Origin of the sequence: Streptosporangium sp. NPDC050284 (assembly GCF_044459525.1) — a bacterium.
Classification (GTDB): Bacteria; Actinomycetota; Actinomycetes; order Streptosporangiales; family Streptosporangiaceae; genus Streptosporangium.
This window is the reverse complement of the sequence record NZ_JBITIZ010000009.1, coordinates 1-56856: the sequence shown is the minus strand read 5'-3', so window position 1 is coordinate 56856 and position 56856 is coordinate 1. Positions and strand designations below refer to the sequence as shown.

49 protein-coding genes (1 of these 49 only partly in view) are annotated in these 56856 nt (G+C 70.9%); 17 read left to right on the top strand and 32 right to left on the bottom strand.

What is annotated here, in order from left to right:
* From ACIBH4_RS21570 to ACIBH4_RS21560, 3 genes are all read right to left on the bottom strand, one after another.
* A protein-coding gene (locus ACIBH4_RS21570; RefSeq protein WP_362767596.1) for an N-acetylglutaminylglutamine amidotransferase crosses the window boundary here: on the bottom strand, positions 1–1598 show its 5' portion. The gene continues 190 nt to the left of window position 1, outside the view; 1598 of the gene's 1788 nt are visible here — the first part of the coding sequence; it begins with the start codon at positions 1596–1598; the stop codon falls past the left edge of the window.
* 79 nt (positions 1599–1677) lie between these two features.
* Positions 1678–4215, bottom strand: a complete 2538-nt coding sequence (locus ACIBH4_RS21565; protein ID WP_362767599.1) for a carboxylate--amine ligase/circularly permuted type 2 ATP-grasp protein — start codon at positions 4213–4215, stop codon at positions 1678–1680.
* Positions 4216–4613: 398 nt separating this feature from the next.
* Positions 4614–5174 (bottom strand): hypothetical protein, encoded by a 561-nt coding sequence (locus ACIBH4_RS21560; RefSeq protein ID WP_362767602.1) that lies wholly within the window; start codon positions 5172–5174, stop codon positions 4614–4616.
* 287 nt (positions 5175–5461) lie between these two features.
* Here ACIBH4_RS21560 and ACIBH4_RS21555 point away from each other — a divergent pair, with 287 nt between their 5' ends.
* The gene (locus ACIBH4_RS21555) at positions 5462–6067 is read left to right on the top strand and encodes a methyltransferase domain-containing protein (protein WP_362767604.1); all 606 of its coding nucleotides are present in this window, start codon (positions 5462–5464) and stop codon (positions 6065–6067) included.
* A 202-nt stretch (positions 6068–6269) separates the two neighbouring features.
* Here ACIBH4_RS21555 and ACIBH4_RS21550 read toward each other — a convergent pair whose 3' ends face one another.
* From ACIBH4_RS21550 to ACIBH4_RS21515, 8 genes are all read right to left on the bottom strand, one after another.
* Complete coding sequence (locus tag ACIBH4_RS21550; protein WP_362767607.1) at positions 6270–6731, bottom strand: cupin domain-containing protein; 462 nt, start codon at positions 6729–6731, stop codon at positions 6270–6272.
* Positions 6731–7249, bottom strand: coding sequence for a flavin reductase family protein (locus ACIBH4_RS21545; protein ID WP_350948816.1), 519 nt, complete (start codon positions 7247–7249; stop codon positions 6731–6733). The genes ACIBH4_RS21550 and ACIBH4_RS21545 overlap by 1 nt, the downstream gene beginning before the upstream one ends.
* Before the next feature lie 116 nt (positions 7250–7365).
* On the bottom strand, positions 7366–8457 hold the full coding sequence (locus tag ACIBH4_RS21540) for an LLM class flavin-dependent oxidoreductase (protein ID WP_362767610.1): 1092 nt from the start codon (positions 8455–8457) through the stop codon (positions 7366–7368).
* A gap of 11 nt (positions 8458–8468) precedes the next feature.
* Positions 8469–9785: an oligopeptide/dipeptide ABC transporter ATP-binding protein gene (locus ACIBH4_RS21535; protein WP_362767613.1), complete on the bottom strand. Its 1317-nt coding sequence runs from the start codon at positions 9783–9785 to the stop codon at positions 8469–8471.
* The gene (locus tag ACIBH4_RS21530; RefSeq protein ID WP_362767616.1) at positions 9782–10801 is read right to left on the bottom strand and encodes an ABC transporter ATP-binding protein; all 1020 of its coding nucleotides are present in this window, start codon (positions 10799–10801) and stop codon (positions 9782–9784) included. Before ACIBH4_RS21530 ends, ACIBH4_RS21535 begins: the two co-directional genes overlap by 4 nt.
* Positions 10791–11654: an ABC transporter permease gene (locus tag ACIBH4_RS21525; RefSeq protein WP_362767619.1), complete on the bottom strand. Its 864-nt coding sequence runs from the start codon at positions 11652–11654 to the stop codon at positions 10791–10793. The genes ACIBH4_RS21530 and ACIBH4_RS21525 overlap by 11 nt, the downstream gene beginning before the upstream one ends.
* The gene (locus tag ACIBH4_RS21520; protein ID WP_362767622.1) at positions 11651–12574 is read right to left on the bottom strand and encodes an ABC transporter permease; all 924 of its coding nucleotides are present in this window, start codon (positions 12572–12574) and stop codon (positions 11651–11653) included. The genes ACIBH4_RS21525 and ACIBH4_RS21520 overlap by 4 nt, the downstream gene beginning before the upstream one ends.
* A 173-nt stretch (positions 12575–12747) precedes the next feature.
* Positions 12748–14280, bottom strand: a complete 1533-nt coding sequence (locus tag ACIBH4_RS21515) for an ABC transporter substrate-binding protein (RefSeq protein ID WP_362767624.1) — start codon at positions 14278–14280, stop codon at positions 12748–12750.
* Positions 14281–14413: 133 nt separating this feature from the next.
* On the opposite strand from ACIBH4_RS21515, the gene ACIBH4_RS21510 reads away from it, so the two are divergent.
* The 10 genes from ACIBH4_RS21510 to ACIBH4_RS21465 all read left to right on the top strand — a co-directional run bounded on the left by ACIBH4_RS21510 (position 14414) and on the right by ACIBH4_RS21465 (position 24778).
* On the top strand, positions 14414–15217 hold the full coding sequence (locus tag ACIBH4_RS21510) for an IclR family transcriptional regulator (protein ID WP_362767626.1): 804 nt from the start codon (positions 14414–14416) through the stop codon (positions 15215–15217).
* A gap of 860 nt (positions 15218–16077) precedes the next feature.
* A complete protein-coding gene (locus ACIBH4_RS21505; RefSeq protein WP_362517209.1) occupies positions 16078–17580 on the top strand; it encodes a pyridoxal-dependent decarboxylase in 1503 nt (500 codons plus the stop codon).
* Positions 17577–19118: a hypothetical protein gene (locus ACIBH4_RS21500; protein ID WP_362517212.1), complete on the top strand. Its 1542-nt coding sequence runs from the start codon at positions 17577–17579 to the stop codon at positions 19116–19118. The genes ACIBH4_RS21505 and ACIBH4_RS21500 overlap by 4 nt, the downstream gene beginning before the upstream one ends.
* A gap of 44 nt (positions 19119–19162) precedes the next feature.
* Entirely contained in the window at positions 19163–19663 is a 501-nt protein-coding gene (locus tag ACIBH4_RS21495; protein WP_362767629.1) for a hypothetical protein, read from the top strand.
* 25 nt (positions 19664–19688) lie between these two features.
* Positions 19689–20471 (top strand): hypothetical protein, encoded by a 783-nt coding sequence (locus tag ACIBH4_RS21490; protein WP_362517217.1) that lies wholly within the window; start codon positions 19689–19691, stop codon positions 20469–20471.
* 38 nt (positions 20472–20509) lie between these two features.
* On the top strand, positions 20510–20977 hold the full coding sequence (locus ACIBH4_RS21485; protein ID WP_362517220.1) for a hypothetical protein: 468 nt from the start codon (positions 20510–20512) through the stop codon (positions 20975–20977).
* On the top strand, positions 20974–21522 hold the full coding sequence (locus ACIBH4_RS21480) for a hypothetical protein (protein WP_362517223.1): 549 nt from the start codon (positions 20974–20976) through the stop codon (positions 21520–21522). Before ACIBH4_RS21485 ends, ACIBH4_RS21480 begins: the two co-directional genes overlap by 4 nt.
* A 248-nt stretch (positions 21523–21770) precedes the next feature.
* Entirely contained in the window at positions 21771–22547 is a 777-nt protein-coding gene (locus ACIBH4_RS21475; RefSeq protein WP_362767631.1) for an MBL fold metallo-hydrolase, read from the top strand.
* Positions 22548–22648: 101 nt separating this feature from the next.
* Positions 22649–23707: an LLM class flavin-dependent oxidoreductase gene (locus tag ACIBH4_RS21470; protein WP_362517229.1), complete on the top strand. Its 1059-nt coding sequence runs from the start codon at positions 22649–22651 to the stop codon at positions 23705–23707.
* Positions 23708–23815: 108 nt separating this feature from the next.
* Positions 23816–24778, top strand: coding sequence for an endonuclease/exonuclease/phosphatase family protein (locus ACIBH4_RS21465; protein ID WP_362517232.1), 963 nt, complete (start codon positions 23816–23818; stop codon positions 24776–24778).
* Positions 24779–24946: 168 nt separating this feature from the next.
* Here ACIBH4_RS21465 and ACIBH4_RS21460 read toward each other — a convergent pair whose 3' ends face one another.
* Together ACIBH4_RS21460 and ACIBH4_RS21455 are read right to left on the bottom strand one after the other, a co-directional pair.
* Positions 24947–26215 carry an MFS transporter gene (locus ACIBH4_RS21460; RefSeq protein ID WP_362767634.1) on the bottom strand — a complete coding sequence of 423 codons (1269 nt, stop codon included), beginning with the start codon at positions 26213–26215 and terminating at the stop codon, positions 24947–24949.
* A 279-nt stretch (positions 26216–26494) separates the two neighbouring features.
* Positions 26495–27301, bottom strand: coding sequence for a UTRA domain-containing protein (locus tag ACIBH4_RS21455; RefSeq protein WP_362517238.1), 807 nt, complete (start codon positions 27299–27301; stop codon positions 26495–26497).
* A gap of 367 nt (positions 27302–27668) precedes the next feature.
* On the opposite strand from ACIBH4_RS21455, the gene ACIBH4_RS21450 reads away from it, so the two are divergent.
* From ACIBH4_RS21450 to ACIBH4_RS21435, 4 genes are all read left to right on the top strand, one after another.
* Positions 27669–29525: an ABC transporter ATP-binding protein gene (locus ACIBH4_RS21450; protein ID WP_362517241.1), complete on the top strand. Its 1857-nt coding sequence runs from the start codon at positions 27669–27671 to the stop codon at positions 29523–29525.
* Positions 29522–31420: an ABC transporter ATP-binding protein gene (locus tag ACIBH4_RS21445; RefSeq protein WP_362767637.1), complete on the top strand. Its 1899-nt coding sequence runs from the start codon at positions 29522–29524 to the stop codon at positions 31418–31420. Before ACIBH4_RS21450 ends, ACIBH4_RS21445 begins: the two co-directional genes overlap by 4 nt.
* Before the next feature lie 305 nt (positions 31421–31725).
* Positions 31726–32220, top strand: coding sequence for a DUF305 domain-containing protein (locus tag ACIBH4_RS21440; RefSeq protein WP_362517247.1), 495 nt, complete (start codon positions 31726–31728; stop codon positions 32218–32220).
* Between the two features lie 270 nt (positions 32221–32490).
* On the top strand, positions 32491–33561 hold the full coding sequence (locus ACIBH4_RS21435) for an S-methyl-5-thioribose-1-phosphate isomerase (protein WP_362767640.1): 1071 nt from the start codon (positions 32491–32493) through the stop codon (positions 33559–33561).
* Between the two features lie 223 nt (positions 33562–33784).
* Here ACIBH4_RS21435 and ACIBH4_RS21430 read toward each other — a convergent pair whose 3' ends face one another.
* From ACIBH4_RS21430 to ACIBH4_RS21385, 10 genes are all read right to left on the bottom strand, one after another.
* Entirely contained in the window at positions 33785–34729 is a 945-nt protein-coding gene (locus tag ACIBH4_RS21430; protein WP_362517253.1) for a sulfite exporter TauE/SafE family protein, read from the bottom strand.
* Between the two features lie 127 nt (positions 34730–34856).
* Entirely contained in the window at positions 34857–35285 is a 429-nt protein-coding gene (locus ACIBH4_RS21425) for an Rrf2 family transcriptional regulator (protein WP_362517256.1), read from the bottom strand.
* A 192-nt stretch (positions 35286–35477) separates the two neighbouring features.
* Entirely contained in the window at positions 35478–36314 is an 837-nt protein-coding gene (locus tag ACIBH4_RS21420; RefSeq protein WP_362517259.1) for an aldo/keto reductase, read from the bottom strand.
* Positions 36315–36454: 140 nt separating this feature from the next.
* Positions 36455–39016 (bottom strand): DUF4118 domain-containing protein, encoded by a 2562-nt coding sequence (locus tag ACIBH4_RS21415; protein WP_362767644.1) that lies wholly within the window; start codon positions 39014–39016, stop codon positions 36455–36457.
* Positions 39013–39867: a potassium-transporting ATPase subunit C gene (locus tag ACIBH4_RS21410; RefSeq protein WP_362767647.1), complete on the bottom strand. Its 855-nt coding sequence runs from the start codon at positions 39865–39867 to the stop codon at positions 39013–39015. The genes ACIBH4_RS21415 and ACIBH4_RS21410 overlap by 4 nt, the downstream gene beginning before the upstream one ends.
* Entirely contained in the window at positions 39868–41979 is a 2112-nt protein-coding gene (kdpB, locus tag ACIBH4_RS21405) for a potassium-transporting ATPase subunit KdpB (RefSeq protein WP_362517268.1), read from the bottom strand.
* 53 nt (positions 41980–42032) lie between these two features.
* On the bottom strand, positions 42033–43694 hold the full coding sequence (gene kdpA, locus ACIBH4_RS21400; RefSeq protein ID WP_362517271.1) for a potassium-transporting ATPase subunit KdpA: 1662 nt from the start codon (positions 43692–43694) through the stop codon (positions 42033–42035).
* 16 nt (positions 43695–43710) lie between these two features.
* Complete coding sequence (kdpF, locus tag ACIBH4_RS21395; protein ID WP_113705100.1) at positions 43711–43800, bottom strand: K(+)-transporting ATPase subunit F; 90 nt, start codon at positions 43798–43800, stop codon at positions 43711–43713.
* Positions 43801–44163: 363 nt separating this feature from the next.
* Positions 44164–44460 (bottom strand): MoaD/ThiS family protein, encoded by a 297-nt coding sequence (locus ACIBH4_RS21390; RefSeq protein ID WP_362517275.1) that lies wholly within the window; start codon positions 44458–44460, stop codon positions 44164–44166.
* Entirely contained in the window at positions 44457–45572 is a 1116-nt protein-coding gene (locus ACIBH4_RS21385; RefSeq protein WP_362517278.1) for an exo-alpha-sialidase, read from the bottom strand. Before ACIBH4_RS21385 ends, ACIBH4_RS21390 begins: the two co-directional genes overlap by 4 nt.
* Before the next feature lie 354 nt (positions 45573–45926).
* Between ACIBH4_RS21385 and ACIBH4_RS21380 the strand changes: the two genes are divergently transcribed.
* Positions 45927–47081 carry a cellulose binding domain-containing protein gene (locus ACIBH4_RS21380; protein WP_362767652.1) on the top strand — a complete coding sequence of 385 codons (1155 nt, stop codon included), beginning with the start codon at positions 45927–45929 and terminating at the stop codon, positions 47079–47081.
* A gap of 161 nt (positions 47082–47242) precedes the next feature.
* Here the strand turns inward: ACIBH4_RS21380 and ACIBH4_RS21375 are convergent, their stop codons facing one another.
* Positions 47243–47653 carry a nuclear transport factor 2 family protein gene (locus ACIBH4_RS21375; RefSeq protein ID WP_362517284.1) on the bottom strand — a complete coding sequence of 137 codons (411 nt, stop codon included), beginning with the start codon at positions 47651–47653 and terminating at the stop codon, positions 47243–47245.
* A gap of 57 nt (positions 47654–47710) precedes the next feature.
* Between ACIBH4_RS21375 and ACIBH4_RS21370 the strand changes: the two genes are divergently transcribed.
* The gene (locus ACIBH4_RS21370) at positions 47711–48307 is read left to right on the top strand and encodes an ABATE domain-containing protein (protein WP_362770321.1); all 597 of its coding nucleotides are present in this window, start codon (positions 47711–47713) and stop codon (positions 48305–48307) included.
* A gap of 70 nt (positions 48308–48377) precedes the next feature.
* Here the strand turns inward: ACIBH4_RS21370 and ACIBH4_RS21365 are convergent, their stop codons facing one another.
* The 8 genes from ACIBH4_RS21365 to ACIBH4_RS21330 all read right to left on the bottom strand — a co-directional run bounded on the left by ACIBH4_RS21365 (position 48378) and on the right by ACIBH4_RS21330 (position 56740).
* The gene (locus tag ACIBH4_RS21365; protein WP_362770319.1) at positions 48378–49754 is read right to left on the bottom strand and encodes a nucleotide pyrophosphatase/phosphodiesterase family protein; all 1377 of its coding nucleotides are present in this window, start codon (positions 49752–49754) and stop codon (positions 48378–48380) included.
* The gene (eboE, locus tag ACIBH4_RS21360; RefSeq protein ID WP_362517295.1) at positions 49751–50878 is read right to left on the bottom strand and encodes a metabolite traffic protein EboE; all 1128 of its coding nucleotides are present in this window, start codon (positions 50876–50878) and stop codon (positions 49751–49753) included. The genes ACIBH4_RS21365 and eboE overlap by 4 nt, the downstream gene beginning before the upstream one ends.
* Positions 50878–51732, bottom strand: coding sequence for a TatD family hydrolase (locus ACIBH4_RS21355; protein WP_362517321.1), 855 nt, complete (start codon positions 51730–51732; stop codon positions 50878–50880). Before ACIBH4_RS21355 ends, eboE begins: the two co-directional genes overlap by 1 nt.
* Positions 51732–52343, bottom strand: a complete 612-nt coding sequence (locus tag ACIBH4_RS21350) for an EboA domain-containing protein (RefSeq protein WP_362517298.1) — start codon at positions 52341–52343, stop codon at positions 51732–51734. Before ACIBH4_RS21350 ends, ACIBH4_RS21355 begins: the two co-directional genes overlap by 1 nt.
* Positions 52340–53221, bottom strand: a complete 882-nt coding sequence (locus tag ACIBH4_RS21345) for a sugar phosphate isomerase/epimerase family protein (RefSeq protein ID WP_362770317.1) — start codon at positions 53219–53221, stop codon at positions 52340–52342. The genes ACIBH4_RS21350 and ACIBH4_RS21345 overlap by 4 nt, the downstream gene beginning before the upstream one ends.
* Entirely contained in the window at positions 53218–54111 is an 894-nt protein-coding gene (locus tag ACIBH4_RS21340; RefSeq protein ID WP_362517304.1) for an SCO3242 family prenyltransferase, read from the bottom strand. Before ACIBH4_RS21340 ends, ACIBH4_RS21345 begins: the two co-directional genes overlap by 4 nt.
* Positions 54111–55259, bottom strand: coding sequence for an inositol-3-phosphate synthase (locus ACIBH4_RS21335; protein ID WP_362517307.1), 1149 nt, complete (start codon positions 55257–55259; stop codon positions 54111–54113). Before ACIBH4_RS21335 ends, ACIBH4_RS21340 begins: the two co-directional genes overlap by 1 nt.
* Positions 55260–55732: 473 nt before the next feature.
* The gene (locus tag ACIBH4_RS21330) at positions 55733–56740 is read right to left on the bottom strand and encodes a sugar phosphate isomerase/epimerase family protein (protein WP_362517310.1); all 1008 of its coding nucleotides are present in this window, start codon (positions 56738–56740) and stop codon (positions 55733–55735) included.
* Positions 56741–56856 lie beyond the last annotated feature (116 nt).

Genomic DNA, 56856 nt, shown 5'->3' with positions numbered 1-56856 from the left:
ATGTGCCTGATGGCCGGGACCGGAAAGTACCCCTTGGGCCGGTCGATGATCTCGGCGGGCAGCAGTTTGCGCGCGGCGCCCTTCAAGATGCCCTTGCCGCCGGAGGCGAGCTTGAGCTCGGGCGGGCAGGCCGCCGCCAGCTCGACGAGTTCGTGGTCGAGGAACGGGGTCCTGGCCTCAAGCCCGAAGGCCATGGTCATGTTGTCCACGCGCTTGACCGGGTCGTCGACGAGCATGACGTTCGTGTCCAGGCGCAGCGCCGCGTCGAGCGCGGTGTCCGCGCCTGGCCTGGCGAGGTGACGGCGGACGAAGTCGCCGCTGACGTCCTCGTCCAGCAGGTACTCGGGAGACAGGATCTCGGCCAGCGCCGCGTGCGAGCGGTCGAAGAACTCCCTCTCGTAGACGGCGGCGGCGTCCTCGCGCGACACGCCGGCGAGCGGCGGGTACCAGCTGTAGCCGGCGAACACCTCGTCGGCGCCCTGGCCTGACTGGACGACCTTGACGTGCTTGGAGACCTCCTCCGACAGCAGGTGGAAGGCGACGCAGTCGTGGCTCACCATCGGCTCGCTCATGGCGAGCACCGCGTGCTCCAGGGCGGGCAGCATGCGGGTGTCGTCGATGAGGATGCGCTGGTGATCGGTGCCGAACTCCCTGGCGACCAGGTCGGAGTAGGCGAACTCGTCCCCCCGCTCCCCTCCCGCCGACGGGAACCCGATGCTGAAGGTCGCGAGGCCCGCCTGACCCTCCTCGGCCAGCAGCGCGACGATCAGGCTGGAGTCCAGGCCCCCCGACAGCAGCACGCCCACGGGCACGTCCGCGACCATGCGCCTGCGTACGGCCGTCCGCAGCTGGTCGAGCACGGCCTCGCACCACTCGTCCGGGGTGAGCCCGGCGTACTCGGGCAGGGCCGAGCGGGTGTGCGGCGGCTGCCAGTAGAGGTGGTCGGTGACGGTGCCGTCGGGCTCGACGGTGCGCACCGTGGCCGGGGGGAGCTTGCGCACCCCGGCGAGGATGGTGCGCTCGGCGGGCACCACCGAGTGGAACGTCATGTAGTGGTGCAGGGCGACCCGGTCGATGCCGGTGTCCACCCCGCCCCCGGCGAGCAGCGCGGGCAGCGACGAGGCGAAACGCAGCCGCCTCGCGTCCTGGGTGACGTACAGCGGTTTTATCCCCAGCCGATCTCTGCCGAGGGTGAGCCTGCCGGTGTCGCGCTCGGCGACCGCGAAGGCGAACATGCCCCTGAAGCGGTCGACGCAGCCACTCCCCCAGCGGTGGAAGGACTTCACCAGCACCTCGGTGTCGGAGGTGGAGAAGAAGCGGTAGCCCAGGTCCTCCAGCTCGCACCGTAACTCACGGTAGTTGTACAGGCATCCGTTGAAGACTCCCGTCAGGCCGAGGTCGCTGTCCACCATCGGCTGGGCACCCCGGTCCGACAGATCGATGATCCTCAGGCGCCGGTGGCCGAGGGCGACCGGCCCCAGCGACCATAGGCCGGCCCCGTCGGGGCCCCTGTCGTGCATCACATCGTTCATCCGGGCCACTGCGGCGACGTCCGCCGGGCGGCCGTCGAACCGGAGCTCACCGCTCAAACCACACATCGAAACCCCCCGGTGACCGGCTCACGCCGGAACTCACCGCTCAGATCGCACATCTCACGCCTCGGGCTCGCGCCTGAGCTCATCGCTCAAGCCCCACCTCGACGTCCCCACTCGGCAGCCAGGTGTCCTTGGAACCACCCCCCTGGGAGGAGTTGACGATCATGCTGCCGGCCGGGGCGACGCGGGTCAGCGCGGTCGGCGGCACCTTCGCGGTCTCGCCGAAGCAGACGAAGGCCCGAAGGTCGACGACGCGCGGGCTCAACCGGTCTCCGTCGAAGGTCGGGTGCGTCGACAGCCGGACCGTCTCCTGGGCGACCCACCCCTCGGGGGCGGCGAGGATCGTCTTCCTGACCTGTTCGAGCTCGTCGGCGGAGGCGTCGGGGCCGACGACCACGCCCTGCCCGCCGAACCCGTCCACCGGCTTGACGACCAGCTCGGCCAGCCGGTCGAGCACCTGCTCGCGGTCCGCGGCGTCGCGGCACAGGTAGGTGGGGACGTTGTCGATGAGGGGTCGCTCGCCGAGGTAGTACTCGATGATGCGCGGCACGTACCGGTACAGGCACTTGTCGTCGGCCACGCCGTTGCCCGGCGCGTTGGCCAGGACGAGCGCGGAACGCTCGACGGCGTCCATGATCTCCAGCCCGAGGCGCCCGCCGAGCAGCGCGCTCTCCTCGATCCTGCGGTAGAGCACCTCGATCCTGCGCCCGTCGATCTCCAGATGGCCGTTCTTGAAGGACAGGTCGGCCGGTACGGCGAGGACCACTCCCAGTTCCTCGGCGAGCATCCTGTGCTCGTAGTAGGCGGAGTCCTCGGGTCCCGCCGAGACGACGGCGAGGGCCGACGGGTCACCGGAGCCCGCCGCGAGCAGCGCCTCTCGCAGTATCCGCAGGCCGACGCTCGGGTCGGCGACCTCCTCGCCGGGGGCGAGTTCCGGCATCAGCTCGTTGATCAGCCGCCTGTTGGTCACGGCGTATCCGAGCCCGGAGGGCACCCGGAGGTTGTCCTCCAGCACCGCCCAGCGGCCGACGTTGTCGCGGACCAGGTCCAGTCCGGCCACGGCGCAGCGTACGGTGCCCTGCGGCACCCTGCGGCCCGGCCTGCGGTAGCCGGGGGACTCGTCGACCACCCACGCGGGGATCGTGCCGTCCCTGATGATCTCGCGTCCCTCGTAGACGTCGTGCAGGAACGCCTCCAGCGCGCGCACCCGCTGCGGCAGCGCCCGCTGGATCCCCGTCCACTCGCCGGGCGGGACGAGCCGGGGAACCATGTCGAACGGGTAGATCCGGCTCTCGCCGCCTCCGTCGACCTGGAAGGTCATGCCGTTGTCGCGCTGGTAGGCGTCGCGCCTCTCCTCCCGCTCGCGCAGTCCCTCGACGCCCAGGCGGTCGAGGACCCGCAGCACCGGCTGGTAGGACTCGCGCACCGTGCCCTCGATGATCGCCTCGTCGCCCGGGGCCTCGTAGCCGTCGAGGAGACTGGTGTGCATCCTCGGCGTCGGCCCGCCGAAGGCGGTCTCCCACTCCTCCGATCGCGTCTCGGCGATGACGAGGTCGACCACGTCGGACAGCTGGCCGCCGCGGGCGTACGCCTGCCGCTGGCGGGCCGCCGAACTCCCCCTGGCGAGCGACTCCGTGGCCAGGGAGGTGACGAGCTCCCAGTCGCCGTACTGCTCCAGCTGCGGGCGCAGGCTGTTCACCATCCGCCGGATCACCTCGGCGGCCGGTCGCGGGGTGCCTTCGACCGGGTCGACGAGGTCGCCCTCCAGCCCGGAGCGCGAGGCCCGCCAGGAGGCGGCGCGGACCATCTCCAGGCGGACCGTGCGCTCGGGGCCGTTCTGCGCCTCCTCCAGCTCTCTGGCCACCAGCGCCCTGAACAGTCCGGCGATCAGCACGATGTCGCCCACGCGGGGGCAGGCGTCACAGACCCGCAGCTCGATGGTGGGCAGGTGCGCCGAGGGCCGGATGTCGAAGTAGATCATGCCGGGGTCGGTGATCACCCCGGAGGCGACGAGGTCGCGCACCACCTGGTCGTACTCGGCGGCCGACTCGAACCTGGGTACGGGGCCGGCGGTGGGCCAGCGCTGCCACAGCAGCGGGCGGTAGCTGGCATACCCGGTGTCGGACCCCAGCCAGTACGGCGAGCTGGAGCTCAGGGCGAGCAACGGGGGCAGCCACGGGGCGAGGCGATGGGCGACGGCCACGGCCAGGTCGCGGTCCTCGACGTCGGCGTGGAACTGCGTCCCGCAGATCAGCTGCTCGCGGGTGAGCAGCTGGTAGTCGGCGAGCATCTGCTCGTAGCGGGGGTCAGGGGAGATCTTCAGTGCCTCCAGATCCACCATCGGTACGCTGCCCGCCGCCACGATTCCCAGGCCGAGTCCGTCCGCCGCCTGGATCACCGTGCGGCGTAGCGCGGTCAGGTCGTGCCCGAGGTCCTCCAGGTGCATGAAGGGCCTGCTGTTGGCCTCGACCACGGAACGCTGCAGCTCATGGGTGAAGCGTTCCGCCGGCAGCTGTTCCAGCAGGACACCGGCCCGTGGGACCAGGTGCCGGGTGTCGACATCGACGACGTGGAACTCCTCTTCGACGCCGACCGCGATCGGCCCCGCCAGACCCGCCATTGCCTCATCACCCCTGAACTACGCCGGTTAATGCGTTTTTTGTTCTTTGCCCGAAAAAGGGAGTTTCGCACTTCACCGCACACTTTGGGCGAAAGTGAAACTGTGCGCCCGCTCCCCCGCAATCGGGACACACCCGCTTCCCCTCCGACGGGAAGACTCACCTGTTTCCGCGGAAAGATCTCACCGGAGTTTCGGACAAAGCACCGTCGGCGAACGGCCGCGGTGAGGGTCCGTCCAAACTTTCCAAGGGGGCCTCCTTCAAGAGGCTCCGCCCAACAAGGGGTCCCTTCCAAGGGCCCTTGCCCAAAGGGCTCCGCCCAAAAGGCCCCCTGCGCGAGCGGGTGCGGCCCTGTCCGGCCCGGCTCGATGACCGGAGACGACCGGGAAGTCCCCGGAACCTACGCCGGTGGCGACCCTGCCGGAGAATCCCCGTCTCCTGACGGCCCGGCGTCCGGCCGCTCCCGCACGGGAGAGGCCCCGGACCGATCCGGTGGCCCGAGCGGATCCTCGCGATCGGACGGGCCCGCCGGTGGCTCGACCTCTTCCAGCCGTGACTCGATCATACGCGGCGGCCTGGACGCGTCCTCCGGCGGCGTCCCGAACGTGTCGGGAAACGCGTGAACCCCGAGTTCCTCCGGTCGGTCACCCGACGGGCCGGGCGGATCGAGAAGCTGCCGTACGGGCGGGCTGTCGAGGAACGTGGAGACCGCGTCGACCACCCCCTCCCCCAAGGGACGGAACGCGTCGACCACGGCCTGGGCGGGCGGGGCGAGGCGGGCTCCGACCTCCTGAATGAAGTCTTCCAGCACCTGCGGCAGCGGCGGCACCGGCAGGCCGAGCTGGGGCTTCGGCCGTGCCTTCTCCGGCGGTGTCCAGCGCATCGAGTCGTCGCTCATCGCGAGCCATTCGTCGACCGCACCGTCGATGGAGTCGAGTACGTGATCGGAATCGTCTGGCATGGCGGCTCCCCTCATGACCGGGATCCGATAAGACGACGGTACCTCGCCCCGCCTTCCCGGGGCAGAGGAGGGTCGCGACCGTCACCGACGGTGAACCACACCGCCGCCGGAACGCCCGTTTCCTTCGCCCGGCGGACCGGCACCTGTACGGCGACCGTACGGCGGTGGAACCCCGATCATCGAAGCCCGTTATCTGGCATAACCCCCTCAACAGGGGGAATAAGCTGTCGATGCTCTCTCAAAATCGTCCTGCCGGTAGTGACACGTTCACATTCCTCGGTGCGATCATGCGTAATCCCCACCAGCTGGGGGCGATCGCTCCCAGTTCGAAGGCCGTCGCACGCCTGGCGGCTTCGATCGTTCCCACAACCCCCGGAGCCACGGTCGTCGAACTCGGCGCCGGCGGCGGAGTGATCAGCGACGCGATCCGCGACCGTCTCCCCGTGGGAGGGCGGCAGCTCGCCATAGAGCTCAACGAGGGCATGGTGCACCACCTGCGGCGCAGCAGGCCCTGGCTGGAAGTGATCTGCGGGGACGCGGGTGACCTCGGCAAGATACTGCGGGAGGCCGGTCTGTCTCACGCCGACGCGATCGTCTCCTCGCTCCCCTGGACCCTGTTCGAGGAGGCCCAGCAGAAACGCGTTCTGGAGGAGATCGCGGCCTGTCTCGCCCCCGGCGGCGCCTTCAGCACGATCACGACGCTGACCGTGATGCCGTTCCAGCGTTCCCGGCACTTCCGCGGCCTCATGAACAGCACGTTCACCACCGTCGACACCCTGGGGCCGATCTGGCGCAACGTACCTCCCGCCCTGGTGTACGCCGGGGTCGTGGCGGACGACCGGCTGGCCGGGGATGCGGCCGGCGGCCTGGCGGCCGGGGACACCGGCGGGTGAACGGCCGGTCGGACACCGCCCGGCGCCTCGGACACGCCCGCGATCTTTTCACCACCGGCGCACCCTCCGCGCCGGCGGGCGAGAAGCGACCGGCCTGGACGCCGCCCGGCGTTCCGGGCGGCGGGCACGCGACGACCTCGCGATGATCTCCCAGTGACTTCCCGTTGACCTCGCGGTGACGGTGGCCCGCGACGGGCCGCCGTCACCGCGAGGTCAGAACCGGTCCCGTCCAGGTGAGATCGTCCAGGTTGACCACGATGGCGTCCTGGGTGCTGCGGGCGATGACCACGATCGCCTCCAGGTCGGGGTCGGGATTCTCCTCCCGGTGGGGGACGAAGGGCGGCACGAAGATGTAGTCGCCGGGTTCGGTGTCGATGCGCACCTCGACGGGCTCCTCCCCCTCGATGTCGGCGAAGACGAACGAGGGGTGGCCGCTGACGACGTAGATGGCGGTCTCGGACTCGCCGTGGTGGTGGTTCGCCGAGGCGGTGGCGGGCGCCACGTGGGTCTGCCCCATCCACAGACGGCTGGAGCCGACGGTGGCTCCGCTGATGGCCGCACGGCGGCGCATACCACCGGTCTGGGCGGTCTCGGAGGTGAGACCGCCGGGCGCGATGTGGTGCAGGCGGCGGTGGAAGGGGTCTTCGGGAAGGACGATCGGCATCAGTCACTCCTGGCTCGGTCGGAAGGGTGCGGCGCGAGCGCGCCGAAACCTCCATCGTGGTACAGCAGCGGAGGATGGGCGGGGTCGGTGTGCCCCTCCACGACCCGGCCGACGACCAGCCGGTGGTCCCCCGCGATGAACCGCTCCTGGGTGCGGCAGAGCAGCCACGCGGCCACCCCGTACAGCAGGGGTTCCCCTCCGGGGAGGGGTTCCCAGCGATCCCGGTCGGCGAACCTGTCGGCGCCCTTCCTGGCGAACAGCTCCGCCACGTCCCGCTGGTCTCCGGCGAGGATGTGGACGACGAACGCGTCCGCGTCCCGGATCGCCGGCCAGCTCGACGAGCCGACCGAGATGCCGAACGACAGCAGCGGCGGATCGAGCGACATCGAGGTCAGCGAGGTCGCGGTGAAACCGGCGGGACCCGGGGCGGTGACGACGGCGACCCCGGCGGCGTGCCTGCGGAAGGCGGACAGGAAGACATCGCGCGGCTGCCCGCCGCCGACCGCCTCGGCGCTCATCGTGCCACCTCCTGTGCCGTGTCCCTGGTGATCGGTTCGCCGCGAGTGTCCGGCCCTGCCGGGCCGGAGGCGCCCAGGCTGCTCGGGGCCGGCACCCCTGGCCGCGCGTGTCGAGCTCACGCGCCCACGCCCGCGGGTTCGCGCCGCCCGGCCCCCTGCCGCAGCAGCGGCACCAGCTCGTCGCCCCAGCGCACGACGTCGTCCACCGGGTCGAAGCCGCGGATGAGGAAGGTCGTGACGCCGAGGTCGTGGTACTTCAGCAGCGCCTCGGCGACCTGCTCGGCGGTGCCGACCACGGCCGTGGAGTTGCCGCCGGGACCGATCAGGTTGGTCACGCCGTACCAGAGCCGCTCGTCGTGCACCTCCCGCTCGGCGCCCTGCTCCTGGAGCCTGGCGGCCCCGACGGAGGTCGACTCGCTCTTCCCCTTGCTCCAGCCGAGTCCGCCGCCGGAGACGCGCGCGGCGGTCGCGGCCCTGATCCGCTCGGCCCGCTCCCACGCCTCGGCCTCGGTCGCGGCGACGATCGGCCGGGTGGACAGGCTGAAGGTGATCTCCCGGCCGTGCCTGGCCGCCTCCTGCCTGACGCGCCGGATCCGCTCGGCGGTCTCGGCCAGCGGCTCGCCCCACAGCATGTAGACGTCGGCGTGCTCGGCCCCGGTCTGGACGGCCGCCGGGGAGGCCCCGCCGAAGTAGAGCGGAATGTCGGCCCTGACCGAGCTGTAGGCGCCCTCGAACCGGTAGAACTCACCCTCGTGATCGAACGGCTCGGCCGAGGTGAGCGTACGGCGCAGCACGGACATGAACTCGCCGGTACGCCGGTAGCGGCCACCGTGGTCGAGGAAGTCGCCGTCGCGGCGCTGGTCGGCCTCGTCGCCGCCGGTGATGTGGTGGATGGCGACCCTGCCTCCCCCGGTGAGCTGGTCGAGAGTGGCGAGCTTCCTCGCCACCACCGTCGGGGCGACGAAGCCGGGCCGGTGCGCGATCAGCACGCGCAGCCGCTCGGTGGCGTGCAGCACCGACGCGGCGACGGCGAACCCGTCGGGCGAGGACGAGCCGTAGCCGATCAGCACCCGGTCGAACCCGGCGGCCTCGTGGGCGCGGGCGAACGTGGCCAGGTAGGGAACGTCGATGGGCGGGCCGTCGACGAAGGAACCGTGGGTCTCTGAGAAGTCCTTCGTACCGACCATGCCGAGAATCTCGATGGACATGCGTGTACTCCTTAGCGGGCGACGAAGCGGGGAACGGAACCGGAGGCCGGATCGGGGACGGGAGCGGAGGCGAGGTTCGGTGCGGGACCGGGACCGCCTGCGGACCCGCGGAAGGAAACGGAGCCGGGAGCGGGGCTTTCTGGAACAGGGCTTTCGGAAAGAGGGCTTTCGAGGGCGGAGCCGCGGCCGGGAACGGTCACCGGGACGGGATCGAGGGCGGGCGTCGACGCGGCGGCCCGTGCGGGCCAGGTGCCGGTGTGGTGGCAGGCGACCGCGCGCCCGCCCCTGACGACCGGTTCGGGAACGACCGCGCAGGTCTCGGTGGCGAACGGGCAGCGGTGGGCGAAGACGCAGCCGCCGGTGGCGCCGCCCGCGCCGGCCACGCCTGTGGGCGCCGCCCGCAGCCGCTCCAGGCTGTGGCGGGCGGCACCGGCCACGCGTGGGGCCGAGGCGACGAGCAGCGCGGTGTAGGGGTGGCGGGGGTCGTCGAAGACCTCGCCGATCGGGCCCTCCTCGACGATCCGGCCCCGGTAGAGGACCGCGACCCGGTCGGCGACGCCCGCCAGGGAGCTGAGGTCGTGGGAGATGACGACGACACCGGCGCCGAGCCTGCCGCGCAGGTCGTCCAGGAGGCGCAGGATGTGGTTGCGGTTGGAGGCGTCCAGCGCGCTGACCGGCTCGTCGCAGATCAGCAGCGACGGCTCCGCGACGATCGCGCGGGCGATCGAGACGCGCTGCCGCTGCCCGCCGGAGATCTGGCCGGGCGTCCTGGCCGCGAGGGCGGGGTCCAGGCCGACCAGTTCCAGTGCCGCCCGTACCCTGGCCGCGCGTTCGGCCGGGGGCACGCGCCGCACGGCCAGCCCTTCGCCGACGACGGTTCCCACGCTGTGGTCGGGGTCGAGCGAGCGGAGCGGGTCCTGGAAGACGAATCGCACCTTTCCCGTACGGCGATGCGCCCGCAGCGCCCTGCCTCTCAGCGAGGAGATCTCGACCCCCTCCACCTCGACCGAACCTGAGTCGGGGCCGACCAGGCCGACGACGGTCCTGGCCAGGGTCGTCTTGCCCGAGCCGGTCTCCCCCACGATCCCGAGGATCTCCCCGGCCCTGACGGTGAGGTCGACCTCGCTGAGGATCCGCACGGCGGGTCTGCCGAGTGACACGTTCAGGCCCCGCACGGCCAGCAGCGGCGTCCCCGCCGGGCCGGTGCGGGGGGTGGCCGCTGAGCCGTCCGCGGTCGCCCTGCCCGTCGCGGAGGTGCTCGCGGGACCGGCCGCGGTCGCGGGAGTCCACCCGGAACCGGTCACCGGGGTGCTCTCGGGGCCGCTCACAGGTCGCTCCCCCGCGCTCCGGCGCCGACGCTCACCGTGTCGCGCCCCACCGGCTCCTGGCGCAGCAGGCAGCGGACCTCGCGCCCACCGGGGTGGGCGGTGAGGGGAACGGGAGCCGCCGAGCAGGCCTCCTCGGCGAAGGGGCAGCGGCCGGCGAAGCGGCAGCCCGGCAGCGAGGCGCCCGCGGGCGGCGGCTGGCCGGGGATGACCTCCAGTGTCCGTCTGCCCCAGTCTCCGGCCGAGGCGACCCGCAGCAGAGCCTCGGTGTAGGGGTGCGCCGGACTGTCCAGGACCTCTCTCGCCGGCCCCGATTCGACGATCTCGCCGCCGTAGAAGACGACGATCCGGTCGCAGAGCGCCGCGATGACCGCCAGGTCGTGGGAGACGCAGACGATCGACAGGCCGCGCTCGGCGCGCAGCCGGGCGAGGAGTTCGAGCACCTCGGCCTGGACGGTCACGTCGAGGGCGGTGGTGGCCTCGTCGGCGATCAGCAGTTCGGGATCGCAGGAGACGGCGACGGCGATGAGGACCCGCTGGAGCATGCCGCCGGACAGCTCGTGCGGATACTGGCCGTGGACCCGGGCCGGATCGTGCAGGCCCATCGCGCCCAGCAGTTCCACGGCGCGCTCGCGGGCGGCGCGCCGCCGCAGGCCGAGTCTGACCCGTAGTACCTCGGCGAGCTGGTCGCCGACCGGCAGGGACGGGTTCAGGTAGGAGGCGGGGTCCTGGAAGACAGCGCCGATCCTGCTCCCGCGGATCCCGAGCCACTGCCTGCGGCTCGCCCCCGTCAGGTCGTGGCCGCCGAACTCGATCTCGCCGGAGCTCACCGAGCAGCCGGGGGCGAGGGCGCCGAGGACCGCGCGGCAGGTGAGGGTCTTGCCGCTGCCCGACTCGCCGACCAGGCCGACGGCCTCGCCGGGGGCGACCTCGAAGGAGACCCCGCGCACGGCCTCGGCCCGGCCTCCGGAGACGGTCACGCGCAGGTCGCGCACGCTCAACAGCGCTTCAGCGGGCATGGACTTCCTCGCTCTCGTCGATACGGTGGCCGTCGGTGTGCAGGCCGGTCGTGTCGCGTACGGCGTCGGCCAGGGCGTTGAGCGCGCCGACGGTCAGCATGATCACGACGGCGGGCGCGAGCGGGGCGAGCGGCCGCTGGTGGAGGTAACCCAGGTCGCTGGCGAGCATCCCGCCCCAGGTGGGGGCGGGGGGTTCGACACCGATGCCGAGGAAGGCGAGGGAGGAGACCACCAGCAGCGCCGCGGCGGACGCCCCCGCCGCGGTCACCGCGACCGTCGGCAGCACCTTGCCCGCGATGTGGGTACGCAGGATCCGGGAGCGGGACGCGCCGAGCAGTTCGGCCGCCTCGACGTACTGTGCGCGGGTGAAACCCAGCGCTGCCGTACGGGTGACCCGGTAGAACACCGGCGCGAGCAGCAGTCCGATGGCGGCCATCGCCTGGTGCGGGCCGTTGCCGAGGATCCCGGCGACGGCGATGGCGAAGATGACGAACGGCAGCGTGAGCAGCGCGTCCACCAGCCGCATCGTCGTCCACTCGAAGATCTTGCCGAAGAACACCGAGGCGAGGCCGGGGATCGCCCCCAGGAGCAGTCCGACGGCGACCGCCTCCGCCGCCGCGGCGATCGAGAGACCGGTCCCGGCGAGCAGCCGGCTGAGCACGTCGCGGCCGAGGTAGTCGGTGCCGAGGAGGTGCTCTCCCGACGGCCCGAGCAGGCGCAGCCGGGGATTCTGCGCGAGCGGGTCGTGCGGGGCGAGCAGGTCGCCGAACACCGCGACGAGGAGCACGACGGTGAGGATCGTCACGGACAGCTTGACGGAGGGCAGCCGCCACGCCCTGCGGAAGGAGCTCATCGCGCACCCCGCAGCCTGGCGACGGCCGCGTTGACGGTGACGTTGGAGACGAGCACCAGCGCGATGGTGGTGAGCAGCGCGCCCTGGATCACCGGGACGTCGTGCTTGAGCGCCGCCTCGCCGGTGAGCCGGCCGAGACCCGGCAGGGCGAAGACCGCCTCGGTGACCACCGCGCCGCCGATCAGGCGTGGGATGTGCATCCCGAGCACGGTGAGCGCCGGGCCCGCGGCGTTGCGCAACGCGTGCCGGAACAGCACCCGCCGCGCCGGGAGCCCGCGGACCACCGCGCCGGTCACGTAGTTCTCCCGCAGGGCGGCCACCAGGCCGGTACGGAGCTGCCTGGCGAGGTCGGCGGCGGCGTCGAGGCTGAGCGCGATCGCCGGGAGGGTTATCAGCCTCAGCCACTGGACGGGATCCTGGGTGAGCGGCACGTACCCGCCCGAGGGGAACACCGGGACGATCACGGCGAAGACCACGATCAGTCCGATGCCGACGACGAACGCGGGCAGGGTGGAGGCGACCGCGCAGACGGCGGTCACGATCCGGTCGAACCTGCCGCCGTTGCTCACCGCCGCGCCGACGCCGGCCGCGCCCCCGGCGAGGATCGCGATGAGCACCGCGAGGCCGGTGATCGACAGGTCGACGGGCAGGCGCTGCGCGATGCTCTCGGCGACCGGGAGCTGGGTGAACCAGGAGCGGCCCAGGTCTCCGGTGAGCGCGTTGCCCAGCCAGGTGACGTACTGCTCCAGGAAGGGGCGGTCGAGCCCGAACTCGTGGCTCATCCTGGCGATGTCCTCGGGGGTCGCGGTCTCCCCCAGCACCGCCGCCGCCGGATTGGCGTCGCCCAGCGCGCCCAGCCCGTAGGTGATGAAGGTGGAGACGAGCGCCACGACCACCAGGGCGACCGATCCGCGCGCCACCGCGCGCCACCGGGCGGTCGCCGCGCTCCGGCGGACCCGGGAGGGTCTTGCCGGGGGCGCGGTCACGACGGGCCGGCCGACCTTTTCGTCCCCTCCGCCCTTCCTGGCTCCCCCGGTTTCCCCGTCTTCCCCCGCTCCCCGCGCGGACGCGGGGGCGCGTGATCCCAGCGCGGTCACGGGTTCGTCACCCGTACGCCGTCGAAGCGCTGCACCGCGAGGTTGGTGGGAAGCTCGGAGACCCTGGGGCTGCGAGCGAAGATGCGCGGTGTGGAGAACAGCCAGACGTTGGGCAGTTCCCTGACCCCGATGGCGACCGCGTCCTGGACGGTCTTGGCGTAGCCGGGATCGTCCGGCGGCGTGACGCGGACCCTGTCGAACTGCTCCAGCAGCGCCTTGGGGGTGTTGCGGCCGGGGTTCATCAGGCCCTCCGGCCCGTAGACGACGCCGAGCGCCTGCAGCGGCGACTCTCGGCCGACGAAGGCGTCGGGGGCGAGGGCCACGTTGTGCTGAACGTAGACGAGCTGGGTGTGCTGCGCCGGGGCGATGAGTTTGATCGTGGTCCTGATGCCCGCGGCCTTGAGCTGCTCCTGGACCTGCTCGGGCAGGCCCTCGGGGTCGGCGGTGGTCAGCGGGACGTCGATGCCGTCGGGGAACCCCGCCTCGGCGAGCAGCTTCCTGGCCTTGGCGGGGTCGTGCGGGTAGAGGTTCTCCAGCTCGGGGTTGTAGCCGAGGTGGCCCTTGGGGAACGGCTGCGTGTTGACCTCGCCGACGCCGAATCCCGAGGTCTCCAGCAGCGCCTCACGGTCGACCGCGTACTTCAGCGCCTCGGTGACCTTGGGGTTGTCGAACGGCGCGATCTTGTTGTTGACGTCCAGGACCCGGACCATGAGCGAGGGGATGAGGTCGACCTTCAGCCCGGCCGCCTTGGCCGCGTCGATCTGGGCGGCGGGCAGTATCGCGACGTCGAACTGGCCGGACTGGAGTCCGGCGACGACGGTGGCGGGCTCGGAGACGGTCTTCAGCTCGAACTTGGCCAGGTGGATGTTCGCGACGTCGTAGTAGGACGGGTTGCGGTCCAGGTTGGCGTGCGAGCCGGGAACGAGCTGGGTGAGGGTGAAGGGTCCCGCGCCCGCGGGCTTGGCGCTGACGGCCTTGGCGTCCGCCTCGAAGGCCCGGGGGTTGACGATCATCCCGGTCTTTCCCGCGAGCAGGTTGGGGATCTGGTGGTCGGGCCGGTCGAGCAGGATCCCGAACTCGGTCGGTGAGACGACCTCGACGTCCTTCACCCCGCGCAGCTGGGAGGCGATGAGCGAGTCCTTCTGGTCCCGGCCGCGCAGGAGGTTCTTGCGTACGGCCTCGGCGTCGAGCGGGGAGCCGTCGGAGAAGGTCAGCCCGGCCCTGAGGGTGAAGGTGACCCTCTTGCCGCCGTCGGTGTACTTCCAGGCGGTGGCCAGGCCACCGACGGCGTCGCCCCTGTCGTCCAGGCGGGTGACGGCGCTGTAGACGAGGGACAGGGCGTTGACGTCGTTACCGGCGCTGGAGGTGACGGGATCCCACGTTGTGGGAAGGCTCCAGCCCCATTTGAGGGTGCCTCCCTCCGCGCCGGAGGCGGTGCCCACCGACTGGGTGCCGCCGCCACAGGCGGTCAACGCGAGAACGACCGAGATGAGCAGGGCCAGTGGTCGCAGAAGCCGACGGACAGGCATGACGGGGGTCCTCTCAGGGGAACGAGCCAGATCCCACATGGCAAGATCTTCATTCCACATAGTAGTAATTCCCTAAAAACCCGTCAAGAGTGTAGGAAATAGCTCTCCGCCCTAAGCTGGAACGGTGGACCCGATGAAGCCGAAGCTTGAAGACGCCGCCCGCAGGGGCACCCAGGCGATCGAACGCGCCATCGCGGTGCTGCGCGCGTTCGAGCGGTCGACGACGCTCTCCCCCACCGAGGTGGCGCAGCGGCTTCACCTGCCGGTCAGCACCGCCCATCGCATCGTCCGCGCCCTGCACGCGGCGGGCATGCTCGGCCAGGATCCGGTGACCGAGCGCTACCACCTCGGGATCACCACCGCCACGCTGGGCCGCCTCGCCCTGGAACGCCTCGGCGCGACCACGATGCTCCCCGAACTCGAGGCCCTGCGCGACCTGACCGGGGAGGCCGTCAACCTGGGGGTGCGCATCGGCGACGAGGTGGCCGTGCTGCTCCAGGTCCCCTCACGACAGCCGCTCCGCTACGAGCAGGAGCCCGGCCAGCGCAACCCGATCCACGTGTGCGCGATGGGCAAGGCCCTGCTCGCCTTCGGGGATCCGAGGGTGGGCATGGAGGAGCCCTTCGCCCGCTACACCGACACCACGATCACCACCCGGGCCGGCCTGGAGACCGAACTCGACCGCATACGCGCCCGGGGTGCGGCCGTCAACTTCGAGGAGCGCGTCGCCGGGGTCCGGGCCGTGGCCGTCCCGGTCCGCGACGGCCACGGCAACGTGCTGGCCGCGCTCGCCATCCAGGGCCCGGCGGTACGGCTGGGTGACGACCGGCTCCCGGAGCTGACCGCCCGGCTCACCGCCACCGCCCGACGACTCGGCTCCTTCGGCCACGACCTCCAGGTCCCCGCACCCGCGCACGCCTCCGCGAGCGGCTCGTGAACACCCCGCACGCCTCCCCCTTCGGCCTGTGGAACGCCTCCCGGGTTTTCTCGCGCCCGCCCGCCTCGCCTTTCCGCCGGGTCACGAGTGTGCGAAGGGGGGCGTCGAGACGACGGCCGCCCGGGACCGTACGGCACGAACCCACCCGACACGGCGCAACACGACGCTGCACGACTCACGGGGGCGGATGTCCCGAATGCCGAGTTAAATGGAATTTAATGAGAAAAAACCTATAAGACCCAAAACAGTCGAGAATCGCCGACCATCTCCTCACACCGATCACCACGCGCGTTAACCGTGGCCGCAATCTGCCACTCCACCTGCATCCGAGGTCTTGCGCCCCTGCCGTGAACAATGATTAGGTCGCTTACATGAAGGGCGTGCCAACATATACGGCGATTGAAATTCAGGGCGAATTAGCCGCGACTCGTCCACGACGACCCTCCTCCAGACCCTGATCGCCAGACCGACCTCAACCACTTGATCAGGGGTGGCGAGGCGTTCTCGCACCATCTCCCACCATCACTCATCGACATCCCTCGATATTGGACCGTTCCATCGATCGGGAACGGCCGGTGACGGCACGAATGCCGCCTCGCGTCCCCGGACGTCGAGGACCTCTTTCTCGATCGACGCATCACCGAAGACCACGCGTTTATTCGCGAGAACCCTCACGTGCGTGATCGCCCGGGAGTTCAATTCACCATCTCCGAACTCTCATTCAGCACGAACATTTAGGTGTTCTCGACCTCGGGTCATTTGGAGGCCCCTCCATGACGAGTTCGCTTTCCGATGTCCAGAGTTCCTTTCCCGAGCCGTCGGCTCCTGAGCCGGCGACCGGCGAAGGCTCCCGTTCACCCATGCCCGGCCTCACCGCGGCCTTCGACCCCGAGCGTTTCCACGACGGCGCCATGGACATCGTCGGCCGTCTGACGACGTATCTGGGCGACCGGTCGGTCCGAGGACTCGATCTCCTCGATCCCGCGGTGCTGCTGAAGGCCGCGCGGGGGCTGATGACCCCGGAACGGCGGCGCATCGCCGACTTCGACGCCGAGCGGGTGAACCAGATCGTCGACCTGTACACGGGGACCGGCATCCCCGTCTACTCACCCGGCTACATGGGACGGCAGTTCTCCGGCGTGGTGCCGCTGGCCAGCCTCATCGACCTGGTCGGCTCGGTGGTCAACCAGCCCTCCTCCTTCTACGAGGCAGGGCAGCTCCCCAGCGTCGCCGAGCGGCTCATGGCCGAGGAGCTCAACGGGTTCATCGGCTGGGACCGTGACCGGTTCGCCATGGTGACGACCTCGGGGGGCTCCCTCGCCAACCTGACCGCGCTGCTCGCCGCCCGCAACCGCGCCTTCCCGCAGATCTGGACCCGCGGTGTGGGCGCCCTGCCGGGTCCCCCGGCCATCGCGGTCAGTGAGGAGGCCCACTACAGCGTGACCCGGGCGGCAGGGGTCCTCGGCATCGGAGAAGGACAGATCATCCGTCTCCCCGTCGATCAGGCCGGGCGGATCCGCCCGGAGCTGGCCGGCCCGGCGCTGGACGAGGCCTACCGGCGCGGTCTGCGGCCGTTCTGCCTGGTGGCCTCGGCCGGGACCACCTCGGTGGGCGCCTTCGATCCGCTGGAGGAGCTCGCCGCCGTGGCGCGCCGGCATGGGCTCTGGCTCCACGTGGACGGGGCGCACGGGGCGAGCCTGCTGCTGTCGGACCGGCACAGGCACCGGCTGCGCGGCATCGAGCAGGCCGACTCCCTGACCTGGGACGCCCACAAGATGCTGTTCATGCCGTCGCCGTGCACGCTGCTCTTCTACCGCGACGGCGCGGCGGCGCGCGGCGCGTTCCGGCAGCGGGCCAGCTACGTCTTCGACGAGGAGCCCGACGTCTACAGCGCCTACGACAGCGCGGACAAGAACCTCGAGTGCACGAAACGCCCGATGATCATGCCGCTCTGGACGGTCTGGTCGGTCTACGGCCCGGCGCTGTTCGCACAGCGGATCGACCGGCTGTGCGAGGTGACCCGGCAGGCGCACCGGATGCTCGCCGCCGAACCGGACTTCGCCGTGGCGCACGAGCCGGAGTCCAACATCCTGTGCTTCCGATACCTGCCGGACGACCTGGAACCGGCGACCGCGCACCGGCTGCAGCTGGAGATCCGCAACCGGATCCGGGGCGGCGGGCGCTTCTTCATCTCCAAGGTCGACATCGACAAGGTGGCGGCGCTGCGCGTGGTGGTGATGAACCACCTGATCGACACGGGCCACCTGACCATGCTCATCGACGAGATCAGGGACATCGGGCAACGGGTGCTGCGTGCGAGCACCGCGACCCGCGACGACCAGCGGAACAGGAGCCATTCATGACCATGACGGATGTGGACCTCGCCAGCTCGGTGGAGCTGGCGGCACGGCTGATCCCCGAGGAGGAGCTGCGGCCCCGCTCGGTGGACGACGTCATCGGGCTGCCATCGTTCGCGGGCAAGCTGGAGGAGTGCGGGCGGCTCACCGGAGCCCCGTACTGCGAGTCCCCGCTCGACCTCCAGAACGCGCTGGTGTTCCGCCGGCTTCAGCAGCTCGTCGGCATCGCCCTGCTCAACCCGCTGTGGCGCGAGCGGCTGCACTACTTCGGGATCCGCGACGCCCCCGCCGACATGTCCGAGTGGGAGCGGATCCCCCTGTCGGACAAGACCGTGCAGCGTGACATGTTCATGGGCGCGCGGGCCGGGATGGTCGTGCCGCTCGACCGCGGCGGGTTCGAGGTGGTGGCCAGCGGCGGCACCGGTGACGGCATGCCCCTGGAGATCGTGTACTCCCTGCGGGAGCTGCGCGACACCTACCGCATCTCCGGGGCGTTCATGGGCGCCTACCAGCTCGGCCGCTACCTGCGTGGCCCCGCGCCGCGCTGGCTGTTCACCACGCTGGCCGACTACCAGATGTGGAGCAGCGGGACCATGGTCGGCGGCGTCCTGTCCCACGTCCCCGAGGTCAACTACATCGGTGCGGGTCCGGTGAGCGCGCCGGTGCTGGAGCACATGTTCTCCTACCCGGGCCACAAGGCGCTGATGGGCATCACCGCGGGCATCGCGCTCCTGCCCGAGCTGGGCGCGGGCCTGTCCCCGCAGGCCAGGGCGAGCTTCCGGGTCGCGATGTACGGCAGTGGCTCCCTGCCCCAGCGCAAGCGCGACGAGTTGCAGGCGTTCTTCCCCAACGTGTCGATCCTCAGCTACTTCGCCGCGACCCAGGCCGAGTGCGTCGGGCTCCAGCTCGACCACGCCTCACCGGCGCTCTCCGCCGTGCCGGGGCTGCACCTGGTGGAGATCGTGGACGAGCACGGCCGTGCCGTCGCCGAGGGCGAGGAGGGCGAGCTGGTCGTCACCCGGCTGCACTCCGACGAGACGCCGCTGCTCCGGCTCAAGCTCGGCGATCGGATGATCCGCCGCCCCGCCCTGAACGGGCCGGGGCTGCGCACCGAGCGGTTCGAGTTCGCCGGGCGCACCGCCGACGTGCTGCACCTCAACGACAGCCAGTACTCGGCGACGCTCGCGTACGCGGCCCTGCGCGGGCGGCTGCGCTCGACGACCGGTGTCGACCTGGACCTGGTCGCGCACGAGGTCCAGTTCCACAACCACCGCGAGGACCGGACCCTCACCCTGCTGGTCGCGGTGGACGACGCCGAGGGGACGGCCGCCGCCGTCGAGCACGCCCTCGGCCCGAGCGGGACGCGGCAGCTGTTCACCCAGGCTCTGCCGAGCTCCCTGTCGCTCTTCAACGACCGGGAGGCGACCGCGGCGGCGATCGAGCAGACCGGATACGGGTTCCGGCTGGTGTTCGTGCCCCGCTCCTCACCACAGATCGAGCGGACCACCGTCGGCAAGACACCGCTGGTCAGGGACCGGGGCTGAGTGGTGGCCCGCAGACCGCAATCACATCCGACAAGGGAGGATCGATGCAAGACAGGATCAGCATCGTCGTGATGGTCGACGCCGTCGGGGCGTTGTCCGACCGGACGCTGCACAACGGCAATATCTCGCTCGTCGACGACAGCGCGGCGGGAAGCAGGCACAAGGGGACCCCCGACCTCGTCACGGTGGTCACCCCGGGGCAGATCGTCCAGTGGACGCCCATCCACGTGGACGTGCAGACCCCGGTCGAGATCCAGGCCATCGAGTTCCTGTCCGGTGCCCCGGCCCCGCCCGCGGCCGGCCAGGCCGCGTCACCGCACCCGGTGGGGCACTCCGCCGTTCCGGCACCCGGTGTCGTGTCCGGGGCGGCGGTCGACGCCATGGGCTCCAACGGATACGAGAACCACGACCTGCTGGTGTGGGAGGGCGTCGTGCCCTACGACATGACGCCCGGTGTCCCGTACCGCTACCGGCTCTCCGTCAGGCTCCACGAAGGACCCAACAGCGTGCTGTCCATCGACTCGCCCGCGCTGCTGCGCGTGTGAGCCACGTTTCGCGAAAGGCGGTCTCATGGCCCAGCAACACGGGATCATCGTGCTCTTCGACGTCGAGAACGCGCTCAAGACGCGATCGCTCGACGGCAACACGTACTGGTTCGACAACATGAAGCTGTTCGGCTCGACCGGGGTGGGCACCGAGCGGCTGGTGACGATCGTGCCCGGCACCCATTTCCTCGACGGGTCGCAGGCGACCGAGCAGGTGCTCAACTGGTTGCCCGCGGCGCTGGGTTCGATCCCGCCGACGGTGCCACGCAACTACCTCGCCGAGCAGGAGCGCGCCGACGACCAGCGCACGCTGAACGAGCTCGCCTCGCTCAACGCCGAGGGCGGCGTGAGCGAGGGCGATCTCAAGCGGCTGCAGCGGCGGGTCGGCAAGCACGCAGAAAAGCGCGGCGGCGGGCGCGGCCTCACCGACGCCAAGCTGCTGGACGTCACCGGCAAGACCACGAGCGGCTCCGGCGCCTACAACTACCCTGCCCCGGTGATCACCGACATCACCGGCCAGGCCGTGAGCGAGAAGATCATGTATCCGGCCCAGTACGGGTCCCCCGACATGATCTACGACGGCTGGTACTGGGCCGCGACCGTGGACACGAGCCGGCCCGGGGTCTATCCGTACACGATGCACATCCAGCTGCACGAGCTGGTCGAGCGGGGCGGCGAGATGGTCTGGGAGTCGGTGGACCTGACCTGCGAGTCCAGCCTCAAGATCATCAACGATCCGAAGCGCAACGGGTTCACCGGCGCCGGACTGGGCGCGCTCCCCCTGCCGCCCGTCCCCGCCGCCGGCTGACCTGTCCGAGTCGGAACACCTTCGAGCGGAGGAACCGCATGCCCCCGAGGAACAAGCAGCCAGAAAGCCGGACCGCCAAGCCCACCCGGCCCGTGACGATCACCGCGGTGGTCGACCCCGTGGCCGCGCTGGCGTCGGAGAGCCTCGACGACAGCCTCTACTTCTACGACACCAACAAGACCGCGGGATCCACCGGTTTCGGCACCCCCGAGCTGCACAGCCGGGTGCGCAAGGGCGACACCCTGCTGTGGAACGTGATCCCGCTGGAGTGCGAGACCTACGTCTCCCTCGCCGGCATCGAGATCGACCCGCGGGTCGCCGAACCCACGCAGAAGGTGTATCCCGGCACCGACATCGTGTTCTGGACCGCCGAGGTGAAGCAGGACCTCACCGAACCGGTCCCGTACCGGCTCCTGTTCCTGCTCGGCACCGTCAGCACACCGTTCACCGCCACCGCCCGACCGGCCCTGGCCGGTCCCGTCACCGAGGAAAAGGAGGGCCGATGACCCAGGCGTACGCGGCCACCGACTTCACCGATCGTGGCCAGCTCAACTCCGTCCAGCTGAACGTGGTGACCCTCGTCGACATGGAGAGGGCCGCCGCGACGAAGTCCCTGGACGGCTGTCTCTACATGATGGACAACAGCGTCGGCGGGGTCGGGCAGGGCACCGATCACCTGGAGACCATCTGCAAGCAGGGGCAGGTGGTCAACTGGATCATCCGCCCCATCGACATGCACCGCCGCGCGGACGGCACCTGGCCTCCGATGCCGAAGATCAACAACTTGGTCTTCCTCGACATCGAGAAGGGTGACGAGGACGACGTCGCCGAACGCCGGATCATGACCGAGCTCAAGGTCTACGGCGCCCCCGACCGGATGCGCGACCAGTACACCGCCGTCTACTACTACTGGGCCGGGGCGGTGATGAGCGAAGCCCGGCCGGGCCTCTACCGCTACCGATTCGTCCTGGAGCTGGAGAAGGAGCACGGCACCGACAAGCTGTACCTGAACTCGCCCCGCTACCCCGCCCTGCGGGTCCTGCCCGTCTGACCCTCTGCGGGGTCGCGAGCGCGATGTGGCCCCGCGAGAGTGCCGGAGAGTGAAGGTGGGAGGTCATGGTCGTCGGGCGGCGGCCATGGCCGGCGGGTGCGGGACACGCGAGATCCTCGTGGCCTTCCTGCTGGGAAGGCCACGCCCTGGGAGATACGCTTGATCGGAGATCGGCCCGCGTCCCGTTCGGCCCGCGTGATCGGGGCTGTGATCGAGACGATGCCCGGCCGCGCGACGAACGGAGCGCCATGACGACCACCATCACCGTGATCGGTGGCCCCACGGCCCTGCTGGAGCTCGGCGGGCTGCGCATTCTCACCGATCCGACCTTCGATCCGCCGGGAGACCACCCCGTCGGGCCGCTCACGCTCACCAAGACCATCGGCCCGGCCCTCTCCCCCGCCGACGTCGGCCGGGTTGACCTGGTGCTGCTCAGTCACGACCAGCATCCCGACAACCTGGACAGGCTGGGCCGTCAGGTGATGTCCGCGGCGCCGCTGACCCTGAGCACGCCCGAGGCCGCCGAGCGCACCGGGGTCACCCCGCTGCGCCCCTGGCAGCACCACGATGTCGGCCGCCTCCGCGTCACCGCCGTTCCCGCCCTGCACGGCCCGCCGGGATGCGAGCCCTTCGTCGGTCAGGTCACCGGCTTCGTGCTCAACGGCGACGGGCTGCCCACCGTCTACGTCAGCGGGGACAACGCGTCGCTGGAGTGCGTGGAACTCATCGCCGGGCGGTTTCCCGCCGTCGACGTCGCCCTGCTGTTCGGCGGCGCCGTCCGCACGCCCATGATCGACGATCGCCTCACCCTGAACGCCGCCGAGATGGTGACCGCCGCGCGCCTGCTGGAAGCCCGGCAGGTCGTGCCGCTCCACGTCGAGGGCTGGACCCACTTCACCGAGAACCAGTCGGACGTGCTCGCCGCCTTCTCCGAGGCCGGTCTCGGCCACCTGCTCGTCTCCCCCGCCCCCGGACGATCGGTTTCGCTGGGCCTGCCCGAGGGACGGTCATCCCAGGTGCGGTAGGCGATCCCGTGGTGCGATGAGACGAGCCGACCGGCGGAACCTGGCGGCAATGCCGGATGACCGGCAGAAATAAACCTCCGCCTCGCCCGGTTGCCGCCTACATGGCTGATGACGACATCCGCGGGACGGCCCGCGGCTCTTCCGAGGTGCCCCTGTCGATCCTGGAGCTGGCGACCGTCGGTTCCGGCGTGACACCCACCGAGACCCTGCGAGCGAGCACCGAACTGGCCAGGCGTGCGGAGAAGTGGGGTTATCACCGGATCTGGGTGGCCGAGCACCACGGTATGCCGTCCGTGGCCAGTTCCTCGCCCGCCGTGTTGATCGCCCATCTCGCCGCCGCGACCAGAAGCATCCGGCTGGGGTCCGGCGGTGTCATGCTGCCCAACCACGCCCCGCTCGTCGTCGCCGAGCAGTTCGGCACCCTGCACGCGCTGCATCCGGGCCGCATCGACCTCGGGCTCGGCCGGGCCCCCGGCACCGACCCCGCCACGGCGAGGGCCCTGCGCGGGCGGCACGGCCTGGACGCCGACGACTTTCCCGAGCAGCTGGCCGAGCTGACGGCCTTCCTGGACGGCGCGTTCCCGCACGGCCACCCTCTGGAGCGGGTCGTCGCGGTGCCCCGCTCCCCCGAGTCGGGCCGCCCGCCGATCTGGCTGCTCGGCTCCAGCGGCTTCAGCGCGCGGCTCGCCGGGAGGCTCGGCCTGCCGTTCGCGTTCGCGCACCACTTCAGCGGTGAGAACACCATCCCCGCCCTGGAGCTGTACCGGTCGTCCTTCGAGCCCTCCGCCGTCCTCGACCGGCCGTACGCGATGATCGGCGTCTCCGCGGTCGCCGCCGACACCCCCGAGCAGGCACTGCGCCTGGCCCGCTCCGGCGGGCTGTCCATGCTGCGGCTGCGCCGCGGGGCCCCGCAGCCGATCCCCACGCCCGAGGAGGCGGAGAACCACCCGTACAGCCCGATGGAGCGCGACTTCCTCGACGACTACCTGTCCAAGCTGGTGCTGGGGGACGCCGCCGGAGCGCGGCAGGGGCTCGAGGATCTTCGCAAGCGCACCGAGGCCGACGAGTTGATGATCACCACGATGGTCCACGACTCCGCCGCCCGGATCCGCTCCTACGAGCTCATCGCGCAGGCGTACGACCTCATCGGCGGCTCCTGACCAGGCTGGGGCGCGGAGCACGCGCATCGCCTGGTTTTTGCGTATCTGCGCCGGTAAAGACCTCAATCTCCACCGAAACTGCACAGAAGGCCGTTACGCTCCGGGAGCATGATCAGATCGAGATGGGTGGGCCCGCTGGTCTGGCTGGCGGTGCTGCCCTTCGCGGCCTGGGCGTTGCTCAGGGCCGGCGGCTGGACCCCGGTCTGGCAGTGGGTGGCCCTGGTGGCGTTCACCCCGTACGTGGCGGCGGCCTCGGCGATCCCGCTGCTCCTCGCCCTGGGACTGCGCCGCTGGGCGGCCGCGGCCCTCGCCCTGGTCACGAGCGCGACGCTGGCGACGGTCGTGCTCCCCCGCCACTTCGGCGACGACGACCAGCCCTCGGCCGACGGAGGACGGCTCCGGGTGCTCGCCGCGAACCTCGCCGTCGGCGCGGGCGACACCGACGTCCTGATGAGGCTGGTGGGCTCCCTCGGCCCCGACGTACTCGCCCTCCAGGAGGTCACCCCGGCCGCGCGCGACCGTCTGGAGGCGGCCGGGCTGCGCCGGTACATGCCCCACGTCGTGGACCGCGCGGTCGACGGAGTGTGGGGCTCGGGCATCTACTCCAAGAACCCCATCACCGAGAAGCCGCTGATCGCGCTGGGCAGGTTCCGGCAGGCGCGAGGGGTGATCAAGCACCCGAGCGGCCACGAGATCGAAGTCGTCTCGGTCCACCCCTGCGCGCCTCGGTACGGCGACAGGGTGCCGTGCTGGGAGCAGGGACTGCGGGCGCTGCCCAGGGCGGGCGGCGAGCTGCGGGTGCTCGCCGGAGACTTCAACGCCACCCTCGACCACCGGCCGGTACGCGACCTGCTCGACAGCGGTTACCGCGACGCGGCCGACGTCACCGGGCACGGCCTGACGCCCACCTGGCCGCGGCAGGGCTGGGAGCCCGTCCCCGGGGTGACGATCGACCACGTGCTCGCCGACTCACGCATGGCGATCAGGACCTTCGGCGTCCACCACCTCCCGCACACCGACCATCGTCCGGTCTTCGCCGAGCTGGGCCTGCCCCGCTTCACCAAGCGCTGACCTCGGCCCAACTCGCCAGACCGGGATCCGACGGGTCCGTCCGCACCGAGCGGCACCGGCACGGACCGGCGATCCTCACCGGCGAGGATCGCCGGTCCCGGCCGATCGGACGAGACCGGCCCGCCTCATGGATGCCGATCCCGGCCGATCCGACAGGAGCGGCCCGCCTCATGGACCGCCGAGCGGGGGCCGGGTGGTCACCGCGTTCCTCGAACGAGACCCGCCGAGGAACAGAAGCAGGGCGAGGACGGCGTACGGCACCGCGGAGGCGGTGAAGATCGCGGCATGGCCGACGAGCGCCGAGGCCGCGGCGTACGCGCCGTAGACGAGGACGGCGCCCAGCTCTGTGCCCAGCCCGGCCAGCGAGGTGACGGTGGCGCGCGCCGGGCCCGCGATGCTCTCCTGGAGCCGCACGTCGGCCAGCACGGTCGCCATCTGGAAGACGCAGAAGGCCACCGCGAGAGCGACGAACCCCGCCGCGACGCCGCTGAGCACGCCCGCGCCGAGCGCGAGCGCACCGAACGCGAGAAGCGCGGCGAACTCCCGGTCGGTGAAGCTCCGCCCGGCCGCCGCGAGCACGCCACCTGCCGCGACACCCACGGAGACCAGAAGCACCAGGAGCGGCACGACGTGCGTGGCGACGCCGGTGCCGACCGCGAGCAGCGGGGTGTACTCCTCCAGCGAACCCCACAGGGCCGTTACGGCCGGTACCAGCAGCAGCGCCCGGCGCGTCGGCCGGTCGACGCGCGCGGCCCGCAACCCTTCGCGCAGGATCGCGGCGTAGCCACCGGCCGGTGTCTCCTCATCGTCGGCCTCCTCGCGTTCCCCGCGTTCCTCCTCGGGGCGTACGCGACGCTCGGGAAAGGCGAGCGCGGCCGCCGCGGCGAGCACGCACGCCAGGACGCTGCCCGCGGCGACCAGCGGGTAGCCGCCCACGGCGAACACCGGGGCGGCCACGGCCATGGACACCATGACGGCACCCGTGCCGACCGCGCGGGCACGCCCCATGACCGCGGCGTAACGGACGGCCGCGCCCAGGCGGTCGAGCTCGGTGTAGACCAGCGCCTCCAGCGCGCCCGACTGCAGCGCTCCGGAGGCACCCCACAGCACGAAGCCCGCGGCGAACACCCAGTAGGAGGGGGCTGCGACCCACAGGAGGAAACCGGCCGCGGCGAGCAATGGCGCCAGGGCGAGCAGCGCGCGTCGCGAGACGGCGTCGGCCCACACTCCGGAGGGGACCTCCAGCACGACGGAGGTGACCGACCAGATCGCCAGGAGCGAGGAGATCTCGGCGGTCGACAGACCCGTGTCGACGAACAGCAACGCGTAGAACGGGTAGAACAGGACGAACTCATCAAGGAAGGTGTAGACGTAAAGCGTCGCGGCGAGGCGCTTCGCACGCCCTTCGGGCGCACGGAGAAAAGAAGAAGTGGTCATGGGGTCCTTCTCGCGAGGGCTGTGCGGACTCGGGATGCTCGGCATCTCCGGAGGCCCACGGCAGCTCGCGCCGGACCGACCGATCGTTCAGGATCAATGTCGCCAGGTCATGTCACAGACCATACAGTCGCCCAGCCCGCTATGGCCTCCCCTTTTTTCCTCTCCAGGACGAAACGTCACTTGGTCGGGGAGGCGGCGTCGCGAGCACGGCGGGCGGGTCCGTCTCGCCTCCGCCTTTTCGGGTGCGCGGGTGTGTGCGGGAAACCCGGTGGGGGCCGGTCAGAACTCGTCGTGCCCGGAGACCTGGCCGATCGGGAAGACGTGCCTGCTCGCGGCACAGATGGTCTCCAGGACGTGGACGGGGACGCCCTCGTCGGAGTAGCCGGTGCGAAGGATGTGGACGACCCACTCCCCCGGTTCGAGCTCCAGGGTCTCGTACTCGAAGGAGGTCGGCGGGCGGGCCGTCAGGCTCTCCTCGGCGTGGCCGAAGGTGTGGCCGAGGGCGATCAGTGCCGCCTGCAGTGACGGCTTCACGAACCCCGGCTCGGCGAGACGGGTGCCCCCGAACAGGTCCGCCCGGAAGTAGCTGGTGGCGACGCGCACCGGGATCCCGTCGGCCGTCATCATCTTCCTGCGGGCGATCACCTCGGCACCGGGTTCGACGCGCAGGCGCGCGGCCACGTGTTCACCGGCCGGTTCCGGTCCCACATAGAGCATCCTGCGGCCGGGCGTGACGCCCTGCCTTTCCGCCTCGGCGAGGAACAGGGACGCCGAACCTCGATCGGCGGGGTCGGTGGGCAGCGCCCGCCGCACCACGACCTTCGGCTCATGGATCATGGGCCCCTCGGGGACCCGCGCCGCCGGTCCCTTCCTCATCTGGGAGATGCGGCCGGGGGACACGCCCAGGCTCGCCGCTATCTCCTCCAGGCCCATCCCGGAGTCACGGGCCTCGGCGATCGCCTGACGACGCATCTTCGCCGCTTCCGCGACGAGTCCCTGTTCTTCGGTCATGAGGCGGCTCAGAACCCGCGCGCGCTCGATGGGGTCGCTCAGCCCGGAAACGTCGTGCAGCGTCTTCAGGTCCATCGGGGGCCGCCTCCTCGCGCTCGACACCACCGGGAATTTTAGCCCCCCTATTTTGGTGCGGTGACACTGCCTGGCGGGCTGGAAAGGCTGTCTTACCCATCCGTTCACTCCGAGGAGGGGATTCGCGGTCAGTGGGCATTCTGGCCTGGTGGTTACACCATGCCGACCGTCAAATCAGTTGCCGACGCCGCAGCCTGGTGCGGAAACTGGATGGTCGCCCGCGTCACGCGGGTGGCGGTGATCCGACGGGGCACCACCTGGAGCGGTGGTACGGGAGAGACCGGTTGGGAGGGATGGCGCTCCGGCCTGCCCTGCCCCGGACGGCTCTCACCTCGTCAGAACACCGTGAGGAGCGTGCCGCCTACCGATGCCCCCTGACACCGGAAACACCTCAGCGAGTACCAACAACGCCGACAATACCGACACCACTGACGCCTCCGCCACCAACCCGGCCTCCCTGACTTCGCGGCCCCTCCCCTCGCGCCGCGCCGGGGCGGCCTCCCTGTGGCGGCTGAAGTCCTACCTCCGCCCGTACGTCGCCCGCCTCGTCGCCATCTGGGTGCTGTCCCTCACCGCGGTCGCGATCGGCATCGCCATCCCGCTGATCGGCAGAGAGATCATCGACGGTCCCGTCGCCCGCGGCGAGGCAGGGGCCGTGCCACCCCTCGCACTGCTCGCCTGCGCGCTGGGCGTGATCGAGGCACTGCTCGTCTTCTTGAGGCGGTGGCTGCTGGCCGCCGCCGTCCTCGGCCTGGAGACCAGCCTCCGCGACGACATCTACGGCCACCTCCAGCGGCTGCCGATGGGATTCCACTCCTCCTGGCAGTCGGGCCAGCTGCTGTCCCGGGCGACGACCGACCTGTCGACGATCCGGCGTTTCCTCGGCTTCGGCCTGCTCTTCCTCGTCCTCACCACCGTCCAGATCGCGACGGTGACCGGGCTGCTGCTCCACATGTACTGGCCGCTCGGGTTGCTGGTCGTCGCCTCGGCGGTGCCGATCATGGTCACCACCCTGCGCTTCGAGCGCGAGTACATCACCATCTCCCGCCGGGTCCAGGACGAGCAGGGCGACCTCGCCACGGTCGTCGAGGAGTCCGCGGCCGGCATCCGCACGATCAAGGCGTTCGGCCGCGGCCCGTACGTCTCCGGAATCTTCGAGAAAGGGGCGTTGAAGGTCTACGGGACCTCCATGGAGAAGGTCCGCCTGTCGGCCAGGTTCTTCACCTTCCTTGAGGTGATCCCGAACATCACCCTCGCGCTCGTGCTGCTGCTCGGGGCCCTGGCGGTCGGCTCCGGCACACTGACGCTGGGCACACTGGTGGCCTTCGCCACCCTGATGCTGCAACTGGTCTGGCCCATCTCCGCGCTCGGCTTCATCCTCACGATGGGCCAGGAGGCGATGACCGCGGCGGACCGGGTGATGGAGGTGCTCGACACCGAACCGGAGATCGTCGGAGGCACCGCCGTGATCGAACGGCCCCGAGGGCACCTGCGCTTCGAGGGGGCGGGGTTCACCTTCCCCGGTGACAGGAAACCCGTGCTCCGCGACGTCTGGCTGGAGGTACGGCCGGGAGAGACGGTCGCGGTCGTGGGCGCGACCGGGTCGGGCAAGACCACGCTGACCTCCCTGGTGCCACGGCTGCACGACGCCGACACCGGCCGGGTCACGATCGACGGGGTCGACGTCCGCGACCTGCCGCTGCCCACGCTGCGCTCGATGGTCGCCACCGCCTTCGAGGAACCGACGCTGTTCTCGATGAGCGTCAGGGAGAACCTCACGCTGGGACGGCACGACGCGAGTGAGGAGGAGATAGAGCAGGCGCTGCGGATCGCCCAGGCCGGGTTCGTCCACACGCTGCCGTGGGGGCTGGAGACCAGGATCGGCGAGCAGGGTATGTCCCTGTCCGGCGGCCAGCGCCAGCGGCTCGCGCTGGCACGCGCGGTTCTCAGCCGTCCCAGGATCCTCGTGCTGGACGACACGCTGTCGGCCCTCGACGTCGAGACCGAGGCCTTGGTGGAGGAGGCGCTCCGGCACGTGCTGCGCGAGGCGACCGGGATCGTCGTCGCCCACCGGGCCTCCACCGTACTCCTCGCCGACAGGGTGGCCCTGCTGCTCGACGGCACGATCGCGCACGTCGGCGAGCACCACGAGCTCATGGCGAGCGTGCCCGAGTACCGCGCGCTGCTGTCGGCCGCCCCGGACACCGAGGAGGCGCGGCTGTGAGCGTGACCGAACCTTCCACACATCCCCCGGCGGAACCTTCCGGCACCGAGAGCACGAGCGGGTCCCGGGAGTGGCGGGGCGTCGCGGCCGAGAACCAGGAGGAGCTGTCGGCGCAGGTGTCGTTCCTGCTGCGTGACAGGTCCAGGCGGCTGCTCGGCGACCTGCTGCGCCCGTACCGAGGCAAGCTCGTCCTGCTCGTCGTCATCATCGTGACCTGCAACGCCGCCTCGCTCTCCATCCCCTACCTGGTCAAGGTGGGCATCGACGCGGGCATCCCGCCGATGGTGGCGGGCGCGGGGCCGCGAACGCTGGTGACGGTCGTCGTGGCGATCCTGGCGGCGGCGGCCGTCCAGCTGGTGACCCGGCGGATATTCCTCAGGATGGCCGGGCGCATCGGCCAGAGCATCCTGCTGGAACTGCGGCGGCGGGTGTTCGTCCACTTCCAGAGGCTGTCGCTCTCGTTTCACGAGGACTACACCTCGGGCCGGGTCGTCTCCCGGCTCACCTCCGACATCGACGCCATCTCCGAGATGCTGCAGTCGGGTTTCGACGACCTCGTCACCGCCGTGCTGACACTGGTCGGCACGGCGGTCCTGCTGCTCGTCCTGGACGTCCACCTCGGCGTGGTCGCGCTGCTGCCGCTGCCGGTCCTGATGCTGTTCACCGGCTGGTTCCGGCGGCAGTCGAGCATCGTCTACCGCAGGACCCGGGAGACCGTGGCGCTGGTGATCGTCCACTTCGTGGAGTCGATGGCCGGCATGCGCGCGGTCCAGGCGTTCCGCGGGGAGCCGCGCAACCAGGCTATCTTCTCCCAGCTGAACGCCGACTACCGCGACGCCAACCGGCGGAGCATGCACCTGGTCGCGATCTTCTCTCCGGGCGTCAAGCTCATCGGGAACGTGACGATCGCGGCCGTCCTGCTCTACGGGGGCACGCTCGCGATCCAGGGCGAGGTCACGGTGGGCGTACTGGCCGCCTTCCTGCTCTACCTGCGCCAGTTCTACGAGCCGATGCAGGAGATCAGCCAGTTCTACAACACGTTCCAGTCGGCCGGTGCGGGGCTGGAGAAGCTCTCCGGCGTGCTGCAGGAACGCCCCACGGTGGCCGAGCCCGATGACCCGGTGGCGCTGGAGCGGCCACGCGGGAGGATCGAGTTCCAGGGGGTGCAGTTCTCCTACCTGGACGGCACCCCCGTGCTGCCCCGGCTGGATCTGGTGGTCCCCGCCGGGCAGACCGTGGCGCTCGTCGGCACCACGGGGGCGGGCAAGACCACGCTGGCGAAGCTGGCCTCCAGGTTCTACGACCCCGTCTCGGGGCGGGTATTGCTGGACGGGGTCGACCTGCGCGACCTCGGCGAGGAGACACGGCACGCCGCGGTGGTCCTGGTCACCCAGGAGAACTTCCTGTTCAGCGGGTCGGTGGCGGACAACATCAGGTTCGGCCGGCCCGGCGCGAGCATGGCCGACATCGTGGCGGCGGCCCGCTCGATCGGCGCCGACACGTTCGTCTCCGCGCTCCCCGAGGGGTACGACACCCAGGTCGGCAAGCACGGCGGCCGGCTGTCGGCCGGGCAGCGGCAGCTGGTGGCGTTCGCCAGGGCGTTCCTCGCCGACCCGGCGGTGCTGATCCTCGACGAGGCGACGTCCAGCCTGGACGTCGCCGGCGAGCGGCTGGTACAGCGGGCGATGCGGACGATCCTGGCGGACCGGACGGCTCTGATCATCGCGCACCGCCTGTCGACCGTCGAGATCGCCGACCGGGTGCTGGTGATGGACGGCGGCAGGATCACGGAGGACGGCCCGCCCGGCGAGCTCGTCGAGCGGGCGGGCCGCTACGCCGACCTGCACCGCGCCTGGCTCGACAGCGTCTCCGACCACCGCGACGTCCCCGGCTGACCCACCCGGCGGCAGGGAGGGCTCCCACTCCCGCGCCGCCGCCTTCCCTCGCTCCCCGACCCTGGAATTCCGTACCCCGCCTCCAGAACCGGGGTACGGAATTCCGGGCACACGATTTCCGGCGAACCCTGAACCGCGGGAAGGGCACCCGCGTATCTCAGGACGGAACGGCAGGAATGATCCTTCCCACCCGCAGGAAAGGGGCAGTGATTTCGATGAGCACCCGGCGGTCGCGCAAGCGACGGTCTCTGACCGCCTCCTTGCTGGTCTCCGCCATGCTGACCGCGGGGTGCTCGTCAGCGGCCATGACCACGGAACCCCCCGTCCAGGCGGTGGGACTCGCCGGCGATCGAACCGACGCGGACGTCCGTTTCTCCCAGGAGATGATTCCCCACCACCGGCAGACGATCCAGCTCGCCGACCTGGTGGCCGGCCGGAGCGAGAACCCGTACGTGAACGACCTCGCCGCGAAGATCAAGAAAAAGGAGGCGGCCGACATCGACCTGATGTCCGGCTGGCTGCGGTCGTGGGAGGTCGAGGTACCGGCGGAGGGCGACCACTCCGCGCACGACATGCCGGGCATGCTGTCGGCCACCCAGATCTCCTCCCTGGAGAAACGGTCCGGCGCCGCCTTCGACAAGCTGTGGCTGAGCGTGCTGGGCAAGCACCTCAACAGCGGTGTCCAGATGGCCCAGGTCGCGATCGCGCTGGGCAGGCACCGGCCCACCACCCTCCTGGCGGAGAAGATGGTGACCGAGCAGCGCGCCCAGATCGTCGAGATCGGCGAGAAGCTCGCCTGACCCGTCTCCGGTTCCCGCCGAATCGGCTCCCGGTCGGCCCGGCGTCCCTCTGACCTCGTCTCCGGCCCGTGGCGGGGTCTGCTCGGGCTCACCGTTCCCCCGGAGCGGCGAGCCGTCCGGGAACGACCTGTCCTCCGTGGGTACGCGGCCCCCCAAAAAGGGCATAAGCGCGAGGCACAGCCGGGTCGCGGTGGTGGCGGTGACGCCGAGCGGCGCCCGGTGTGGCGAGCAGAATGGCGGCAGACCACCCGATCCCCCGCTGGAGGTCTCATGAGCACGACCCGAAGGCGCCCTGTCCTCGCGGACTCCGTCCGGATCACCGAGGGCGCCGTGGAGATCCTCGACCGCCGGGTCTATCCCTTCGAGCACCGCTGGGTGCGCTGTACCACCAGCGAGGACGTCGCGGTGGCCATCGAACGGATGGTCACCCAGAGCACCGGCCCCTCGTTCGCGGCGACCGCCGGAATGACACTGGCCGCCCGCGAGGCGCGGGGCGAGCCGCCGGGCCGGGCCGCGGCGCGGCTGCGCGAGGCGGGCGACCGGCTGATCGCGACCCGGCCCACGAACAACCACATCCGCGACGCCGTCGAGGCCGTCCTCGCCGCCACGGTGAACGGGCCACTGCCGCAGGCCTGCGGGGACGAACTGGTGGAGGCCGTGACCCGGGCGGCGTCCGAGCACGACGCGGCCTACCTGGCGAGCAGCGCGGCCATGGGCAGGCACGCGGCCGCGCTGCTCGACGACGGCGCCCGCGTCCTCACCCACTGCTGGGCGGACGCCTACCTGATAGCCACCGTCGAGGCCGCTCAGGAGGCGGGCAAGCGACTGGAGTTCATCTGCACCGAGACCCGGCCCTATCTGCAGGGGGCACGGCTGACCGCGCCGACACTCGTGGAGATGGGTTACCGGCCCACCCTCATCACCGACGGAATGGTCGCCTCGGTACTGTCCGACGGGCTCGCCGACGTGGCGCTGACCGCGGCGGACCGGGTGACGATGGACGGGCACGTGGTGAACAAGGTCGGCACGCTCGGGGTGGCGCTCGCCGCCCGCGCCTTCGACGTCCCGTACTACGTGGTGATCCCGGCGCCCGATCCGCAGGCGCCGGGTATCGGCGACGTCGTCATCGAACGGCGGGACGGCGACGAGGTCCTGCACGTTCTGGGGACACGTACCGCGGGCGAGGGCGTGACCGGCCACTATCCCGCCTTCGACGCCACCCCGCCGCACCTGGTGACGAGAATCGTGACCGAGAACGGCGCCTACCCCGCCGAGCGCGTGTCGGAGCACTTCGGCCCCCCGGGCCGCCCGCCGGCGGACGCCCCGGCTCACCCGCTGTAGCCGTTCCCGCCCGGCGCCCTCCAGGCCCGCGGTGTCGATGCCGCCGTGCCGGATCCCGGGGACGCGCACCGCGAACCGACCGGCCGCCCCGCCCCTCTCGAAGTCCTGACCGTCACGCGCGACCTCAGGACGAGGACCGGGCGGGCGAAAACGCGTGAAGGCCTCTCTCGCTTCGGCGAGAGAGGCCTTCACGCGTGCGGCGCGCCGGAGGGCGCCGCCGGGATCAGCTCGCGGTGCCCGCGGTCTCCTGCTCCGCGGCGCGGCGCTTCTCCTCCTCCTCGATCGCCTCGACCGTCTCGTTGTCGCGGTCGCGGCGGTACTCGCGGACCGAGTAGGCGATGGCGGCGGCCCACAGGACGGCGATGGTGATGTAGGCGGCGGTCTGGACGCCACCGGAGGCGTCGATCCAGTCGCTGCGCAGCAGGGTCCTGATGTTGGTCAGGACGATGATGCCGCCGACGGCGGAGCCCAGGATGCGCGGCGGGATGTGACGGACGAGCCAGGCGGCGATGGGAGCCGCGATGACACCGCCGATCAGCAGGACGGCGACCCAGGAGAAGTCGATGTTCTCGGAGCCGATACCGACGAAGAAGCCGACGCTGGCGGCGATGGCGACCAGGAACTCGCTGGCGTCGATGGAACCGATCACCTTGCGCGGCGCCAGGCGGCCGCTGGCGAGGATCGCCGGGGTGCCGACCGGCCCCCAGCCGCCACCACCGGTGGCGTCGACGAATCCGGCGACCAGACCGAGGGGGGCGAGGAAGCGCTTGCGGAGCGGCTTGCCCAGGTTGCCGCGCGGGAGACCGAAGGCCGTGAAGCGGATCAGGACGTAGACACCCAGCGTGAGCAGGATGATCGACATGATCGGGGCCGCGACCTCGGTGGAGAGGCCGGACAGGAAGGTCGCTCCCACGAACGCGCCGACCGCGCCGGGAACACCGATCTTGGCGACGACTTTCCAGTCGATGTTGTTGAAGCGCCAGTGGGAGATGCCTGAGGCGAGGGTGGTGCCGATCTCGGCGAGGTGGACGGTGGCCGAGGCGGCGGCGGGGTTGGTACCGATGGCCAGGAGCAGAGTCGTCGAGGTGACACCGTAGGCCATGCCGAGGCTTCCGTCGACGAGCTGCGCCGCGAAGCCGACTAGGCCCAAGAGGATGAGCGCACGCACAACGCCCCCCTTCCTATTTTTCCCACTCTGTTGATAGGAATTATGGTGAATGAAGGCCAAGGCGACGTCAAGTCACGTTTCAAGCAAGGCGTCTCAAGGGATGGGAATCTTCGTCCCACACACGAGGTCAGACCCTGCGCCGCCTGCCGGTCTGGGTCGCCGGCGTCAGGAGGGCCGCCAGGCTGACGGTATCGACGATGGCGCTTATCGAGGTTTCGATGTTCAGCCACACGGTGCGCAGTCGCACCGCCTCTCCGAAGTAGGCCACGTCGCCGGCCGGCACTCCCCTCACCGAGGTCAATTCGCCCCCGACCGCGCGCAGGACGTCTCCGACCGAGATGTCGACGGGCGGCCGGGCGAGCGTGAAGCCGCCCTCGTGACCCCGCTGGGCGAAGACGAGATCGGCGCGGCGCAGGTCGGTCAGGATGCCGCGCAGGAAACTCGCCGGGATCTCCTGCGCCTGGGCCATCGTCTCCGATTTGACCGGGTCGGGATCGCTCAGCGCGATGACCAGCATCGCTCTTATGGCGTAGTCGCTCCGAGCCGTGACGTGCATCCGAAAGTCCCCCCGACAGTGCGCCTCTGCCTTCGGCCTCGCGTGGACTGGTCTCGGTTAAATCTACTATCTCTATAGGTTAACCGTGAAATATTCTCGCGGCTGTGCGAGACCGGGCCACCACGGGCGGCGACGCCTGACCTGCGGGCGAGGAGTCAGCGCGGCGGTGAGGTTCGCCGAGGTCCGATGAGGTCAGCCATCGGCCGCGTCCGAGTCGATCGCGGCGGCCTCACCCCGGTCGAGGGAGGACAGCTCGGCGACCTCCTCCGAGGTGAGGGCGAAGTCGAAGATGTCGGCGTTGGCCCTTATCCGCTCGGCACTGGACGACTTCGGCACGGTGATCAGCCCGAGTTCGATGTGCCAGCGCAGCACGATCTGGGCGGGAGTCCTACCGTGACGCTCGGCGACGGCCGTGACGGCCGGATGCTCCAGCAGGTCACCCCCTCGCCCGATGGGACTCCAGGACTGGGTGACGATCCCGTGCCCGGCGTTGTAGGCCCGGGGCTCGTCACGGGTGAGGAACGGGTTGAGCTGGATCTGGTTCACGTCGGGCACCACGCCGGTCTCGGCCAGCAGCCGCTCGATGTGGGCCGGTTTGAAGTTCGACACGCCGATCGCCCGCACGCGGCCGTCCCTCAGCAGCTTGACCATGCCCTTCCAGGCCTCCACGTAGCGATCCTTGCGCGGCCGCGGCCAGTGGATCAGGTAGAGGTCGGCGTAGTCGAGGCCGAGCCGGTCCAGGCTGGCCTGGTAAGCCTCCTGCGCGGCGTCGTATCCGTGCCACTCGTCATGCAGCTTGGTGGTGACGAACAACTCCTCCCTCGGCACGCCGGAGGCCCGCAGCCCACGCCCCACCCCGGTCTCGTTGTAGTACGCGTAGGCGGTGTCCACCAGCCGGTAGCCCATCTCGACGGCGGCGGCGACCGCGATCTCCGCCTCCGCGTCCGACATGGGCCAGGTTCCCAGGCCGACCTGCGGGATGTCCGCGCCGTTGACCAGCTTCACCGTTGGAATGTCCAGAACAGTCATGATTGACAGCCTTCCACGCAGACCTCGACCGGCCGTCGCCGGGGCGCGGCGGAGAGCTTGGGTGCGAGTGGCATCCGCCCGGTACGCGGAGACACCGGAAAACAGCCCCCGAGCCTCGTTCCACCGTGGTGGGACGCGGGTCACCGTCGTTCCTCCGGGGGGCGCGTTCGCGAGGGGGAGGAAACGGGAAGTGTCAGGATCATGGTGAGACCACCGCCCGGTGTCTCTTCAGGGAGCAGGGTGCCGGCCATCGCCTCGGCGAGCCCTCGGGAGAGCGCGAGACCCAGGCCGACGCCGGTGTGGTTGTCGCGGTCCCCGAGCCGCTGGAAGGGCATGAAGACCTGGTCGTAGGCGTCACGCGGGATGCCCGCACCCCGGTCGACGACCCGGAGCTCCACGTGGTCGCCGTACTCCCCGGCCGTGACGAGGACGTTTTGCCCCTCGGGACTGTGGCGGACGGCGTTGGACATGAGATTGACCAGGATTCGTTCCAGCAGCACCTGGTCGGCGACGACCTCGGACAGATCGGCGGAGAGGTCCACCTCGATCCGCCGGGACAGCGGGCCGAGGTCGTCGACGGCGTGTGGCACGACGTCCTCGAGCGCGGTCGGCTCCAGTGCCAGCCCGAGCACTCCCGCCTGCAGGCGGCTCATGTCGAGCAGGTTGGCCACCAGGCGGTCCAGCTTGACCAGGGATTCGTCCGCCGTGGCGAGCAACTCCCGCCTGTCCTCGGCGGACCAGTCGACGCCGGTGTTGCGCAGGCTCTCCACGGCCGCCTTCGCCGAGGCGAGCGGGGTGCGCAGGTCGTGGCTGACCGCGGCGAGCAGTGCGGTGCGCATCCTGTCGGCCTCGGCGAGCGGCCTGACCCGCTCCGCCTCCTGCGCCAGCCGGTCCTGCCGCAGCGCCACCCCCGCCTCTGCGGCGAACGCCTCCAGCAGCCGCCGGTCGGACGCCTCTAGCAGCCTGCCCCGGATGGCCAGGACGAGCCGTTCGTCGATGACGACGTCGGTGTCCGCGACTCCCGGGCAGGTGCAGGGCGCGTCACCGACGGTGACCGCGATCCGCCACGCCTCGGGGTCGGACTGGTCGTCGGGTCCCTGCTCGCCGACGCGTTCCAGCATGGTGACCGAGGCCAGCCCGAAGGTCTCCCTCAGGCGGGCGAGCAGCGAGGCGAGCGCGTGCTCGCCGCGGAGCACGTGCCCGGCCAGGGTGGAGAGGACCTCCGCCTCGGCGCGGGCGCGGGCCGCCTCCCGGGTACGGCGGGCGGCGACGTCCACGACCGCGCTCACCATGACGGCCACCAGCACGTAGACGCTCAGTGCGAACAGGTTCTCCGGGGCTGCGACGGCGAGGCGATCGACGGGCGCGGTGAAGAAGTAGTTGAGCAGCAGGAAGCCGAGCACGGCGGCGGTGACGGCCGGCCACATGCCGCCGACCAGGGCGACCACGACCACCATGAGCAGGAAGAGCAGTATGTCGCTCGGCAGGTTCACGGCGCCGTGGAAGGGCCGCAGTGCCAGGGTCAGGAGCGGCAGCCCGAGAACCGCGAGGAGCCAGCCCGCCACCCGGCGGGTGCGGGTCAGCGCGGCCCGTGACGGAGCGCGGGCACGCGTCCTTTTCACCTCGTCGTGAGTGATCATGTGAACGTCGATGGACCCGGAGCGCGCGGTCGTGGTCACCCCGACCCCCCGCGAGAGGATCTGGGCGAACCGGCCACGCCGGGAGGCCCCCAGCACCAGCTGGGTGGCGTTCACGCCGCGCGCGAAGTCCAGCAGTGCGGTCGGTACGTCATCACCGACGACCTGGTGGTAGGTGCCGCCCAGGTCCTCCACCAGGGTGCGCTGACGGGCCGTGCTCGCGGGGTCGGCTCCGGCCAGGCCGTCGGAGCGTGTGACGTGCACGGCCAGCAGGTCGGCCCCCTGGCCCCTGCCCGCGACCCTGGCGGCCCGCCGAATCAGCGCGTCGCCCTCCGGGCCACCGGTCAGCGCGACCACGACGCGCTCGCGCGCCTCCCAGGTGCCCGCGATGCCGTGATCGGCGCGGTAGCGGTCGAGCTGCTCGTCGACCTTGTCCGCCACCCACAGCAGCGCCAGCTCGCGCAACGCGGTCAGGTTGCCGGCCCTGAAGTAGTTCGACAGTGCCGCGTCGACCTTTTCCGGGGCGTACACGTTGCCGTGCGCCATCCGCCGTCGCAGCGCCTCCGGGTCCATGTCCACCAGCTCCACCTGGTCCGCGCGGCGCACCACCTCGTCGGGCACCGTCTCGCGCTGGGCCACCCCGGTGATCTCCTTGACCACGTCGTTGAGCGACTCCAGGTGCTGGATGTTGACGGTGGAGATGACGTCGATGCCCGCCTCCAGGATCTCCTCGATGTCCTGCCAGCGCTTGGCGTTGCGCGAGCCCGGCACGTTGGTGTGGGCCAGCTCGTCGACCAGGGCCACCCTGGGCCTCCTGGCGATGACGGCGTCCACGTCGAGCTCGGTGAACACGCTTTCGCGGTGGACCATGCTCTTGCGCGGGATCGCCTCTATGCCGTCGAGCAGCTCGGCGGTGCGGGGACGGTCGTGGGTCTCGGCGAGGCCCACGACGACGTCGGTGCCCCTCGCGAGGCGGCGGTGCCCCTCGCAGAGCATCATGTACGTCTTGCCGACACCCGGGGCTGCCCCGAGATAGACGCGCAGCCGCCCTCGCCCCCTGCTCATCTGTCGAGGGCCAGGTTGAGTTCGAGGACGTTCACCGCCGGTTCGCCCATGAAGCCGAGGGAACGGCCGGTGGTGTTCTCCATGATCAGCCCCCTCACCGTCTCCACGGGCAGGCCGCGCTCTCTGGCCACCCGGGGCGCCTGAAGGTCGGCGTACGCGACGGAGATGTCCGGATCGAGGCCGGAGCCACTGGCGGTGACCGCGTCTGCGGGCACCACGGCCCTCGCCGTACCGCGGACCGGGACGGTGCGCCCGGTCGCGTAGTCCTCGCCCGGCCTGCCGCACTCGACCTTCACACCACGATACTCGGCGACGAACGGGCTCGCGGGACAGGCCTGGTTCACGCTCACGACCCGGGAGGGGACGCCCGCGACCGGAAAGACCTTCAGCACGGCGCCCGTCCCGTCGGGCGCGCAGTACGGCCGGGCGCCGCTGACCCCCTCCAGCTCCCCGACGGCCCTGGAGCGGGCGCAGACCTGGGTGAGCAGGCTCCGCCTGCCCTCCCCGCCGTTCGTCCCGGGGACGGGCAGGACGTCCACGACGTCCTCGGGCCCGAGGTTGCTCGCGGCGGTGGAGAGCATGTCGTAGCCGGCGCCGGCCATCGACGGCCTGCTCTGGAAGTAGCGGCCGACCGGTCTGCCGTCAGCGCCGGTGAAGCTCTGGCCGACGAGCGCGCTTCCCACGTCCTTTCCGTCCTTCTGGACGAGGGAGCCGTTGGCGCCGGCGTGGAACACCGTCTGGGCGATGCCGGTGACCACGAGCGGGTAGAAGGCCCCGGTGACGAGGGTGAGGGCGAGCAGCGCCCGGAGCGCGGCGAGATGTCGGCGGATCCAGCTGGGCAGGCGTTCCATTTAAGACACCCCCGGAAGAAACTGGACAATCACATCTATCAACTTGATGCCGACGAAGGGCACGACGATCCCGCCCAGACCGTAGACGTAGAGGTTGCGGCTGAGCAGCCTCGAGGCGCTGGAGGGGCGGTAGCGCACACCACGCAGGGCTAGCGGTATCAGCGCCACGATGACGACCGCGTTGAAGACGACCGCGGACAGGACCGCCGACTGCGGGCTGGACAGGCGCATGACGTTCAGCGCGTCCAGGCCCGGGTAGACCGCCGCGAACATCGCGGGAATGATCGCGAAGTACTTGGCGACGTCGTTCGCGATCGAGAAGGTCGTCAGCGCGCCGCGGGTGATGAGCAGTTGCTTGCCGATCTCGACGATCTCGATGAGCTTGGTCGGGTTGGAGTCGAGGTCGACCATGTTGCCGGCCTCCTTCGCGGCCGACGTGCCGGTGTTCATCGCCACCCCGACGTCCGCCTGAGCGAGCGCGGGCGCGTCATTGGTGCCGTCTCCGGTCATCGCGACCAGCCTGCCGCCCTCCTGCTCCGATCTGATCAGGGCGAGCTTGTCCTCGGGCGTGGCCTCGGCGAGGAAGTCGTCCACGCCCGCCTCGCCGGCGATGGCCCTCGCCGTCAGCGGGTTGTCGCCCGTGATCATGACGGTGCGGATCCCCATCCTGCGCATCTCGTCGAAGCGTTCGCGCATGCCCTGCTTGACGACGTCCTTGAGATGGACGACACCCAGGACCCGTGCCCTGCCCCCGGCGCCCCCGGCGCCCCCGGCGCCCCCGGCCTCCCCCGTGACCTCCCCGACGACCAGCGGGGTGCCGCCGGATCCGGAGACCGCGTCGACGATGCCGCCGACCTCGTCGGTGGGGTGACCGCCGTGCTCGCGTACCCATTTCATGACGGCGGTGGCGGAACCCTTGCGGATCCGGCGGCGGTCGAGGTCGACCCCGCTCATCCGGGTCTGCGCGGTGAACCCGATCCACTCGGCACCCGCCAGCTCTCCCGGCCCGCGCTCCCTCAGGCCGTACGCCTGCTTGGCGTAGACCACGATGGAACGGCCCTCGGGGGTCTCGTCGGCGAGACTGGCCAGCTGCGCGGCCGTGGCCAGCTCGTCGGCGGAGACGCCGGGGGCGGTGAGGAACTCCGACGCCTGCCGGTTGCCCAGCGTGATGGTGCCGGTCTTGTCCAGCAGCAGGGTGTTGACGTCTCCTGCGGCTTCGACCGCGCGGCCGCTCATCGCGAGAACGTTGCGCTGGACGAGCCGGTCCATGCCGGCGATGCCGATCGCCGAGAGCAGCGCCCCGATGGTGGTCGGAATGAGGCAGACCAGCAGCGCGACCAGCACGACACCGGTGACACCGTCCCCGGTGAGAGCGAGTGAGTCAGGTACGCCGGGATTCTGGGCCTTGGCGTAGATCGCCAGCGGCTGCATGGTCGCGGTCGCGACCAGGAAGATGATCGTCAGGGCGGCGAGCAGGATGTTGAGAGCGATCTCGTTGGGCGTCTTCTGCCTGTCTGCGCCCTCGACCAGGGCGATCATCCGGTCGATGAAGCTCTCGCCGGGTCGCTGGGTGATCTGGACGACGATCCGGTCGCTCAGCACCTTCGTGCCGCCGGTCACCGCCGACCTGTCGCCACCCGACTCGCGGATGACCGGGGCGGACTCGCCGGTGATGGCCGACTCGTCCACCGAGGCGATGCCGTCGACCACGTCGCCGTCACCGGGGATGACCTCCCCCGCCTCCACGACGACGAAATCACCCCGCAGCAGCTCGGAGGCTCCGACGACGTCCCAGTCGGTGGAGTCGCGTCCGCGCAGCCGCCGCGCCGTGGTGTCGCGCTTGGCGTCGCGCAGCGTGGCCGCCTGGGCCTTGCCGCGCCCCTCGGCGACCGCCTCGGCCAGGTTGGCGAAGATCACCGTGAGCCAGAGCCACACCACGGTGGCCCAGGCGAAGAACGACGGGGTGAGCACGGCGAGCACCGTGGTGAAGACCGCGCCGACCTCGACGATCAGCATCACCGGGTTGCGCCAGAGCGTGACCGGGTTGAGCTTCCTGACCGCCTCGGGAAGCGAGGTGAGCAACTGCCGGGGATCGAGGAGGCCGCCGCCCACCTTTCCCTCCCCTGGTGCGGGGGCAGAGCCCCGCACTTCGAGCGTCCGGGGCGTCACTGGATTCCTTCCGCGAGCGGGCCGAGCGCCAGGGCCGGCAGGAAGGTCAGCGCGACGAGGATCACCGTCACGCCGACGGCCATGCCGACGAACTGCGGGCGGTGCGTGGGCAGCGTGCCCGCGGAGACGGGGACCGGTGCCTGCCCTGCCAGGGATCCGGCCAGGGCGAGAACGAAGACGATCGGCAGGAAGCGGCCGAAGGCCATGCACAGGCCGAGGGCGACGTCGTACCACGGTGTGTTGGCGGTGAGGCCGCCGAAGGCGGAGCCGTTGTTGTTGGAAGCGCTGGTGAAGGCGTACAGCACCTCGGAGAAACCGTGCGGACCGCCGTTGAGCATGCTCGCCCGCCGCTCGGCCGAGCCCATCGCCAGCGCCGTGCCGGTCAGCACGAGCAGCGGCGTGACCAGGAAGTACATCGCGGCGAACTTGATCTCGCGGGAGCCGATCCTCTTGCCCAGGTACTCGGGGGTGCGGCCGACCATGAGGCCGGCCACGAAGACCGTGATCACGGCGAGGACGAGCATGCCGTACAGGCCCGCGCCCGCGCCGCCGGGGGCGACCTCGCCGAGCATCATGTTGAACATCGTGAGCATGCCGCCGAGCGCGGTGAACGAGTCGTGGGAGGAGTTGACCGCTCCGGTGGAGGTGAGCGTGGTGGCGGCGGCGAAGGTGGCGGAGTCTGGCACGCCGAAGCGCACCTCCTTGCCCTCCATCGCCGCGCCCACCGCCTGCGGGACCGTGCCGCCGTGGGCCGTCTCCAGCGCGGTCAGCAGCGCGACGCTCGCCAGCGCGAGCGTCCCCATGATCGCGACGATCGCGTGGCCCTGCCGGGTGTCGCCGACCATGCGGCCGAACGTGCGGGGCAGCGCGAACGGGATCAGCAGGATCACGAGGATCTCGAACCAGTTCGTCCAGGCGGTGGCGTTCTCGAACGGGTGGGCCGAGTTCGTGTTGTAGAACCCGCCGCCGTTGTTGCCCAGCTCCTTGATGATCTCCTGACCGGCCACCGGGCCGCCGGTGATCGTCTGGGTGCCGCCGGTCAGGGTGGTCACCTCGTGCGGGGCGGTGAAGTTCTGGATCAGGCCGCCCGCCAGCAGCACGACCGCGCCGACGAGGGCGAGCGGCAGCAGGACGCGGACGACGCCGCGGACCAGGTCCACCCAGAAGTTGCCGAGCTCCTCGGTCCTCCTGCGGGCGAAGCCGCGGACCAGCGCGATCGCCACCGCCATGCCCACCGAGGCGGACACGAAGTTCTGCACCGCCAGGCCGGACATCTGCACCAGGTAGCCCATCGTCGACTCACCCGGGTAGGCCTGCCAGTTGGTGTTGGTGACGAAGCTGACGGCGGTGTTCCAGGCGACGTGGTCGGGCACCGGGGCGAGCCCCAGCGACAGGAACAACCTGTCCTGCAGCCGCTGCAGACCGTAGAGGAACAGGACGGATGTCACCGAGAACGCCAGCAGGGCGCGGGCGTAGACGCCCCACCTCTGCTCGACGTCCGGCCGGACACCGACGAGCCGGTAGATCACGCGTTCGGCGGCGAGGTGTCTCGTGCCGGTGTAGACGCGGTACATGTGGTCGCCCAGCGGCCGGTGTACGAGCGCGAGGGCGGCGACGAGGGATCCGATGAACCAGATCCCCGCCGTGGTCGAGGACATCAGGAGCGCTCCCTCATCAGAAGCGCTCCGGGAAGAGCAGGGCCGCGACCATGAAGACCACCAGTCCTGCGACCACGACCAGACCCGCGGCGTTGACGGCGCTCACAACCGTTCCACCGCTCTGACGGCCAGCCCGAGGATCGCGAAGACCGCGACCGTCAGGGCGACGAAGATGACGTCTGCCATCCCCACTCCTCGCATCCGGGGTTTGTCCGCCATCACCCGACGGGTGAGGCATACGCAAGGAAACCGCCGTTTTCCGCGCTTCCTGCGCGTCTTGACGGGTTCCATACGCCCCGGTGCCAAGACTTGACGCCTTCCCTACGCGGGCCCCGGACCACCTCCCGGACGAACGCGTCCCCTGTCTCGCGTGCGGCCCGCCGGCCCCCGGCACGTGGAGCCGAGCGTCCGCCCTGTGCGGTCACCCCGATACCGCGACCGCAGGGAGGCGGACGGCCCTCCTCCGCGCCTACCCGCCCGCCATCGCCCCCACGACCATGAACGGCTCGGCTCCCGTCGCGACCGGCTCGGGCAGCGGGGTGTCCGGCGACTCGTGGGACAGATCCAGCTCGCAGGCGAAGAACCGCACGAAGGGGCGGCGACGCTGCGTGACGTGGTCGCGGATCGTCCCGCGCAACATCGGGTAGCGGGCCTCAAGCGCGTCGAGGACCGAACGCTGCGTCACCTGCCCCTGAACATGGAGCTCCACCTCGCCTCCCGTACTCGCGAGGTTGCGCAGATGCACCGGGAGCACCACGCGGATCATGGAAGCGTCTGGACTTCGACGGACAGCACGGCCGGCAGGTCCCTGGCGATGGGCATCCAGTTGTCGCCGGAGTCGGCGGACGCGTACACCTGCCCGCCGGTGGTGCCGAAGTAGACGCCGCACGAGTCCAGCGAGTCGACGGCCATCGCGTCCCGCAGCACGTTGACGTAACAGTGGCTCTGCGGCAGGCCCCTGGTGAGCGGCTCCCACTCGTTTCCGCCCGTCCGGCTGCGGTAGACGCGCAGTCTTCCCTCGGGCGGGTAGTGCTCCGAGTCGCTCTTGATCGGGACGACGTAGACGGTGTCCGGCTCGTGCGCGTGGACGGCGATCGGGAACCCGAAGTCGCTGGGCAGGTCGCCGCTGATCTCGTGCCACGACTCACCGGCGTCGTCACTGCGCATCACGTCCCAGTGTTTCTGCATGAAGAGCACGTCAGGACGCGAGGGGTGCATCGCGATGTGGTGAACGCAGTGGCCGACCTCGGCGTCCTGGTCGGGAATGCCCCCCGAGCTCAGACCCCGGTTCTTCGGCTGCCAGCTCTTGCCGGCGTCGTCGGTCCTGAACACACCCGCGGCCGAGATCGCCACGGTGATGCGCCCGGGATCGCGCGGGTCCGCGACGACCGTGTGCAGGCACATCCCACCGGCACCCGGCTGCCAGGAGGGCCCCGAGCGATGCTCGCGCAACCCGGGCAGCTCCTGCCAGCTCTGCCCGCCGTCGGCCGAGCGGAACAGGGCGGCGTCCTCGACACCCGCGTACACCGTGTCCGGGTCGGTGAGCGATGGCTCCAGGTGCCAGACCCGGGTGAACTCCCACGGGTGCGGCGTGCCGTCGTACCACTGGTGGGTGCCGGGGACGCCGTCGTACTGGAATTGGTTGCCGACCGGCTTCCAGGTCGCGCCGCCGTCGTCGGACCGCTGGATCAGCTGCCCGAACCAGCCGCCAGACTGCGACATGTAGAGGCGGGACGGGTCGGCGGGGGATCCCGTGAGGTGGTAGATCTCCCACCCCCCGAAGTGGGGGCCGCTGATGTCCCACCGCTCGCGTCTGCCGTCCGACGTCAGGATGAACGCGCCCTTGCGCGTGCCGACCAGCACTCGTACACCACTCACCGGGGCTCCTTTCCGATCCCGGCGCCGACCCTTGCCGGCACCGCGCCACACTCCCGATCGTCCGGCCGGGCTCGGAGCCGACTCCGCTCGCGACACGCCCGCCACGGTCGTGGGCACCGACGCTACGACAGCCCACCGACAAAATCGCCGCCGACACTCGCTGGAACGACCGGCAGGAGCCACGAACGACGGATCACCCGCCGGACGCCCTCGACACCCGTACCCTCACCTCGATCGTCCGACAGATCCGGTCGAAGACCGAGGCACACCGGACCGGCCCGCTTTACGGGATCTCGGAAGTGGTTCACAATCCCTGCGGGGGGTCACACGCCGACGCGATCTGATAGAGGCATCATGCAACCTGGCAGGCGATCCCTGGGGGCGGTCCTCCTCACCCTGGGACTTCTCACCCTGGCCTTACTCATCACGGCACTGACGATCGGCCCGGCCGGAGAGACGGCCCTGGCCGCCGCCCCGGCGAGAAACGCCCCTCATTACGCCGTTCCGGCAGGGGCGGCCGACGACACCACGCCACCGACACGTCCCACCGGAACGCGGCCCTGCCCGGTTCCGGGCATCCCCACCTCGACCGGCTACGCCTCCATCTGCTGGAATCCCTCGACGGACGACACGGGGGTCGCCGGCTACGACCTGTATCGCCTGAGGGTCGACGGCTTCGTCCTCGCAGCCACCACGACCGGCACGGTCGGCGGCTTCTCGGGCGACCTGAACCGCTTGTACACGATGTACGTCGTGGCCAGGGACTCGGCGGGGAACATCAGCCCGCCCTCCGCTCTTATCACGGTGTCCGCGACGGTCGGCATGACGCCGAGCGCCTCGCCGAGCCCCCCGCCGGGCGACCGCGTGCCCCCCTCCAAGCCGACCGGCCTGAACGAACCCTGTCCGTGGGACTACCGGGGCGTCGCGTTCTGCTGGCAGCCGTCGAGCGACAACGTGGCGGTGACGGCGTACGACGTCTACCGCGAGACCTCGACGGGATACGTCAAGGTCGGCACGACCACCTATCCCTCGTACCAGAGCTCCGGGGAATCCGGCCTGGTCATCGGGGAGCGCTACACCTACGTCGTGGTCGCCAGGGACGCGGCCGGCAACCTCAGCGCTCCGTCCGATCCGCTGTCGGCCCTCGCCAGGGGAGGTCTCCCCTCCCCCAGCCCCAGCCCGTTGCCGTCGTCGTGCACGGTGTCGTACCACGCGACAACGTGGGGTTCAGGGCTGAGCGCGCAGATCACCGTACACAACGTCGGCACGACCGCGTTCGACGACTGGACGCTGACGGTCGACTACCCGACATCGGCCGTGCGCCTCGTCTCCGGCTGGTCCGCGGGCTGGACCCAGACCGGCTCACGGCTCACCGCCACGAGCGAGCAGTGGAACAGGGTCATCCCCGCGGGCTCGACGGCACAGGTCGGATTCGTCGCCTCCTACAGCGGCCCCACGCCCACCCCCGTGCGCTTCAACCTCGACGGAAGGGACTGCGGCGTCGGCTGACCACCTCCGAGCCGAGGGGTGGGGGGGGGGGGGGGGCCCCCCCCCCCCCCCGGGGGGGGTGGGGGGGGGGGCGCCCCCCCCCCCCCCGCCCGGGGGGGGGGGGGGGCCCCCCCCCCCCCCCCAAGACTCGGCTTTTCGATGTCACCGGACAGGGACGGGTCTCACCCGGTGGGGGCCGGGCTGATCTGGAACAGGGCGGCCCTCCACTCGCCGTCGCGGCGGGTCAGCACGGTGGTGGCGAAGACCCTCATGGTCTGCTTGTCGGTGCCGCCGACGAGCACGTCGATCTCCACGGTGACGGTGTGGGCCGCGCTGCCGTCACTCAGGACGATCACCCGGTGGTCGCTCAGATCCGTACGCGTGTACGGGTTGCGGTTCTCGGCGAACCCCTTCAGGATCGCCTCCCGGTCGTCGACGATCCCCCACTGCGACACGCTCAGCGGCGCCTCGGTGAGGAGGCGGTCGTAGAACTCCGCGTCGCCGTTCCTGTTCGCCTCCCAGGCCCGCTCGGACAGTTCGATCAGCTCACGCTCGATCGACTCACGTTCGGCCTGCTCACGCTCGGGGCTCATCGCCGCACTCCCTCTCACTGACACCTGTTTAACCGGTGTCAGTGTTACACTCGACCCATGAACCTGGCAAACGTGATGGAGCTCGGCTCCCGCGGCGGGCAGCGCTTCAGGTTCGACGCCGGCACACTGTGCCTGGAGCTTCTCGTCACCGGAGGTGAGGGAGGGCTGGCGAAGTGGGAGCGGCTGCACACACCCGGCGACCTCGCCGCCTGGATACCGCTCTCCAGGGCGGGCCTCGGCGACCTCGTCCAGGTCTCCGCCGACGACCTCGCCGCGGTCCTCCGCCTGCGCGCCGCCCTCCAGCGGCTCGCCGCGACCGCCGCCTCGGGCTCGCGCGCCTTCTCCGAGGCCGACCTAACCACGCTGAACGAGGCCGCCGCGGCGGCGCCGCCCATCCCGGTCATCGGCCCCGGCCTGAAGCGTTCCTGGGCCTTGCCCGTCACCGGAACGCAGTTCCTCTCCGCCGCGGCCCGCGACGCCGTCGAGGTGTTCGGCGGGCCGGCCCTCGACCGGATCAGGGTGTGCGACGGCGAGCGCTGCCCGCTGCTCTTTCTCGACACCTCCCGTCCGGGAGCGCGACGCTGGTGCTCGATGGACCGCTGCGGCAACCGCCACAAGCTCCGCACCCGCCGTGACCGCCACCCCGCGAGCTGACGAGAAAGTGGAAAGCGCCGCCCGCCCGGGGGGTGTAAGGCACAGGCGGGCGGCGCCGTCGAAGTGCCGCTCAGCGCAGGGAGAGCTGGAGCAGCAGGTCCTTGACCTCGGTGGCGGCGATCCGGTCGCTGGCCACGGACGGATCCGAGCAGAGCAGCACCGGGCCGTCGAGGGGGTTGTCCGGCAGACGACCGTGCGAGCCTCGGATGGCACGGGCGCCCGCGTCGAGGCCGACCACGTTCATCGTGTAGCGCATGCCGGTCTTCTTGCGCAGCAGCGCCATGGCGGCGCGGCGCTTGGCTGCTCCGGGGTCCGCGGGGTCGAAGAACAGTTCCGCCGGGTCGTAGCCGGGCTTGCGGTGGATCTCGACCAGGTTGGCGAAGTCGGGGGCGCGGGTGTCGTCGAGCCAGTAGTAGTAGGTGAACCACGCGTCGGGCTCGGAGACGAGCACCAGCTCCCCCGCCCGGGAGTGTGCCAGCCCGTTCCTCGTCTTGCCCTCCTCGTCGAGCACCTCGGCGACCCCGGGCAGGCCCGCGCAGAGCTTGGCCACGGCCGGGATGTCGGCGGGGTCGGCGACGTAGACGTGGGCCACCTGATGGTCGGCGACGGCGAACGCGCGTGACGTCCAGGGGTCGAGATACTCCATGCCGTCCTGGGTGTAGACCTCAAGCAGGCCCTCGGTCCGCAGCAGCCGGTTGATGTCGACCGGGCGGGAGACGTCGGTGATGCCGTACTCCGACAGTGCCACCACGGTGGTCCCGCGCGCGGCGGCGGCGTCCAGCAGGGGGGCGAGCACGGTGTCGAGCTCGGAGGCGGCGGCGGCCGAGCGCGGGTCGGACGGGCCGAACCTCTGCAGGTCGTAGTCCAGGTGCGGCACGTACGCCAGGGTCAGGTCGGGGTTGTGGTCCTTCATGATCTGCTCGGTGGCGCGGCAGATCCAGGTGGAGGAGGCGATCCCCGCGCCCGGCCCCCAGTAGGTGAACAACGGGAAGGTGCCCAGCTTGCCGGTGAGCTCCTCGTGCAGGCCCGGCGGGTAGGTGTAGCAGTCGGGGTCCTTACGCCCGTCGGCACGGTAGATGGGCCGGGGGGTGACCGTCCAGTCGACGTCGGCGCCCATCGCGTACCACCAGCACACGTTGGCCACGGTGAAGCCCGGCCGCTCGCGGCGGGCGGCGTGCCACAGCTTGTCCCCGCCCACCAGCGCGTTGTGCTGGCGCCACAGGAACACCTCGCCCAGCTCGCGGAAGTACCAGCCGTTGCCGACGACGCCGTGCTCGGTGGGCGCGACGCCGGTGAGGAAGGTCGACTGGGCCGAGCAGGTGACGGCGGGCAGTACGGTGCCGAGTTCGGCCTGGAAGCCGCCGTCGGCGACGGCGCGCAGCCTCGGCATGTGCGCCAGCAGCCTCGGGGTCAGTCCCACCACGTCGAGGACGAGCAACGATGTCATGCTTTCACTCCCAGATCGCGCATCGCGGCGCGGGCGAAGTCAAGCTCGTCGGCGATGCCCGCGGCGAGCCGGTCGGGGGTCTGCGGGCGCAGCGCGGGCGGCAGTACCCCCCAGGTGTAGGTTTCCACGTCGAAGTGGTCGCAGAGCGGCTCGGGACCGCCGACCAGCTCCGCGAGGGCCTCGCGGAGCACCGGCACGGTGGTGCCGAGCGGTGCCTGCGGCGCGACGTGCAGGGGCACGTGGTAGTGGACCCGCCACGGTCCGGGCAGCTTCCGCTCGAACGCCTCGTCGAGGTCGTCGGCCTCGTCGCCGGCCGCGTTTCGGGTCTGGTGCAGGAAGCGCGGCTCGACGTACTCGCGCAGGGTCTCCGGGTCGTCGCTCTCCAGTGCCGCGGAGACCTGGACCTTGACGACGGGCAGTCCCGCCTCGGCGTACCGGCGCAGCGCGTCGGCGGGCCGCTCCCAGGCGCACGCCAGGTGGGCGAGGTCCAGGCAGATGCCGAGCCGGTCGGTGTCGACACCGGACAGAGCACGTACGGCCTGGTCGGTGGTCTCCACCACGCAGCCGGGCTCGGGTTCGAACGCCACCCGGATGACGCGGCCGGTGGCGGACTCGACGGCGGCGAGCCCGCCGGCGAGCTCGTCGAGCCTGCGCATGGCGAGGCGGGACATGTCCTCGTCCCACGGGTCGCGCCAGGCGAGCGGGAGCGTGGAGATCGATCCTCTCGCGGCGTCGTCCGGCAGGAGGGCGGCCAGGACGCGCGCCAGGTCGAGGGTGTAGGAGAGCCGTTCCGGAGTGGTCCAGTCGGGGTGGTAGACCGCCTGCTTGACCACCGGGTCCTGGAACGAGCGGTAGGGGAAGCCGTTGAGCGTCACGACCTCCAGTCCCCGCGCGTCCAGCTCGCGGCGGAACCCGGCCAGCAGCCCGGGGTCGGCGGCGAGCGCGGCGGCGACGGGCGCGGCCAGCCAGAGCCCGAGCCCGAGCACGTCGGCGCCGAGGCGGGCACGGATCGGCACCGCGTAGGTGTCGAGCTGCCCGACGATACCGCCGAGGTCCTCGGCCGGGTGCACGTTGGTGCAGTAGCTCAGGTGCAACGCCCGCCCACCGGGGTGAAGCAGCCGCATCAAGACCCTCCGCGCTTGATGGAGCTGCCCTCGAACGTCGCCTCCCGCGCCCCGGCGACCTCGGAAAGGTCCAGGCGTCCCGACTGGCCGTAGAACTCCACGGGGTTGCGCCAGAGCACCCGGTCGACGTCGTCCTCGCTGAACCCGGCCTCCAGCATCGCCCTTCCGGTCTCCAGGGTGAGCAGCGGGTCGGACACGCCCCAGTCGGCGGCGGAGTTGACCAGCACCCGCTCCAGACCGTGCTCGCGCAGGATCTCCACCATGCGGGGCGGCGACATCTTGGTCTCGGGGTAGATGGAGAAGCCCATCCAGCAGCCCGAGTCGTGCACGATTCCCGCGGTGACCTCGTTGAGGTGGTCGACGGCGACCCGTCCGGGCTCGATGCCCGAGGCGGCGACGACGTCGAGGGTGCGCCGGGTGCCGGCGGCCTTGTCGCGGTGCGGGGTGTGCACGAGCGCGGGCAGCTCGTGCTCGACGGCCATCGCGAGCTGCCGTTCGAAGGCGTCGTCCTCCTCGGGGGTCATCGAGTCGTAACCGATCTCACCGACCGCGACGACCCGGTCCTTCTCCAGGTAGCGCGGGAGCAGGTCCAGCACGGGCCGGCAGCGCGGGTCCCCCGCCTCCTTGGGGTTCAGTGCGATGGTGGCGTGGTGCGCGATGCCGAACTGCCCCGCGCGGTACGGCTCCCAGCCGATCAGCGAGTCGAAGTAGTCGGTGAACGAGCCGGGGTTGGTACGGGGCTGGCCCAGCCAGAAGGCGGGCTCCACGATGGCGAGCACCCCGGCCGCGGCCATTCTGGCGTAGTCGTCGGTGGTGCGTGACGTCATGTGGATGTGCGGGTCGAAGATACGCATCATGCCTCCTTCTCGCTGGTCAGACGGTCTAGCAGTGCGGTCGCGTCCTCGGGGATGTCGCGTCCGGCGGCGGTGCGTTCCTCGGCGAACGCGGCCAGCATCCCGGCCAGCTCGGCGTCGGCCCGCTCCTCCAGCCGGTCCACGGCGGCGAGCGGCACGCCCATGAACACGCACTTGAGTACCGCCTGCCGCCACATGGTCTGGTCGAGGTGGCGGGCGTACGGGCCGAGTGCGGCGGCCACGAGGCGGGTGTCGTTGGTGCGGATCGCGTCGAGCAGCAGTGGCACCGCCTCCGCGCCGACGGGCAGCATCGGCAGGGCCTTGAGGACGGCGCGCTTCTCGTCGGCGTCGCCGTACCGGTAGAGGTCGGCGGCCTGCCCGGCCGCCTCCTCCGGCGGGAGCGCGGCGAGCAGGACGGCCCTCGCCGCCTCGTCGGCACTCCAGCCGGGCGCGTCCGGCAACGGTGCCCGTCCGGCGCGACGTCCCGCGGCGGCGAAGTGCCGTGTGACACTTCCCGGCTTGGCGGCGACGGTCGCGCGCGCGTCGGCGAGCCACTCCTGGCCGAGCGCCGCCAGCAGGCTGTCCGTCTGGTTACCGGGTTCGGAGGTCATGCGTTCGTCCCTTCGGCGGCGGTACGCAGGAAGTTCAGGGATCGGGCGGCCACCTGGGGCGCGGCGTGCGAGTGGCGGGGCAGCTCGACCGCGACCAGGCCCCGGTAGCCGCAGCCGGCGAGGGCGCGCAGCACGGGCGGGAAGTCGATCTCCCCCTCGCCGAACTCCAGATGCTCGTGCACCCCTCGGCGCATGTCGTCGATCTGCACGTTGACCAGGTGGGCGGCGACGGCCGTGACACAGTCGGGGACCGTCTCGGGTTCGAGGCAGCGGCAGTGGCCGATGTCCAGCGTGATGCCGAACCCCGGCGGTTCGCCGAGTTCGGCGTGCAGCTTGCGCCATCCGGCGATCGTCTCGACGAGCATGCCGGGCTCGGGCTCGAAGCCCAGCGGCACCCCGGCGGCGAAGGCCGTCTCGGCGAGACGGGCGCAGCCGTCGACGAGCCTGGCCCAGGCCGTGGCCTCGTCGACCGTCTCCGGGCGCACGCCCGCCCAGAACGACACCGCCTCGGCTCCCAGGTCGGCGCCTATCGCGACCGCCCGGTTCAGGAAGTCCAGGCGCTTCTCGCGCTCGTCGTGCAGCAGCGTGGGGGCGTGCTTGTGCCAGGGGTCCAGCAGGTAGCGGGCCCCGGTCTCGACGACCACGCCGAGGCCGAGATCGCGCAGCAGGTCGGCGGCGGCCGCGACCCTGCGGGCCAGTCCCTCCTCGTAGGGGTCCAGGTGGTCGTGGTCGAGCGTGAGGGCGACCCCCTGGTAACCGAGGTCCGCGATGACCCGGAGCGCGTCGTCCAACCGGTGGTTGGCGAACCCGTTGGTGCCGTAGCCGAACCTCAGCCCGGCACTCGTCTCAGCGCTCGTCTCGGTGCCACCGGGGCTCATGTGGGAGAGACCTTCCTGGCGAGGGCCCGGCCGAGCGGGACGGCCGCCGCGACCGCGATCCCCTCGCGGGTGGCGCCGCTGCGGGCGACGAGCGCGCCCTGCAGAGCGGGCAGCGCGACGATGCCGGTGCCGACGGCGGCCCGCAGCCGGGAGGCCGAGGGTTCGGCGACCGCCTGAGCCTGGGACATGCCGAACCTGGCGGCGTACCAGCCGGTGAGTCCCGCCTGCACGGCCCGCACCACCCGCGCCGCACGCACGGTCTGCGGAGTGGACGAGGTGTCGCCGCGCCCCAGGGCGGTGGCCACGGCGAGCGCGACGGTGCCGGCCAGGGTCGCCGCGGGCAGGCTCCGGTCCGAGCCGGACACCTCGGCGCGCGACAGCGCGGTGAGCAGGTAGGTGTGGGCTGCGACGGTGAGAGCCGAGGGCAGCGCGTCCGCGACGCTCCGTCCCGGGGTGGCACCCAGCAGCACGTCGAGGCCTCGGCAGAGCGCCATCACCAGCGGTCCCGCCACCGTGTTCTTGGCCACCAGGTCGTACGACCAGACGGCGGCGGCGAGCGGGACGGCGACCGCCAGGGCTCGGCGTCCACCGGAGAGCCCGGCCGCCGCCAGACCCGCGACGGTGAGCCCCGCGGCCACGCCGAGCGCGGCGCCCGGCGACACGCGGCCCGAGGGGATCGGCCGCTCCGGGCGTTCCTCCGCGTCCAGGTGGCGGTCGGCCCAGTCGTTGGCGGCCATTCCCGCCCAGTACAGGCAGACCGAGGAGCACGCCAGTCCGAGGGTCCTACCACCCAGCACCTGGCCGGCGGCGGCTCCCGCGACGACGTCACCGGGGACGGAGAGGGCGGCGGGGGCGCGCACGAGCTCCGCGAAGTCGCGCGGCGACGGCATCAGACCCGCTCCCCTTCTCCGAGGGTGTCGGCGAACGCGAGCAGCACCCGCCACTGGTCGGCCAGCGCGTGCGGTGCCTCCCCGAGCGGGTCCTTGAAGAAGAAGGCCAGCTCGCCCAGCGGCCCGGTGCGGCCAAGGCGATGCGCCGCCGCCGTGAGCCTCGCCAGATCCAGAATCAGGGGCGCGGCGAGGGCGGAGTCGCAGCCGTGCCAGCTGAACTCCATGCGCATGGACGTCCCCAGGAACCCTTCGAAGGTGACCAGGTCCCAGGCGGTCTTGAAGTCGCCGATGTCCTCCACGTACTCGATGCGGGTCTCGCCCTGCGGGGTGTAGCCGAGCGTCTCGCCCAGCACCCGCTGCTTGCTGGCGGCCTTGGCGGCGTTGGCCGCGGGGTCGGCGAGGTTGGCGCCGTCTCCCCCGCCGAGGAGGTTCATCCCCGACCAGGTGCGAACCCGGAGGTTGCGCTGGGCGAACATCGGGGCGAGCACCGACTTGACGAGCGTCTCGCCGGTCTTGCCGTCGTGCCCCCCGTACGGCAGTCCCATCAGGTCGGCGAGCCGGTCCAGAGCGGGCAGCCTGGCGCCCGTCGAGGGGGTGAAGTCCAGGTAGGGGCAGCCGGCGCGGAAGGCGGCGTACGCCGTCAGGGCGCTGGGCGGCAGCAGGTCCCGGGAACCCGCCAGCTCGGCCTCCAGCAGCTCCAGGTCGGCGTGCGCCGGACGCGGCTCGAGGGCGGGCTCGGTGGTCGAGACGTTGATGACGACGACCCGTTCCAGATCGTGCCGCAGCCGGAACTCGGTGATGTCTGCGCCGATCAGCTCCGCGGTCGCGGCCTGGTTCTCGGCGACCGGCACCTGCCTCAGGTTCTCCTCGACCCTGGCGAGCTCGTCGCGCAGGGGTTCGAGCAGCCTGGCCGGTACGATCCCGGCTCCGGCCAGCGCGGCCGCCTTCTTCTCCAGCGGGGTCGGCACGATGTCGTGCCCGCCGAACACCAGGTCTCCCAGCCCCGGCAGTCCGGCGCCTCGGAACTGGGGGAGTTCCGTGACGCAGCCCGTCGGCTGGGCGAGACCGGCGCGTACCGCCAGCGCTCCGATGACGCTCGTGACGGCGACGGAGCCTCGTGCTCCTACCAGCCACACTCCCGTACGCATCTGGCCTCCTGTGGTGAGTCGACTCCTGGGGGATGACGATTTTCATCCGCCCGGCCGGGGCCGGACGGCGCCGGTGACATCCGTCGCGGCCGTCCGGTCGGAGGGGATGTCGTCGGCGGGTACTACGTGGTCGTTGGAACGAAGGAGACGACCCCGCGACGGGCCGGATCTTACGGTCCGACCCGCTTGTGCAAGGAATCGTACGTTATGCGGATATTACGGATATATGCCTCAGGGCCATGTGTTTCCGTCAGACCAGCTCAACTCATGAAAACAACTCATGAAATTAAGTCAGGGATTTCTGTCAGAGACATCGGCCGAGGACCCGGGCCGAGAATTACGGCCCGGGCTCCTGTCCGATTCCTGTTCCTCAGAGGTCCGTCCGGGGCTTTCCGTTGCCAAGCCGTCGGCCGGAAGATCCTCTTGGTCGGAAGGCCCCAGGCTCTCGGTCCCGAGACCTGGGGTCGGCCGACTCAGTCGGAGGAGAAAGCGGCGTCGAAGGCGGTGGAGGGCGGGGTGATGGAGTTGAGCTTGCGGATGATCTCCAGGGCGTCGGGGGCGCCGTCCAGGCGGTCCATCCCCGCGTCCTCCCACTCGATGGAGATCGGCCCGTTGTAGCCGATCGCGTTGAGAGCTCGGAAGCAGTCCTCCCAGGGCACGTCGCCGCGCCCGGTGGAGACGAAGTCCCAGCCGCGACGCAGATCCGCCCAGGGCAGGTGGGAGGCGAGCCGACCGCGGCGGCCGTCGCCGGTACGGACCTTGGCGTCCTTGCAGTCGACGTGGTAGATGCGGTCGGCGAAGTCCAGGATGAAGGCGACCGGGTCGATCTCCTGCCAGACCATGTGGGAGGGGTCCCAGTTGAGGCCGAACGCGGGGCGGTGGCCGATGGCCTCCAGGGTGCGCACGGTGGTGTGGTAGTCGTAGGCGATCTCGCTGGGGTGGACCTCGTGGGCGAAGCGGACGCCGACCTCGTCGAAGACGTCGAGGATGGGGTTCCAGCGGTCGGCGAAGTCGGCGTATCCGTCTTCGATCATCTGGGGCGGGACCGGGGGGAACATGGCCACGGTGTGCCAGATGGAGGAGCCGGTGAAGCCGACCACGGTGTCGACGCCGAGCTTGGCGGCGGCGCGGGCGGTGTTCTTGATCTCCTCGGCGGCGTTGCGGCGGACCTGCTCGGGATCGCCGTTGCCCCAGATGCGGGCGGGCAGGATGCCCTGGTGGCGAGCGTCGATGGGGCTGTCGCAGACGGCCTGGCCGACGAGGTGGTTGGAGATGGTGTAGACGCTCAGGTTGTGCTTGGCGAGCATCTCCTGCTTGCGGGGAATGTAGTCGTCGTCGCTGAGGGCTTTGTCGACCTCGAAGTGGTCGCCCCAGCAGGCGATCTCCAAGCCGTCGTACCCCCAGCCCGAGGCGAGACGGCAGACCTCCTCGAACGGCAGGTCGGCCCACTGGCCGGTGAACAAGGTGATCGGCCTGCTCATATTCCCTCCACAGATGTAAGGCGGCTCTGGTCGGCGGCGCTGCGCTCGACCGCGGCCAGCACGCGCTGGACGTTCAACCCGTCGTCGAACGACGGAGCCGGGGCGACACCGGAGGT

Bases quoted from the DNA above. Each gene is read 5' to 3' on its own strand.
- ACIBH4_RS21490 (WP_362517217.1), top strand. From the start codon at position 19,689: ATGGCCCAGCAACACGGGATCATCGTGCTCTTCGACGTCGAGAACGCG.
- ACIBH4_RS21410 (WP_362767647.1), bottom strand. From the start codon at position 39,867: ATGGAACGCCTGCCCAGCTGGATCCGCCGACATCTCGCCGCGCTCCGG.
- ACIBH4_RS21380 (WP_362767652.1), top strand. From the start codon at position 45,927: ATGCAACCTGGCAGGCGATCCCTGGGGGCGGTCCTCCTCACCCTGGGA.
- ACIBH4_RS21475 (WP_362767631.1), top strand. From the start codon at position 21,771: ATGACGACCACCATCACCGTGATCGGTGGCCCCACGGCCCTGCTGGAG.
- ACIBH4_RS21440 (WP_362517247.1), top strand. From the start codon at position 31,726: ATGACCACGGAACCCCCCGTCCAGGCGGTGGGACTCGCCGGCGATCGA.
- ACIBH4_RS21365 (WP_362770319.1), bottom strand. From the start codon at position 49,754: ATGACATCGTTGCTCGTCCTCGACGTGGTGGGACTGACCCCGAGGCTG.
- ACIBH4_RS21455 (WP_362517238.1), bottom strand. From the start codon at position 27,301: ATGGACCTGAAGACGCTGCACGACGTTTCCGGGCTGAGCGACCCCATC.
- ACIBH4_RS21435 (WP_362767640.1), top strand. From the start codon at position 32,491: ATGAGCACGACCCGAAGGCGCCCTGTCCTCGCGGACTCCGTCCGGATC.
- ACIBH4_RS21470 (WP_362517229.1), top strand. From the start codon at position 22,649: ATGGCTGATGACGACATCCGCGGGACGGCCCGCGGCTCTTCCGAGGTG.
- ACIBH4_RS21540 (WP_362767610.1), bottom strand. From the start codon at position 8,457: ATGTCCATCGAGATTCTCGGCATGGTCGGTACGAAGGACTTCTCAGAG.
- ACIBH4_RS21480 (WP_362517223.1), top strand. From the start codon at position 20,974: ATGACCCAGGCGTACGCGGCCACCGACTTCACCGATCGTGGCCAGCTC.
- ACIBH4_RS21460 (WP_362767634.1), bottom strand. From the start codon at position 26,215: ATGACCACTTCTTCTTTTCTCCGTGCGCCCGAAGGGCGTGCGAAGCGC.
- ACIBH4_RS21335 (WP_362517307.1), bottom strand. From the start codon at position 55,259: ATGCGTACGGGAGTGTGGCTGGTAGGAGCACGAGGCTCCGTCGCCGTC.
- ACIBH4_RS21530 (WP_362767616.1), bottom strand. From the start codon at position 10,801: ATGCCCGCTGAAGCGCTGTTGAGCGTGCGCGACCTGCGCGTGACCGTC.
- ACIBH4_RS21390 (WP_362517275.1), bottom strand. From the start codon at position 44,460: ATGATCCGCGTGGTGCTCCCGGTGCATCTGCGCAACCTCGCGAGTACG.
- ACIBH4_RS21340 (WP_362517304.1), bottom strand. From the start codon at position 54,111: ATGCCGTCGCCGCGCGACTTCGCGGAGCTCGTGCGCGCCCCCGCCGCC.
- ACIBH4_RS21555 (WP_362767604.1), top strand. From the start codon at position 5,462: ATGCGTAATCCCCACCAGCTGGGGGCGATCGCTCCCAGTTCGAAGGCC.
- eboE (WP_362517295.1), bottom strand. From the start codon at position 50,878: ATGCGGCTGCTTCACCCCGGTGGGCGGGCGTTGCACCTGAGCTACTGC.
- ACIBH4_RS21370 (WP_362770321.1), top strand. From the start codon at position 47,711: ATGAACCTGGCAAACGTGATGGAGCTCGGCTCCCGCGGCGGGCAGCGC.
- ACIBH4_RS21465 (WP_362517232.1), top strand. From the start codon at position 23,816: ATGATCAGATCGAGATGGGTGGGCCCGCTGGTCTGGCTGGCGGTGCTG.
- ACIBH4_RS21485 (WP_362517220.1), top strand. From the start codon at position 20,510: ATGCCCCCGAGGAACAAGCAGCCAGAAAGCCGGACCGCCAAGCCCACC.
- ACIBH4_RS21345 (WP_362770317.1), bottom strand. From the start codon at position 53,221: ATGAGCCCCGGTGGCACCGAGACGAGCGCTGAGACGAGTGCCGGGCTG.
- ACIBH4_RS21550 (WP_362767607.1), bottom strand. From the start codon at position 6,731: ATGCCGATCGTCCTTCCCGAAGACCCCTTCCACCGCCGCCTGCACCAC.
- ACIBH4_RS21420 (WP_362517259.1), bottom strand. From the start codon at position 36,314: ATGACTGTTCTGGACATTCCAACGGTGAAGCTGGTCAACGGCGCGGAC.
- ACIBH4_RS21560 (WP_362767602.1), bottom strand. From the start codon at position 5,174: ATGCCAGACGATTCCGATCACGTACTCGACTCCATCGACGGTGCGGTC.
- ACIBH4_RS21355 (WP_362517321.1), bottom strand. From the start codon at position 51,732: ATGCGTATCTTCGACCCGCACATCCACATGACGTCACGCACCACCGAC.
- ACIBH4_RS21330 (WP_362517310.1), bottom strand. From the start codon at position 56,740: ATGAGCAGGCCGATCACCTTGTTCACCGGCCAGTGGGCCGACCTGCCG.
- ACIBH4_RS21425 (WP_362517256.1), bottom strand. From the start codon at position 35,285: ATGCACGTCACGGCTCGGAGCGACTACGCCATAAGAGCGATGCTGGTC.
- ACIBH4_RS21450 (WP_362517241.1), top strand. From the start codon at position 27,669: ATGCCCCCTGACACCGGAAACACCTCAGCGAGTACCAACAACGCCGAC.
- ACIBH4_RS21510 (WP_362767626.1), top strand. From the start codon at position 14,414: ATGAAGCCGAAGCTTGAAGACGCCGCCCGCAGGGGCACCCAGGCGATC.
- ACIBH4_RS21525 (WP_362767619.1), bottom strand. From the start codon at position 11,654: ATGAGCTCCTTCCGCAGGGCGTGGCGGCTGCCCTCCGTCAAGCTGTCC.
- ACIBH4_RS21505 (WP_362517209.1), top strand. From the start codon at position 16,078: ATGCCCGGCCTCACCGCGGCCTTCGACCCCGAGCGTTTCCACGACGGC.
- ACIBH4_RS21415 (WP_362767644.1), bottom strand. From the start codon at position 39,016: ATGAGCAGGGGGCGAGGGCGGCTGCGCGTCTATCTCGGGGCAGCCCCG.
- ACIBH4_RS21545 (WP_350948816.1), bottom strand. From the start codon at position 7,249: ATGAGCGCCGAGGCGGTCGGCGGCGGGCAGCCGCGCGATGTCTTCCTG.
- ACIBH4_RS21350 (WP_362517298.1), bottom strand. From the start codon at position 52,343: ATGACCTCCGAACCCGGTAACCAGACGGACAGCCTGCTGGCGGCGCTC.
- ACIBH4_RS21495 (WP_362767629.1), top strand. From the start codon at position 19,163: ATGCAAGACAGGATCAGCATCGTCGTGATGGTCGACGCCGTCGGGGCG.
- ACIBH4_RS21500 (WP_362517212.1), top strand. From the start codon at position 17,577: ATGACCATGACGGATGTGGACCTCGCCAGCTCGGTGGAGCTGGCGGCA.
- ACIBH4_RS21375 (WP_362517284.1), bottom strand. From the start codon at position 47,653: ATGAGCCCCGAGCGTGAGCAGGCCGAACGTGAGTCGATCGAGCGTGAG.
- kdpA (WP_362517271.1), bottom strand. From the start codon at position 43,694: ATGTCCTCGACCACGGCGGGGATCTGGTTCATCGGATCCCTCGTCGCC.
- ACIBH4_RS21515 (WP_362767624.1), bottom strand. From the start codon at position 14,280: ATGCCTGTCCGTCGGCTTCTGCGACCACTGGCCCTGCTCATCTCGGTC.
- ACIBH4_RS21565 (WP_362767599.1), bottom strand. From the start codon at position 4,215: ATGGCGGGTCTGGCGGGGCCGATCGCGGTCGGCGTCGAAGAGGAGTTC.